The following is a 53,259-nucleotide window of genomic DNA, read 5'->3' as shown; positions in this document are numbered from 1 at the left end:
CTTTCGCGGTAGGGACGCGAGTTACCTCGCGCCCCCCGCACAGATCCGTACGGGCCCAATTCGGGCATACGGCTCCCACCTTGGGTGTCTAACGGCGAAGCGACTTTGTGGCCACGGATGAAGGATTCGCGGCTTCGGAAGCCAGTCGTCTGCCAACCGCTTGATCCGCTCCCAAGTCGTCCAGTCTTTCTGGCTCCGCTGCCGCAGCGTGCGCCGCCAGAGATTGGTAACGTGGAATAGGAACGCGGTCAGTGTCGAACTGTTTGTCGGCACCGCGTGGTAGTTGAAGTAGCCGGTGACGACCTGCTGCAACCATCTTCCCTGCTGGGGAATCGGCTGATGCATGCTCCGTCGCAATTCCTGTTTGATGGCTTGCAACTTTGCTTGCATGCGGTCCCGCCGAGACTTCCGTTTGATTTGGAATTTACCCCGACGAGTTTTGCTGCAAATAAAGATGAAGCCCAGGAAGGTGAAGGTCTCCGGTTTACCGAGCCCGCGCCGCTTGCGGTTTTCCACCGCGAAGCGTCCAAACTCGATCAGCCGGGTCTTCTCCGAATGAAACGACAGTGCAAACTCCTGTAACCGCTTACGCATCTCGTCTAGGAAGCGACGGGCGTCGGTCTCGTGCTCGAAGCCAACAATGAGGTCGTCGGCGTAGCGCACGATGATCATATTGCCCGCGGCCTCACGCCGTCGCCAGCGCTCGGCCCAGAGATCGAAAACGTAGTGTAAGTAGAGATTGGCCAGAAGCGGTGAGATCACCGATCCCTGCCCGGTCCCCTTGTCACTGACCGTCACGATCCCGTCTCCCAGGACGCCTGCCTTGAGCCATTTCTGGATCAGGCGGATGATACGTCGGTCGCCGACGCGATGTTCCACAAACTTGATGAGCCACTCCTGGCTCACCGTGTCGAAGAACGAGCGGATGTCGGCGTCCAGTATCCAGTTCACCTTTGTGCTGGTGATCCCGACCACGAGCGCATCCATCGCATCGTGCGTGCTGCGTCCGGGTCGGAACCCATACGAGAACCCGAGGAAATCTTCCTCGTAGATCGCGCTCAGCACCGCAGCCGTCGCCCTCTGGACGATCTTGTCTTCAAGGGCGGCGACCGCGATCGGGCGTTGCCGACCATCCGGCTTGGGTATGTAGACCCGCCGCGCCGGTAGTGCCCGATACGCTCCCCGATGGACGCGAGCATGCAGGTCCTCAAGATTGCGCTCAAGGTGCTGCTCGTAATCCCGACATGTCAGCCCATCCACTCCAGCTGCAGCATTCTCCTTGAGTTCAGAGAATGCCTCTGCGAGGTGATCAATACTGACGTGATGGAAGAGCGCGGTGAACTTCTCCTTCTTCCTTTGCCTTGCAGCTTGCCGTATGCGCTCCAGCGCCTGTGACACGGTTCCCCGGTACTGTGCCCGGCCCGTGCTTTGCTGACTCGCATTCCCCTCGGCCCCCGCCCTTGGCTCCACCAACTCCGCCGCCGGTTGCCCGGCTTTGTTCGTCGGCTTCACAGCTACTATGACGGGGTCAGACTTCTCATGATCGTACATCATCGGCTACGGCTCCTCGCCTTCCCGACGCGGGCCAGTGCAGCACACATGCTGGTGCTGGCCGACCATGAGATCTCCCGGTTCCCACGCAAAGAGCGTGCGCACATGCCAGTGTCTAAGACCACGCCGGGCCGTCTGGGCGCTCGCGTTATCGCGCCCATCCGTGTTGCCTTCCGTCACCGGAACGACGTCGGCACCCAGGATGAGGGTACTTTCGCGGCTCAATGGCTGGCCTATGCGCTCCCCTGTCAACGCTTCGCCGATGCCCTCGCGGGCTTCTGCGCATGACTCGGGGTCGATGCGGTTCGCTACTCCTTCATCGTGATGGACTTGCACCATCTACTCCTTGCCGGTCTCCCGGCGCACTCCGGTCTGCCCCCATGAACAGACATTGTCGGACCGCTCCGGTTCGGGCCAGATGAGGAAGTCACGGTCATCACCCGACCAGAACGTCTACTAAGGTGCGGCTGCGCGCTTCCAAGTGGTTCGGAGCGTCATACCGTTGGGAGTTCGTGGATTGTCGAATTTTAGCTCGTCAGAATTTAGCAGAGTAATCGTTCTTTTCTGATTGGGCATGGCCGCGACATTCGCGTAGGTGCTGGCTGCAAGGTTGACCACCATCACCTTTGAATTTTCGTCAATCGAGTATGTGCCGTAATACGCAATGCTAGACGCTACGATGCTTTGTGCCTCTTCGGGTGTCGCCTTGGCTCGGTCGTTAGCCGCAATCTTTGGAATTTCCGCGCGCGACTGAAAAAGCGAGAAATGGCCATCGTTTGAGAAGATGATCACGCCCTTCGGGGATGGACCGAAAGGTTCTCCTTTGTTGCCGTCGTCGGTCTCACTGGTGACAGCCACAAGGGTCCAAGCGCCTACGATCTGTTCTTTAGCGGTTTTCTGTTGCGCAAATGCAATACCCGACAGGGCAAGACCAAGGCCGACGGCGAGGATGGCTTTGTTCATTGTGTTTCTCCCCATTGAGATTTTGATTGTGCGTTGCTGGCCGCACCAAAACAAGGCCGGTACGTCCGAGTTGGGTCAATCGCATCGGTTTGCGCCTCAGCCTGTGACTTCCGGTCTACGCCAGCGAGCGGACATTCTAAGGCCTCGTCCGCATGTCTCAGACGGGCCACAAACGGACCGTCGGTCACCCGCGCGGCATGATGCTGTGGGCAACGCTGGGCTGCGGCTCTAGACACCGACGTCAGACTTTATTGTGCCTAGCCCTAAAGCGTCTCGCCCAAACTGAGTGATCATCACGCCATCGCCGGGGCTCTCGACTAAGGATATCAGTCCCTTCTTCAGCAAGTCTTGCGCACTTGCTACCGAGTGATCCAAGTCAGTCAGAAAAGCAAACGCACGCATCGCGCCATTGGGCTGCGAAGCGAGTTGCCGCAATGCGAATATCTGCTTGGTGTCGAGTGTCATGAAATAATTCTAGGCGGAGACAACGTGCATAGCCAGTGACGCTATGGGTCATTCGCGTCGGTCTATCCCTGAGCTGCGATAGTCCGGTCTACCCGCATGAACGGACATCGCCTGACCTGACCGATTGGTCTGTTTTGGGCCAACAGCGGAAGCGAGGCGCAGTCTATTTAGCGGCAGCGCCTTTAGTGGATAGCTCCGTTTAATTGAATTGAGGTTGCGCATGGGCGCTCGTTGTACACGGTCAGCACTTCGAGCCGGTCTTTGAGTTCTAGCCCCAGGGTTCGCCAGCAACTAGCTTTGCGGCAAGCAGTTCGGCCGCAACGTCGAGCAGCCTTTCGCCTTTTGCCGCCGAAGCCTTGCGAGCATCACCCAAAACGCCGCTGGGGGTCAGCTCTTTGAACGACCGCCACAGATTGAGCGGCGGAGCCAAGCTAACTTCGTGAGTGCCCATCGGGCCGAACGCTTCGACCATCCGGTCGCCACGCACGCAATCCGCGAACGACGCAAGCATCATCGAGGTCTCGGCCTCGCAGGCATGGCGCACGGTCTTCTGATCCTCCAAACTTTCAGCATAGGCACCGCTCGCATGCGGCAGACTGTATAGCGTCGTGGTCGCAATAGGGGCACCAAGCTCGCGCGCAAGATCAGTGGTCAGAGTATTGAGCGCAGCAACATTCCCGCCATGTGAATTGACAATTAAAATTTTCTTGAAGCCCGCTTGCAGGATCGACCCGCAAAGCTCCTTGAGCAGGCAATGATATGTCGAGAGTGAGAGAGAAAAGGTCCCGCCGAAGGCCACATGGTGCTCCGCAAGTCCCATCCACACCACGGGTGCGACCACGATAGGCCGATTGCGAGCAACAATCTTAGCCGTGCGCTGGCATCCTTCCCCACCTAAAAATGTATCTACGCCCGTCGCGAGATGCGGCCCGTGTTGTTCGGTGGAAGCAACGGGCAACAAGACTATAGCGTCATCTACGGCTTTTTGCCGCAGCTCTTCGGCGGTCATGCGGTTCCACAGCACTTCGGTCATGACATCCCCCATCAGGATAGAGATTACGAGTTTTAGCGCAGGCGAGTTGGCACGGTTCCTTTAACGGCCCAAGCCGCACTTACAAAACTTCGGGGACCATCTGGCCGACCGGTCAGATAGGCGTTGCGAACAGCGGCCTGCACTCGCTCTGGAGTGCCTTGGGGTAACGTTGAAAAGAAAGCCGCCAACGTGCCCTGGCCGTTGATCAGCGGAAACCAATAATCGTCGAAACTGGCAAAATCCATTCGGATAGTCAGGGTCACCTCGGCGATGTTTTCGAGACCAGCGGCCTTGAAGCCCCCTGCCATTTCACCCGGAAAGGTCATCGGTCTCACCAGAGCGGGATCACGCCTGACGTGCGCGGTGGCCTCAATTGCAGCGAATGTATCCCAGAACATTCGCTGGCTAGGCATGCCGCCAAATGTATCCCAGACAGTGGCAGCTACGATGCCACCCGGCCGCACCACGCGAAGCATTTCGGCTATCGCCAGTTCAGGTGTCGGTACAAAATGCAGAACGAGCATCGACATAGCACGATCGAAATAGTTTTCACCGAAGGGTATCGAACAGGCGTCACCTTGCCGTGCGGATATCCGCTGATCGGTATTGCGCTGTATAAGCGCTTCGACGAACTGCGGTTCGAAGTCGATGGCTTCGATGGTAGCAACATTGGCGCGATCAGGGATCAGGAACGTTAGGCTACCGGTTCCACATCCGACATCAATGATGCGCTCGCCGTCTGCAACGCCAGCGAAGTCCAGAAAAAGCGGAGCCAGACGCTTGCTCCATCTCCCCATGTACTGATCATAACAATCGGCGCCCTTTGCAACGAAGGTAGACGACATGTCTCGCCTCGGAATATGCGATTGCCTATCGCCGCAGTGTAACACCCGTCGTTTTGGTGTGAAGATCTAATCGGCACCTAAAAATGCCGGTCAACGTCCGCTCAGGGTCAATCGCGTCGCCTTGAACATCCGCCGGTTACGTCCGGTCTTCACAGACAAGCGGACATTCTCGCCGACGCGATAGGCTGTAGGGACCGCAATAGCTTCGGCCCGACATCTAGGGCGATTGCGCGAAGCCGCTGGCTGAGGTCCAATGCTTTCATGGCACCGAAGCACCATCCAACCCCACTGTCCGGCGGCGACCGCAACGCGCTGGCGAAGGAGCTTCGCAAGTCCCGGGCGATGACGACCATTCTCGCTGAGCGGTCAGCGGAGAAACGCGCCCAAGGTGAGGCACTGATCCGTGAGGCCGACAACCTCGCGTGCCAGTCGTGGAACGAACGGATGTGGAGCGACGGCGGCCCCGTCGATCCCAGCCCCACGATAGATCAAGCGATCAACGTCGGCTTCCCATGGCTTGATATCGAATGCAGCCGGTGCAAGGCGAAGCGCGATGTCGATCTAGCAGCACTACGCCACGTCTCCACCACGCTCATCAGCGACCTCGCCAGCCGCCTTGTATGCGCGAAGTGCAAGGGCGCCGGGAAGCGTCCGCTGGCCACGCTGTTGCAGCTAACGCCGCGTGCCCGCAATGCCGAGCCGTAGGTGACGGAGTGGGACCCATGCTTTGGACGACGACCAGCCTCTACATCCAGATCGTCGCCGGATTTGTCGGCGCCCATCTTGCGGCAGTGGTGGTCCACGACCATGCCTTCGGATTTTGGGGCCACACGGCCGTCGGCCTGATCGCCGGTGCCGTGGGGGGATACTTCTTTCAGACCTTGTCTGTCACGGTGGTGACCGGCAGCGGCAGCCTCAACGAGTTAAGGCCCGCCGATATCTTCGTCTTGCAGGCTGGCAGCGGCGCGGCGTTTGGCGGCATCTGCATGCTCGCGGTCGGCATGTTGCTCGCCCCTCGCATCCCCCCTCGCGATTGACAGCGTCGGACACCATGAAGTGCACTCTGTGCGAAGATTGCGGCTGGGTCTGCGAAAAACCATCCGCCATGGTCATCGCGACGCCACCATAGTCCTAATGGCGTACCGACACGGCCTGCGCGCCGCGGAACTAACCGATCTTCGTTGGGATGGATCAGATCGAGTTTACGTCGGCTACTTTGCATGTGCGACGGGTCAAGCAGGGCATGCCGAGTACGCATCCGATCCTAGGTGACGAACTGCGTGCGCTCCGCAAGCTTCAGCGCGAGCAGGAGCCCAGGTCGCCGTTCGTGTTTACGTCGGAGCGTGGTCCGCCGTTCACTCCGGCGGGCTTTGCTCGAATGGTGGAGCGCGCGGGCATCGCCGCCAATTTTCGGTTTAAGGCCCATCCGCACATGCTGCGACACGCTTGCGGTTACGCTCTCGTCAACAAGGGCCACGACACGCGCGCGCTACAAGCCTACCTCGGACACAAAAACATTCAGCACACCGTTCGCTACACCGAGTTGTCCCCTACTCGCTTTAAGGATTTTTGGAGACGTTGAATCAAAGCGCGCCGACCAGCCTAGCGCTTGCCGAACCACTCCTCGTAGATCCTCTGGTACGTGTCGTTCTCACGCAGTGCGAGAAGCGCTTCATTCACGTGCTTGCGCAATGGACTGCCGGTCGGAAAAACGATGCCGTAGTCTTCATTATGGAACACATTGCCAACAATCCGCGCTAATCCCCTCCCGTCGTGAGTTGCATAGTAGAGCAGCGCGGGTGAATCAAATACAATCGCGTCCACCTGTTGATTCAACAGGGTATTGTAGAGGTCATCGACTTTCTCAAACTCAAGAACCTGAGCCTTGACCTCATTCAGATAGACTGTCGCCGTGCTTCCCCGTGTCGTGCCGACGCTTTTGCCAACGAGATCCTGCGGGCTGTTAATCGGTCCCCTGATCTGCTGTGCCGTCAGTGATGCCGTCAGCTGCGCCGTATAAAAAGCCACGAACACCACGCCCGTGAACATCCACAGCACTGCCACAATCCGAGCCACCCAGTGCCGGGGCATTTGATCTGCCTGGGTGGCTAACGTGCCTGCGGCCCAAAACATCGCATGGAAGATTCCCGGAAAATACTTTGTGCTTGGAATGATTCCGTTACGATGATGTCGCTCTAGAAAAAAGATCAGATGCGCCGGGATAAGGATTAAAAGCAGCGCAATGCCAAGCCAGATCAACAGCGTGCGGGAGAAGAACAGCTGCATCAGCTCGCGCAACGGATTTGGCTCGACATTGGCAGCGGTGCCACGCACCAGGATTTGCAAGCCCGAATTCATGATCGGCTGAGAGAAGTCGAATCTGTTCTCGCGCTCGGACGTGATCGAGATGGCTGCGATCCCGAGATCCGCCCGTCCGCTTCCCACGGCGTCAAGCAACTCCCTGACATCGGACATGACAACGTACTCAGTCTCGCGATTCAGTCGTTCGCCGATGCTGTTCCAAAGTTCAATGCTAAAGCCGCTTAGAATTCCGTTCTTCTCAATCACCATGGGAGCCACTATTCGAGTTGCCACCCGGAGCTTGGTGGTCCCGCCTTGGGCCATAGACCAGGAGACGCATATAAAAAACGCCAACGCCAACCCACGGGCTACGTGGGGCGCGAGCGCCAAAAGCAGCCGAACGCCCCTTGCGCGAAAACAGACCGCGAGATTAGGACGAGGCATCAAATCGCTTCCCGGTTTTGCACCGCGTTGTCAGCGCGTGCCTAGCGGTCGTGATCGTTTGGCTACGGATTGATGAGTCTAGCACAAATCGGAAATGACGGGACGCGATCCGATCCGCGTCCAAGCCGACGTCCGTCTGATACGCAAGCCCGGCGCCAGCCCTATGCTGATCTCGATCAGACGCACCGCGACCTTCTATTGGTCCGTGCTCGCAAAGATACCGAAACGTTCGCCAATAAGTCCGTAGTTCCAACGGGTTCAAGGGACTGAAGGTCTAGGACGAGGTAGGCCCGAACTTCCAGCCAATTCCTCCTATCGAATCGGGTCTAAGACCTGCAATTGCAATTGCCGTCGGATCGGCGATCCCCAGAAGCTCGATGGCCGCAAGGAGTCGTTTTGCTGAGATGGTACCGACGGACTTTGCTATATGTGGTTGAAATTAGCCCCAATTTGCTCTACTGCATTTAGCAGCTCTGAGGAATTGGGGGCGCACCTTTGGCGATCCTGGGTTGCTGAACGCTTCCGCCTTGCCGGATGACGTCGTCCTTTGCGACGCGGACAGCCGTGGTCGTATGGTGGAAGTTCTTGTTTCGGAATTTCGGACTGCCTTCGCTGACATCGAATACGAAGTTGATACGCAAACTCGAATCGTTAACGCACAAGCATTTTTGCAAAGCGGCCGTCGCTTCGTCCGGCTTTATGGCGGATTGGTACTTCATCCGCTTACCAACGATGATGCGCTGGTCTTCTCCCTGCTGCATGAGACTGGTCACCATATCGCACGTGGCCGAAGGTTTGCAGGTGATCCCAGCCTTGCCTGCGATTGCCTCGCTGACAAATGGGCCTGTGGAGCTGGGGCGAGAGAACTACGTCGTCGTTCGGGGCGCATTCTGAACCTCACTAAAGCTTTTCGCAGTCTTGATGACATATTGGCGCCTAATGATGTTGGCTCTGGCTCCGCCTCAAGACGGCGATCCCAGCAGCCACAGGCTTGCTGGGCCAACTTCTGGAGCACCCGCAAATCTCGGCTCAGCGATGGCGGTGTCTCAGAGCCGACCGACCCCTGCTATTTCTATTAGACAAAGAAAGGACTAGTGTGATGGGTTCACTCATTCCAATCGGTGGTGGTGCCGACGCCGAAATCAAAGGCCGCCTGAACGCCGCATTCAATGATACGAACATCGGTATAGTTAGGAACGTAGTTGCAAGCGAAAATATATTCGATGGCCGACATCATCTGCATCGTGTCGCTTATAGATTAGGGACCTATCCAACTAAGACCTATCCCGGAGATAATGCCAAAGGAAAATGGTTCTTCTTTTTGAAGCAAATCCTCAAGAATGCTGCGTACAACGGCGTCTCTACTGCAGACTCGATCAGGGCGATCCTATCATACGCCCTAAGCGCTCAAGGAGTTAAGAGAGTGGTGTTCGACGCAAGGCAGGGCTTGGATCCCAATGCGGACCACTACGTTGACCCTGGCAATCCAGCTACGAACGTTGACATTGCTCGTTTGGTCGACACAACCGGCACCTTGACGGTTGCGCTTATTTGTCCTGCACCATTACCCAACACAGCGGCTCCAACTCCTAATCAAGACGCTGATCTTGATCGAGATGCGAACGGAAATATCATTGAAAAGAAACCGATAAAAATTTTCGACCCGGCAAACCTCGCACCTCCGATTCTTTTAAAAGAGACGAGACAGCCAAAGGGGAAAACGAAAGTTAAGAAAGCAAAAAAGACGAAAGCTAAAAAGGGGAAGGCTAAGAAGAAGTAATGTAGTCACGTCGCAAGAGCTATCCGCACGAAACCGCTTCGCTAGCTACACTCGATGCTGAAAGTCTGTAGTTCATAGAATTTCCGGCACTGCTTAGTCCACTTACGACCCATTGATCGATGCTTGAGTGTCATCAAGCGTGTCCTTCGAAGGGGTGATGAAGGCTTCAAAGATCATAGCTCCAGTTTCCCGCATCAGCGCTTGTGCGCGTTCCAATTCATGCCTTCCAGCGGCCTTTTGATCACTTTTTCCGGATTTCAGGAGGAGGTCCGCATACACAATGCGAGCAAAGCATTCCGGAGCGCGGGCATTGCGCTGAGTCGCGACTTCTATTGCCTCAGTAACCGTGGAAAGCGCGTTTTCGGCATCGCCATTCAGCCGGTAGGCATTTGCCAGATCAGCCAGAATACGAGGTTCGTTTTCTAAACCTGCCTTTCGAGATCGAGCGAAACGCAGAGCTTCGGACAAATCTTCAATAGCTGAGGTGAGCCTTCCCGCGACGATATGAGAAAGCCCGCGACAGGCCTGCGCATAAACTCGCAGATAGGGGTTACCGCTCTTCACTGCGAGGGAGAACGCCCGGTCAGCATGAGTTTGGGCCAGTCCGATGTTTCCTTCAGCCCAAGCGAGATCTACATACCCCATGCTTGGCATGACGTGATGGACAGGATCAACGTGACTACTTTCCAACTGGAGGATACGATCAAGGAACGCGCGCGCTTCTTCTTTTCGGTCGAGCATCACCAACGTTCGACCGCGCAAAGCAATCAGCCAGACCTCGATATCAAAACCCAGCGTTTGGCGGTCAAATTTTACGATCTCGTCCGCCCGGTCCGTTGCCTCGACATTCATTTGAAGCGCTTCTCTCATGTGGCCTGACAGCCACAGCGCGTGACAGAGTACCGCCTTAAGCGTTATTTGAACGCTCGGATCGTTACCCTCATCGGCGATTGCCTTCGCTTCTCGAATCTTTTGTACATACTCGTCTGCTGAGCCACCATTTGCCAGAATTCGCCCATAGGCAGCGTGAATCAGCGCGTTGGCCCTCACATCTCCCAAGGCAAGCGCGAATTTCCTGGCTTCCTCGAAGTAGACTGCAGCATCTTCAGACGAAATCCCCTCTCGCCACCCAAAATTGACTATCTGTCCACAAGCCATCATTCGCAAATAGTCGATTGGCGTAGACGTAGGTTGGTCCGACAGAAGTTCGCGGACCTTCATCCAACTTCTCAACGCTTGGCTTGGATCGTTTGCGCCGATCCAAACCGCGGCGCGCATATTCTGTTGAGCTGCTTTAAGATTTTCGCCAGCCTGCTCCAAATGATACGCCAGAAGCGAGGCCCGTTGCTCAGCGTGATCTTTGAAGAGAGCTTCGATTGCTTTTGCCACTTTTGAATGAAGCTCACGACCCCGAGCGTGCAGTAATGATCGATAGGCCACTTCCTGTATTAGGGGGTGACGAAAAGCGAGAAGCCGCCGCTCAAAGGGCGGGACATCATAAAGCAGCTCAGACTGTCTCAAGTGTTGAACTGCCTGCGACAGGTCCGATTGGTCTAAGCCACAAACGCGCTCCAGGATCGATATGGAAATTTCTCGACCTATCACGGAGGCTACCTCAAGTACTTGTTTTGCGTCCTCTTCAAGTCGGTCAATTCTGGCTGCTACGACTGCCTGCACGGTGGTGGGTAAGGGGATTGCATCAATACCGCCTTTGAGGCGATATGCCCCCTTCTCCCCTTCAAAATCGCCGCGTTCCACGAGCGCGTTGATCAGCTCCTCAATAAAGAAGGGATTGCCTTGGGCGCGCTCGACGATGTTTCTAGTCAACAACGCCAGCGAGGCATCATTTCCAAGATGGTCTTGCAGCAGAGCTATCGCTTGCAATGGAGCCAATGGAGGCATGCTGATCTGTCGATAATGTGATCGCTGCATCAATAGAGCTACAAAGCCCGGCCTTAAGTTAACGACCAGGAGGGTCTTTGTGCCGACAACGGCATCGGCGAGTGCCTCAACGAACTCTACGCTCGCGGAATCGATCCAATGCAGATCTTCAATGATTACAACAGTACTAGCATCCAGCGGGCCCGAGCGAGGTAACGTTCTCACAAAATCGAGGAGCTGCGTCTTTCTAGCCTTTGGATCGAGCTTGGGGGCTGGCTGATGCGGATCCGCGAGTCCAAGGAATTCCAACAGCACGGGCGCAAAGTGCTCTTCGACCGGAAGTGTCGATAATCTGTCACGGACCCGACTACGTGAGATATCGATCGCTTCTTTGGTCCGAAGACCAAAATAGTCGCGCAACAGTTCAAGAACAGGCTGAAACGGCGTCGCCTTACCGTGCGCCAAGACACGAGCCTCAAAGACACGGATATCTTTTCCGCGACAATGCTCAGCAAACTCGAAGCAGAGACGGCTCTTCCCAATTCCAGCTTCACCGACTACACCAACGACGCGACCATCGCCGTTCATTGTGCTTTCGAGTTCGAGCAAGAGAGCGGAAAATTGATCATTACGACCGGTCAGCGGACTCAGCCGTCTACCGCTTCGAAAGACTCCGCTGGAGGGAGCGTTTTGAAGTCCCCTGAGTTTGAAAACGTCTACGGGGGTCGAAATCCCTCGAATGCTTTGCGCGCCTAAAGGCTCGACTTCAACAAATTGCTTCGCGGCGGCGTACGTCTCTTTGGAGATTAGAACACCATCAGGGTCCGCCAGTTGCTCCATGCGGTTCGCAAGGTGAACATTTGCACCCGCCGCGTCATACGTTTGGTAGATTCCGTGCTCTATCGCCTGAACAACAACCTCTCCAGTGTGAACGCCAACTCGAATTTGTAAATCCGAATCGCCAATGCGGGTCATTTGATCCTGCATTGCGAGTGCGGCGAGACAGCCACGGACCGCGTGATCTTCGTGAGGCTGTGGAGCGCCAAAAAGGGCCATGATTCCATCGCCCTGAGATTTGTTGACCACCCCATCGTAGCGAACAACCGCCTCATGCATCAGTTCAAGGATAGGCTGCAAGCGCCTCATCCCAAGTTCGGGGTCTCCCAACCTGTCAATAAGACTCGTTGAGTTGCAGATGTCAGCGAATAGAATGGTAAGGCGCTTACGCTCTCCGCCCTTGGCATGAAGTGACCGCAGGACCTGTTGCCAGGCCTGATTGGCTGCCGCAGGAACGTTGCCCTTCAGCGCCCTACTGCAATTCCCGCAAAAACGCGCTTCTGGCCCATTGACGTGTCCACAAGCCGAGCACTCTATACCGAGAGCAGACCCGCATCTTTCGCAATATTGATTGGTTACCTTGTTCTGAAAAGCACAACGAAAACACTGCATCCAACGTCCCTCAGATCGCCGCGTAGCTTGCTGCGTCTAAAGGCGGATCATAGCGCCAATCGCCAATTAATTCCATGCGGCATCGCAAAAGCAGATTTCGTGGTTCTGAAGTCAGCCCGAGTGCCGATATGCAGTCCGTAGCATGAGTGATCGTTTTCAGTTTGAAGTCTAGCCCCAACTCCAATAATTCCTTTTGTCGCCCCCTTCAGCGTGTCTCAATTCGCGTCTCGCATGCACTTCCTGGTGAGATAGATGGTCACGCAACAGCATGACTGAGGGTGGCATGGCCTGCTCCCGCAACGACGAGCCAACGTAATCCAGTGCTGAATTGACTGGCACCGCACTGGACGCTCGCTTTTGCTTGATTGCCTTCCCCCGGAATTGGACTAATCTCCTCGGAGAATTCGGTCGGAGGGGAAGCCCCATGATTTCAAGCTTCAAGGCCGTGCCCGAAATCAGAACCTTGATTGAAAAGATCAAGGACGATCGGAAAAAGCGCGCTGGGGCAAAAGCTAGGCGGATGCTGCTCAGGAGGCCAAAAAGGCTGACGAAGCGCTAACGGCTAGCTGGTCAGAATTACTGTCCTGTTTGGAAAGCGTTCTGCACGACAACTACGGGCGGCCCTGCAAGTTACCCCAAGGGTAGAACGCCATTTCCTTGACCTACCGCAAGGCGGCTTCGCTGCTCTGCTGCAATTTACAGGGCTAGCTTGTAGATGGTAGTGCGAATGACGAAGCCTATGCCTGACAAAGCGGAGATTGCGCTCGAATATCCCGACAAACTCTACATTGGCACCTTTGAGCACTCGTCGCGATTTGAAGCGCATCTCGATCCGACCGGTTTCTCGCTGATCTCGAACGTTTGGACGACGAAGTCGTTCGCAAATCGATTGCACATCAACTTCGGTCTGTTCGCCAGCATCTTGAGCGAGTTAGCTTCGACGGTTGGTCGCATTCCGAAGGACGACATCGTGATCGCGATCTACTCGCGCAGGCAACCGCCGAACTACAAAGGGCATTAATCCAAGTTTAGCGTCCGCCCTACTGGTGGTCTTGCGACGCCCAGCAAGGTGCAACGGTGGTATCCCTTATGTCGCGCAACGACACCGCAGTGTCCGCGCTAAAATTTCCTGATCGGCACCGTGCCACCTTTCAACAGACCGCTGACCCTTCGCGGCCATATCCACGTCGGGTTATTTCTTTTCAGATTTCGTGCGGTTCTCCGCCATCGCTTCCACCGCTTCGAAGGCATGCTGCCGTGCTGACCGATCCTTGATCGAGCGGAACGCGCGCAGGAGCCGAAATATCTCCGCCGCGTCTCTGGCGAGTTCTTCCTTCGGCAATAAGTTTCCCTCAACCCGGGGACCTGGCAAGCCCCGAAAGACGACCCTAGCGATCGCTCGTGGTGCATTGAAGCCGGAGAATTGCGGGCTCAAGCCGTTGTTAGTCCGACCCGTCGAAAACAACTCGACCTAGCGCGAGAAGTCGCGCCATTATCGCTCACTACCCGTGTTCCGCAGGTCGCCGATTTTCGGCTGAATGGCTCGGCCGAACTTCGATGGCCAGTCGTTCAAGCCGCTGCGAGACGGCTTAAATTCAAGATTTGTAAGCAAAGTCAATGGCTTGCATGTCATTTTTAGGCTTGAAAGCCGCTTTTTTGATGTCAAACTACTAATGAGCTGATTTGTGACGCTGCTCACACTGGCCAAAACGAGCGAGGACGGACTGACCTCCACCGCTACCCCGGCAAATGCTCGACCGAGGCTGCAGAGCGCCGTCAACGAGTTGGGCACTACGTAGGGGCGGTGGCAGCGAGCCGGACCATCCTGGGACTGCCCGGCAAGCCTAGAAAGCCCCGACTTCATAGCCGCAGACCTGATCAGCACAGATTCCGATCAACTGCGGCGCGCGATCCTGGATCACGACACGCCTCGGCTATTCGAGCACCTGCTCGAAGCGTTTTCGCTGCAGGGCATCAGTGATCATGCAGCGCGCAGCTATACGGATCATCGTGGTCGTCCTACCTGGCGCGACCTGCAGCGGGCGACCGCTCGACCTCCGGCCTGCCCGAAGTTGCGCAGCTACTGGAGCTTTCACGGTTGCAGTTATCGAAAGGGTAGCCGGACATGCGCCGAGCGAGAGATTATTTCGCGCTGTTCGCTGCCTCGACACGACCTGCGTAACGGACGGCTGAACCAGACCACATATTCGCTCTTCCTGTTTATCCGCGATGTTGCGGATGGCAACTTGGTCGAGTGGATCGACCGAAGGTTGATCAAGCGAGTTTGAGTGGCGCGGCCAGCTGCGTCCGCGCGCACTGGGATGAGATCGACGCGCTCTGCAAGCTCAACAGCATTCCGTTCAACGCGACCGGCGAGAAGATCCGCGAACACGGGCTTTGATGCGTTTATGAGTTCGCCTGGAAAATGGACGCGATTATGTTTTGGGATAGGTTCGATGGGCGCTGGCTGCGTGGAAGCGAATTTCACTATCCTGAGCGGCCAGACTGCCATGGTTCGTGGTCCGCCTTCGGTTCACGAGTTTCAATCCGATCCGTGGCAGGGACAACGGGCATAGCCCGGCTGACGCTTACTGCCCCGCTTAACTACGGTCAACTATGCTGACAAACCGCACGAACTGAGCGCACGCGAGCGGCGCACAGGAGATCGACAACGCCTGACGATCGGTGTTCAATAATCGAGTAGGAGATCATGAGACGTCTCCCGATAACGCAGACACATTCATTAATTCATAGGGAGAAATGCAATGCCCGTCGTCACTAGGCGACTCGCGGCGCTTTCGTCAGCCATCATTTTGTTTGCTGCCAGCGAAGGCAGTGCACTTGCCCAGAGCAAATACGATACCGGGGTAACCGACACTGAGATCAAGATCGGCAATATCATGCCGTATAGTGGGCCAGCGTCGGCCTATGGCATCATGGGGCGAACGGCTGGCGCATATTTCCGGATGATCAACGACAATGGTGGCATCAACGGGCGAAAGATTAACTTCATCTCCTATGACGACGGCTACAGCCCGCCCAAGACAGTGGAGCAGGCGCGCAGGTTGGTCGAGAGCGATGGAGTCTTTCTAATTTTTGGATCACTCGGCACTGCCGCTAATGCGGCGATCCAAAAGTACATGAATACGGTTCGAGTACCACAATTGCTCGTTATCACCGGAGCCTCGCGTTTTGGTGACCCAGAGCATTATCCTTGGACCATGGGTTGGCAGCCGACCTATCGGGGCGAGGCGCGGATCTACGCAAATTACATTCTGGAGCACTATTCAAACGCAAAGATCGGGCTGCTGTACCAGAACGATGATCTCGGCAAGGACTATGTTCTCGGGCTAAGGGATGTGCTGGGCGACAAGTACGACAAGATGGTCGTCGCCAGCGCGTCCTATGAGGTCGGCATGCCGACCGTGGACTCAGAGGTCGTCGCTATCAAGTCCGCCAACCCGGACGTCTTTATCAATATCGCAACGCCGAAATTCGCCGCGCAGGCGATCAAAAAACTAGCTGAGCTAAACTGGCATCCGATCCATATCCTAGCCAACGTGTCGAGTTCGGTCGGCGGGGTGCTTAAGCCCGCAGGGTTTGAGAACTCGAAGGGCATCCTTTCCGCAGGTTACCAGCTGGATATCACTGACCCACAGTGGGATAACTATCCGGGCATGCAACGCTTCCGCGCCTTCATGGCAAAATATTACCCAGAGGCCGACAAGTCCGATAGTTTCATCCTGACCGGCTACAACCATTCGATTGGATTGGTGGAAATCTTGAAACGCTGCGGCGACAATCTCACCCGTGAGAATGTGATGAAAGTAGCCGCCAATCTCGACTTCGAGATTGATACCTACCGCCCGGGAATTCGTATCAAAACTTCGTCCACCGATTTTTATCCCATTGAGCAGGAGCGAATGATCCGCTTCAATGGCGAACATTGGGAAGCGTTCGGCCCGGTCATCGATGGTCATGTCGATCATTAGCGCTCAAGGTAAGTCGCGCCTAACGTCCGCTCAGGGTCATACGCGTCGGCTTGCATCTCCGCCGGTGATTTCCGGTGTAACGTAGAGTCGAGGTGTGACGCGGTAGCTTTAGGTTCGAACATATCTGTTTCCGCCCCTTTCGTTCGGCGGTGCCTTACTGGTTCGACCATGGCCCCGTTTTCACACCTCGCTCATCGAACCGGACGTGCGGCGCTACCGCATCCGGCTCTCGGGCAAGACCTCACGCCTTCACCCACGGCACGTCGATGAAACCGCAAGCAGGGCCGGGTTGAAATAATTCGCGGTTTGCTGATGGCATGCTGATGACAAGCGCGACAACCGTATCGGCGCGAGTCGGCACGGTCGATTACACATTACGAAACATCGCGAGGCATCGTGACGTTTGAAGCGGCGTTGTCACAAGCCGTTCCGGCATGACGCAGCTTTTCGCGCGCCCTCAAGTTCTTCTGCCATCCTGTTTGCCGATCACGCAGCGCCATCCCGCAAGGCGCTCGGCCGGGTGCTCCTTCATCCACTCGGCGAGCTGCGGCGCACCCATCAGGCAGGACTGCGTCGATATGTCCGCGAAGTCCGACGTGGTGACGATCTGCTCGTGGCAATTTGCCGGAGACGAGAGACTGCAGAGTACGGCGATGATCTTGATCACGGCAGCAGGCCCCCGTCCCTGCGGTAGGCATTGCTGCCGCTGACCGCATGACTTGCCAGTGCCTTGTCCTGCTGTTCGCTGACCGGATCAGCCGGCGGGAAGATGCTGTCATATATCGCGCGGGCTTCTTGAATGAGGCGGACCCGCTCGCGCTCAGACTTTGAGACAAATCGAATAACCTCACCCATATTCGCTCCAAACCGGCACCAGACACTGCCGCTGTTAAATGTCGATCATCATTTCATTGTGGATGTGGGAGCTCGGCGCCAACTTTGAAGCTCTGCGGGCGGTCACGAAGGGATAAAAAGCTCGTGAACCGCGCCCTTCACGTAGCCGCAAGCCGGGACACGCAGCACCCGGTTTTGGGGATTGGTCGAGAGTCCTGCTCGGTAACCCTCAGTGCTCTACAGTATCGACCCACCCGGCTGCGACATCGCGCGAACATTCCTCGAGATCCTGTATCACGCGCCGCCGATCCGCTCGTCGTCTCACGAGACCGGTCGCCACGGGAGCAACGCCGATCTCGATGTATCTGATGGCAGGATTCGAGTAGTAGCGCTCCAGCCGCTCGCCGACGATGACGACCGCCTCGCCGGATTCGACGACCGCAAGCGATTCCCTGATCGTCGTTACGACCGGCCCTCGCGCGATCGGCCGCCCGGAGGGAGTGTGGTCAGGGAAATGGATCGCCGCCCACGCTCCCAACTGATGATTGTCGGGCAAGGCCGGCAAGGTCTCGCGCACGAGCTCCTCCGGATCGATCCAGTCTCTGTCGCACAGCCGGTGGTCGGCCGGCACGACCAGTTTCTTCTTCTCCTCGAACAGAACCGCGCATTGCACCAGGCCGTCATGGGAGAGCGGAAGTCTGCAGAACGCGGCATCGACCTTGCCCGACGTAATCGCCTCGAACTGATCCAGCAGCGAAAGCTCCACCCAGTCGACGTCAATATGGAATTTACTCCTGAGATGTCTGACAAACGGCAAAGTGTACTCATAAAGACCGCCGCCAAGGAAACCGATCCGCAGCCGGCTCGTCTGGCCAAGGGCGGTATTCCTGCAATCGTCCAGCGTGGCGCGGAGGACCAGAGCAGCGCCTTCGACGCCGAGACGAAACTTCTCGCCAAGGGGCGTCAACTGGACACGCCTGCTCGTCCTCACGAAGAGCTGTCCCCCAATCTCTTTCTCCAATGAATTGATCGCTTCGGAGACGGAAGACTGGGCGAGCGACAGTCTCTTTGCCGCTTTTCCGAAATGTAGATCTGTCGCGACCGCCAGGAAGCAGTCGATCTGCCGCAGCTCCACGCCCATCCTCACGTCCGTCGATTGATCGGATTAGTCGATTATTGGGAAGCTATGTCTCGATGAAGCGGGCCGCAATCTGGATGAAGCCGTAGAGTTCAATCCTGTTCAGTTTATACCACTTCGCAGGGTAACTTTCTCCCGTCGGCGGCAAAAATAGACAAATCGCAATTTCGGTCGGGCACCAGCCTGACAGGACGGAACATCGATCGGAAATGCCGATCGAATGTTCGGCAATCGGCGCTTGTTCAGGACGCCCCCAGGGAAAATATCACCGACAAGTTGGCCCGACGCGGATGGGCGGCAGCCGTTCCGGCGTTGGCATCGCCAGAGGAGATCTCGATGACCCGTCACGGTCAGAAGAACCCGCCATCGCAATTGGCAAGCACGGCCGATTTCGCCGCGCGCGACGAGGGCATCCGCTGCCTGTCCTATGGCGTCATGCGCAAGCTTGCCGGGCTTCCGCAGGATCTGTTCGCAAACTACTGGCGCGATGTCCTCGGGACGCTCCTCGCGAGACTTCCCGGCGTGGGCTACTACGCGCAGCAGCACTTCTCACCCGACCACACGGCGAATCTTTGGCCCCTTCCAGACGGCATTCGCCGTATGGACGTCGTGCTCGACGGCGCCATCGAAATCGGCTTCGCCGACACCGACGACCAGAATCGCTACATCAAAGCCAGCCCCGTGTTGTTCGGAGACGAGTTCCATCTGTTCGAGCACACTGTCGCCTATGCTCTGCCGGAGGGGTCACGCACGCTTGTTGATCGCGAGGCCGACAGCATTCCCAACGGGCCGGATCGGCTGCACCGCCTGCATTTGCTCTCAACGGTGGATCTGGCGACGGATTCCGCTCCTGGCTATCGGAATGGGCGCAACATTTGGCATCCGCGCCGGAGGTGCAAAAGTTGCGCCTGCATCTGCCTGACCCCTACGACAATGCGCGTCCGTCGCCGCCTTCGCCGATTGAGATCGGTTTCGCGAGTGCCTTTGCGGCACGAGAGTTCCGCGACAGCGAAACCTATCGCGCAACCATCGAGGACCAGCGCAAGCACCTCCGCTCGACCGGTGCATTTCTGGTGACCGGTACCTACACCTTTGTCCACGATGGCGTGATCACGACGGCCGGTCTGAGAGGCAGTCGGACTGCAGAACTCATCGCGCGTATCGGTGCCGTCAACCAGACGCGGAATGAGGTGACACGGCTGTTCGTGCAGGACCCGGATCAGTGACATCGCCCGAACCGAGGTCTGTATGACCGCTATTCGCCACCATTGCGAATTGACTTGATCAGCAGGGAGAATGAACTTTGGCGAGATTGCAGGGGAAAGTGGCCGTCATTACCGGCGGCACTCAAGGTATCGGCCTCGCCGCCGCAAAACTCTTCGCCAGCGAGGGGGCCGATGTCTTTATCACTGGCCGTCGCCAGCAGGAGCTTGAAGACGCCGTCGCCGCAATCGGCAGCAACGCCACCGGCGTTCAAGGCGACGCAGCGAACCTGGCCGACCTCGATCGCCTCTATGAGCGCGTCGGAGCAAGGGGCCGAATAGACGTCCTGTTCGCCAATGTCGGACTGGGCGGGTTCGTACCGTTGGGAAGCATCACCGAGGAGTATTACGACAAGACCTTCGACACAAACGTCAAGGGCGTGCTCTTCACGGTGCAGAAGGCGCTGCCGTTTTTGAACGATGGCGCTTCCATCATCCTGACCGGTTCGGCTGCTGCCGCCAAAGGCACCCCGAGCTTCGGTGTCTATGCCGCAAGCAAGGCGGCTATTCGCTCATTCGTGCGAACCTGGACCGCGGAGCTGAAGGACCGGCGCATCCGCTCAAACGTTCTCAGCCCTGGACCCGTTGTCACGCCACAGGCAGCGCTGCAGCCGCCTGAAGCCATCGCGCGCATCGTGTCGTCAGTCCCGATGGGCCGCATGGCGGAGCCCGAAGAGATCGCAAAGGCGGCGCTCTTTCTGGCCTCGGACGACTCCAGCTTCGTCACGGGGATCGAATTGTTCGCCGATGGCGGCAGGGCACAAGTCTGACTCGTCGACGACACACATACCGGAGTTAACAACATGCCCGCACCCTACACCGGCGGATGCCAATGCGGCTCCATACGTTACGTATTGACGACTGAACCGATACGCCTGGGCGCCTGCCATTGCAAAGAATGTCAGCGCCAGTCTGGTAGCGCCTTCGGCATGTTCATGCCGGTGAAGAAAGACAGCTTGACAGTAACCGGCTTGACGAAAGAGACGACACGTGTCGCCGACAGTGGCAATGAGGTTACCGGCGTGTTCTGTCCGGAGTGCGGAGTCCGCATCTACCATGTTCAAAAGGCCGCGCCGGACGTGGTTTCCTTGAAACCCGGCACTCTGGATGACACAAGTTGGTTGCGCCCAGGCCTCGTGATCTGGACGAGGAGTGCGCAGGGCTGGCTTCCCGTTCCCGACGGCGTCAAAGCGCTTGAGCGGCAGACGTGAGGAGATGAGACGATGCCTAAAGGATATTTCTTTGTTGAAATCGAGATTACTGATCCGGCGGCTTATGAGGCTTACCGCACCAGCGTTCCGGATATCATCTCGGCTCATGGCGGCAGGATTCTCGTGCGTGGCGGAGACCCGCAGCCGCTGGATGGCGTCATCCCGCGCCGCCGCCGGGTCATTGTCGAGTTCGATAGCCCCGAGGCCGTGAAGACATTCTATGACTCTGACGCATATCAGGCTGTGCAGCCGATCCGGCTGAAAGCCAGCAATGGGTTCGTGTGCCTGCTGACCGGAACGGAATAAGTCCTCACCGTTCCGGACAGCATCTCGAAATGCCCTCACAACCAGGTCGGCGCAGACTTCCGTTCGAGCTCGCGCCGAATCCCACATCCTCAACCCGCCTTAATGGAGGCATCATGTCCCGCACCATCAAATTCGCACTGGCCGGAGGGCCGGGCGTCCTCGAATTCATCGACATGGAGGTGCCCGCTCCCGGCCCGCACGAAATTCGTATCAGGGTCAAGGCAATTGGCATCAACCGTGCCGATTCCATGTGGCGCAACGACAAATATACTGAACGGGTCAGATTCCCGGCGGGTCTCGGATATGATGCCGCCGGTATTGTCGATGCGGTTGGCAAAGACGTTTCTGACTTCGCCATAGGTGACGCCGTCAGTACGGTTCCGGCTTTCTCCCTAAACAAGTACTTCACATACGGCGAGGTCATTCTCGCGCCCGACCATGCCGTCGTGAAGCATCCGGACTCGCTTTCATTCGTCGAAGCCGCATCAGTCTGGATGATGTTTCTGACGGCCTACGGCGCGCTCGTTTTCGACGCTCAAGTACAGGCCAGGGATTTCGTCATCATTCCCGCAGCTTCGAGCAGCGTCGGCCTGGCGGCGATACAAATTGCCAACTATGCCGGTGCAACCCCGATCGCGCTAACGCGCACGTCAGACAAGACAAAGCGGTTGCGGGAGGCCGGCGCGGCACATGTCGTTGCAACCCAGGAGCAGGACATGGTCGCCGAAGTGATGCGTATCACGAACGGCCACGGCGCACGCCTCGCCTTCGATCCCGTCGGCGGCGCGGACTTTCCCAAGCTGATCGCTGCGCTGACCAACCAGGGCATCGCCTACATCTACGGCGCGCTGAGCGAGGATGACACTCCGATACCGGTGCTGGAAATGATCCGGAAGATGACGACGATCAAGGGATACAGCATCCGGCTGGTCACGGGCGACGACGCGCGCCGGAAGGTCGCGGTGGAGTATGTGACCAAGGGCCTCGCCAGCGGCGCGCTCAGGCCGATCATCGATCGCATCTTCAAGTTCGACGATATGGTGAACGTGCACCGCTATCTGGAGAACAGCGGCCAGTTCGGCAAGATCGTCGTTACCCTTTGAGTTGATGCCAAATCCCCATTTGGTGGTGGCACATCCTTCTTGATCTGCACAAGCGGTCCGTTCACGCACGCGTCACGTTGATCAAGGTGGCGCGGCGGACCGGGATATGGTGGACGCGGTCGTTGCGAGTACAAGCGTGGCGACGTTCATGAGAATGATCGCTACCGCACCGATATCGACGGCGAAACCAAGCCCCCGCGTGGACGCGATGGCGCCCAATATCAAGGCGAGCGCCCCCATCGACAGATAACCCAGGAGATAGAGGGCAGAGAGTGTGCCGCCGCGGTAGGTTGCGGCCACCGCCGCGCTGATCACTTGCAGGCCGCCGACAAACAACAGGCTGTAGGCGCCTCCAGCCGCGGCAGTTGCGAGCAGGTAGATCACCAGATGGCGCAAGTTGACCGCCAGGATGAGCAGCGCCATCGACAGAGCGGAGACCAACGCGCCGACGATGAGCGCCACACGCGGCGAGAGGGTCCGGAAGATGAGCCCTGTGGCGGCCATCACGACAGGAAACAGTGAAAGGACGGCGCTGTTGAGAAATGCGTTGGGCGAGCCGATGAGGTCATGCTCGACCTGGCCGCCGAGCGAGAGGACCAGCACGCCGAACGTATAGGCCGCCATCATGGCCGTCGATGACACCGCGAAAGCCCGGCGCACATCCTTCGGAACGAACGGCATCCGGGAGCGCCGGTCGCCGGCGGCACCGCCGGCAGCCTGACGGGGCAAGAGCCAGGTGCCGGCCAGAAGGATGACGAGAAGAATGGCCAGTATCCAGAAGCACAGGCGCGTCGGCCATGGCCCGTATTCCGTCAAGACGCCGCCGATCAGCAAAGCCGCCGCGAAGCCGGTCGCCTGTGCCCCCATCGTGATCGAGGCCGCACTCTTCGCACGTGCAGGGCTCGTGAACTCCAAGACAGCGGCGGTCGACGGGCCCGCGGCCAGGCCGACGCCGATGCCCATCAAGGCACGTCCGGCGAATACCCACCACACGTCAGGTGCGACCGCAAACAACAGGGCGCCGGCCAGCGAAGCAAACAGGCCGGCCAACATCGTCGCGCGGCGACCAATTTGATCGGAGATTCCACCGAAACCGACCAGCATGACAACGACGCTGATCGGATAGATGGCGAAGAGTCCCGCGGTCACCGTATGGGTCAGACGCCATTGCTCGGCATAAAGCCCGTATGTCAGCGCCGGCGCTGCACTTGTCCAAAGCGTATGACCGACCACGCCCGCCGAGACCAACAGGCTCGCGCGGCTCCCGAGGACGAACTGCCCTCTCACCGGAGGCTGGGCCCGGTCCGCCACGGTACGGCGAACAACGCAGACGTTTCCTTGATCATGACGGTCGTCCTTGCGAGTTCAGCAAAGTCGGGCTCGGCCGGGCTCCCGACGCGGCCGTGCAATGCGCCGGCAGAGTGCGCGATTATTTCCAGGTTGATGATGGGCGGAACTAGGACGCGGTTTTGCCGCCGTTCACGCTGATGATCTGGCCGGTGATGAACGACGCCTTGCGCGACGCGACGAACACGATGGCATCTGCGATCTCCGCAGGCGTGCCCACACGCTTGAGAGGTACGCCCGCGACCAGTCCGGCCTTCCTCTCGGCGGAGCCGGTGAATCGATTGAGCATTTCGGTCTCGATCGGACCGGGCGCGACCGCATTGACGCGAATGCCCGATGCCGCACCTTCGAGTGCTGCGGATTTCGTCAACCCTTCGACGGCGTGCTTGCTGGCAGTATAGAGCGAGGCTCCCGGCGCGCCTCGCTGTCCCATGGTCGATGAGAGGTTCACGATGCTGCCGCTGCCCTGCGCCTGCATCACGCGCATCTCATGCTTCATGCTGAGCAGCACACCGAGCACGTTGGTGTCGAAGGTGGCGGCGTAGCTCTCGGCGGTCTGTTCCGTCACCGGACCGGGCTTGCCTTCGGTGCCGGCGTTGTTGACCGCCACATCAAGCCGGCCGAAGCGGGCCACGGTCTTGTCGATCAGGTTGCGAACGTCGTCCTCGTGGCGCACGTCGGCGCGGACAAATTCGGCTTCCACGCCGAGGCCGCGGAGCTCCCGGGTCAGGGCCTGCCCCGCCTCGTCGCGACGGCCGGACACGACAATCCGGGCGCCTTCTTGCGCGAAGGCCAGCGCCGTGGCGCGGCCGATACCGGCCAGGGCACCGGTAATCAGGACGACAGATGCAGTCATGGAGATTTTCCTTTTACAGCGGGCTGTGTTTGCGGGAGGACACTGCGAAAAGCACGACGTGGTTGGTCACGGGATGATCCGCTCACGACGAAAATCCGAAAACATCCGAAAGAACATCTCCTCGGTGTCGACCAGATCGTGGAATCCGAAGCGGCGGGCCTTGCTGGTATCGGAGACGATGTCGTAGTCCGAAGCGAACACGCCGTCCGGGTAGCCCCATGCTGCGATCTCCTCGAAACGGAATTTCTGCAATCCGTTCCTTTCGACGATTTTGTCCCAGATCGCCCCCTTGTCTGCCATCGACCGCGCAAGATTGATGTGCCGTGGCGGAGCCAGTTCCATCTCGAAAAACCCAGCGAATTTGGGCCACAGGTTCTGCCACCGGATCAGATCGCTGTTGGTGATGTTGAACGCCTGGTTGGCGCATGTCGGATCGGTCGCCATCCACGCGACGGCCTTTGCCAGCAGCGCGGCGTCCGTACACTGGTAGAGCGCGGTATACGCGCCGGGCTTGCCCGGAAAGCTGAGAGGCAGCCCCAATGCCTTGCAGATGTTGGCATAGACCGCGATCGCCAGGGTCAGGTTCATCGGTCCTCCGGTGGAGAACCCGCAGACCGCGTGCGGACGCCCCACCGACCAGGTCCAGCGCTTTCCCTTCTGGAATTCCTCGAGAAAGTCCTGCTGGTCGTAATAGAAATTCGGCGGCATGTGCCGCGGATCGTCCTCCCGGGTCGGAGTCTTGTAAGGGCCGAGGTGATTTCCGTACCATCTGGTGCCCTGAGACAGATGGACATGCTCGAGCGCAGGCGACGCGGCATCCACGGTCTTGACGAGGTTGAAGAACATGTTGGCATTCGCCGATATCGTCTCTCCGGGATCCGGACGCTCCGTGATGGCCAGATAGAACAGATGCGAGATATTGGTGAGGGGTGCGAGCTTTGTCTTGCAATCGGCGGGATCGAGAAGATCCACGGCGATGTATCTGTAGTCACCGCGAATCTGCGGCTTGCGCCGCGACACCGCAACGATATCCCAGCCGCCCTGCTCAAGCAGATGAGTCAGCATGTAGCTGCCGGCAAGGCCGGAGGCACCTGTGACAAGTGCGGTACGTTTTGTCGTCGACATCCGTCGTCTCTCCTCTAGATCACCTTGATCTCGTCGACACGGTCCGGATAGAACGCGACGTAGTCCTTGATCCGCGCCATCGCCTCAAACGGCGTCTCGTAAGTCCACACCGCATTGATGGAGCGATCCCCGCCGGCCGGAATGCTGTAGTAGGACGCGTCACCCTTGTAGGGGCAGTACGTGGTCTGTTCGCTGCGCGTCAGCGCGGCCATGTCGACATCTCGGCGAGGGATATATTGAACGGGCGGATAGGACGCCTCGCGAAGCGTCAATGCATCGCGCGTGTCGGCGATGATTATTCCGCCGGCTTTGACCACGACGCGGGACCGGTTCGGTTCGATCGAAATGGGGTGGTCGGGCCCCGGAATTTTTATCGGTTTGTCGGCCATCATTTGTCTCCTTCGGAATTTGAATCGGATCGTACGAGCATTCAGGCGGTGACCCGCCCGGTGGCACCTTTAGTGCCCGCGGATGCCAGCACACCCCGGCCTTCTGGATCCTGATTGTCGGCGCCACCCGAAACGCCTCGACTGGTCGGCCGCCCGAGCGCCGCCCGGCCGGCTGATAGCTCCTGCGCGACCTCGGCCACTCGGCGGCCAAGGAATTCCGCGGTCCGAAGATCGGACAGCGGCGGTGCGAGGTCGCCGCTCTGGTCCATGTCGGCTTGGCCCGCCATCCCGAGCGTGTAGCTGTCGCGGTTGAGGATGTCCTCGTTGGTGTAGGAGCGATTGTTCCCGTAGTTCATCCCGAGATTGACCCAATGCATCTGGTGCTGGGCCGCAAATGTCATCAGTTGGACGAGCGAGTTCTGCTTGTCACCGCCACGGGACGCGCCGTTGGTAAAGCCTGCGGCGATTTTGCCTTCCCAGCGCTTCTCCGCATACTGAAGGTGCGAGCTCGCATCCATGAACGCTTTGAACGGTGCCGACAGGCTGCCCATGTAAGTGGGCGCTCCCATGATGATGGCGTCTGCACCATCGAAAATCTGCCATCGGCCCGGCGCCTGTTCCGCGGTGACGAGCTCCACGCTTGCGCCGTTGACGGCCGCCGCACCACGCGCGACTGCCTCGGCGATCTTCACGGTGTGACCATATCCGCTGTGATAGACGACAACGATTTTCACTGGAACTGTCATGTGGGAACGGTGCCTCGGGGTCGAAAAACGCGTCACTGCGCAGTCATGCTGGTTCGGTTCGAAACAGCGTCGTACCAGCGCTTCAGTGAACGATGCTCGCCGGGAATAGCGAGGTTGATCGCCTTGACGGCGAAATCCACCGTCACCAGCGCGGTGATGTCGGCGACGGAGAAGCGTTGGCCGGCCACGAAAGCAACCTCGCTCAATCGAGTGTCACAATCGGCGAAGAAATTGTTCACCCGAAGCTTGCTACGCTCTGCCAGTTCGCCAATCTGCTCGTAGTCATGCGGCCCGGCGATTGCGCGGCCCTTGAGGCCGGGTGCGGAATTGCGGATCGCTTCCATGACTGCGGCAAAACCTTCCAGTTCGGCACGCCGCTCCCACATTGCCACCAGAGCTTTCTCCTTCGCCGTCTCGCCCAGCAAAGGCGGCATCGGATGGGATTCCTCAATGTACCGGCAGATCGCCGGCACTTCGCCGATGGCGGTGCCATCTTCCAGCACCAGGGTGGGCACAACGCGGCGCGGGTTGATGGCGCGGTAGGCGTCGGAATGTTGCTCGCCTTTGCCAAGATCGACTGTGGCAAAGGGAATCGAGAGCCCTTTTTCGGCGAGGAATATGCGCACGCGTCGCGAATTGGGTGAGGATGCCGAGTGGTAGAGTTTCATCGAGATTCCTCCTCGGACAGAAACTGGGAAACGTCCCGAACGAACCGCTTGGGATCCTGGTACTGCGAACCGTGATTGGCGTCGGGATAGAGGATGAGCTGGGCGCTGGGCAGGTGCTGCTGCAGGATGAAGGAGTTCACGGAGTAGATGATCACGTCCTTGCCGCCGTTCACGACCAGTGCCGGCTGGTGGATCGACTTCAGATATTCGAACGGCCTCTCCCGTGGCGCGCCCCATTCGCCGATCGCCTCGATCTGGGCGGGCGCGACCTTCTCGTTGACCTCCGGATCGCGGTTCTCGGCGCGTCGCCGGAAACGCCCGAGGAACGCGTGGCCCGCAGCCTGGCTCTTCTCAGATTTCGTGAAATGCACGCGAAGCCAGAGATGATCGGGCTCGTCATAGGTGGCGCCGAAGATCTCCTGCGCCTCTGGCGTGAGCGTAGCCATGCCCTCAACACCGCGTGGGCCGGTGCCGACCAGAACCAGCCGCCTCACGAGGTCAGTCGCCTGAAGCGCGATTTCCTGCGCGACAAAGCCGCCGATCGAGAAGCCGAGCACATCGACTTGCGCCAGTCCCAGCGCCCTGATGAACGCCACCGCGTTGGCGCCCATTTTCTCGATGCTGGTGGGCACCTCGCCGGAGGAACTCGATACGCCGGCGTTGTTGAACAGGATCATTTCGCGATCCCTGGCGAAACCGTCGGTCACTGCCGGGTCCCAATGGTCCATGGTGCCGGTGAAGTGCTGGTTGAAGAGGAGCGGCACGCCGGCTGCGTTGCCGAAGCGGCGATAGGCAAAGCGGATGCCGTTGGCTTCGACGAACTGCGTCGGCGCGGTCTGGTGATTGTGCTGGGTCATTGAGATTCCTGCGGTGGATTAAGCCAATACGCGAAGCGGTCGAAGGCGGCGGCGCGCATCGAAATCTGCGAAAAGGATTCCTCGGGAGCACCGCGCCCCTACTGGGCGCGGTACAACCCACGCGCCCCGTACCGTGTCAGCTCGCGGTCATACCGCCGTCGACGTTGAGGATTTCTCCGGTAATCCACTTAGCTCCGTCCAACGCGATAAATACGATGCCGTCAGCGACCTCCTCGGAGAGGCCGAGACGATCGAGCGGTACCTGCTTCACCAAGGCAGCCTTGTTCTCCGCACTGCCGGTGAACCGAGTCAGCATGCCGGTGTCCGTGGGTCCGGGCGCGACGGCATTCACCCGAATCCCCGACTTGGCGAGTTCGAGCGCCACCGACTTGGTGATACCTTCGACGGCGTGCTTGGCCCCGACGTAGATCGAGGCGAAAGCCGCGCCGCGATGTCCGTAGGTCGAGGAGATGTTGATGATGCTGCCGCTGCCCTGGGCCTGCATGGCGCGCACTTCGTGCTTCATGCTCAGGACGACGCCGAGAACGTTGGTTTCGAAGGTCGCGGCAAAGCTTTCCGCAGTCTGGTCCGTGATCGGACCGACCTGCCCTTCGGTGGCTGCGTTGTTCACCGCGACATCGAGACGGCCGAACCGCGCGACGGTCTTGTCGACCAGTGCGCGAACGTCGTCTTCCTTGCGGACGTCGGCGTTGATGAACTCGGCCTCCGACCCGAGCGCGCGCAACTCCTTGACGAGGGCTTTGCCGGCCTCGTCACGCCGGCCGGATACCACGACCTTCGCGCCCTTCCTGGCGAACGCGATGGCGGCGGCACGGCCGATGCCGGTCAAGGCGCCGGTGATCAATACGACTGGGTTGCTCATCTTCCGGTTCCTCATTGATGTTTCCTGCCGGCGAAGCATGGATTATCTCGCCGGGAGGCCTATAAGCCCTGCAGGTGTCTCCCGAGGGCACTGCCGTGATTGCGCAGGTAGGAACCGGCGGCGTCTTCGCCAAAGACTTTATAAGTTGGTGGGCATGCCCGAGAGATATGGAAGCCGAGAATGGAGTTGCGGCACCTTCGTTATTTCATCGCGGTCGCCGAAGAGGGCAGCCTGACGCTCGCAGCTGAAAAACGGCTGCACACCGCGCAGCCTTCACTGAGCCGTCAGATCCGCGATCTCGAATACGAGGTCGGCGTTCAGTTGATGATACGCGGCGTGCACGGCATCGAATTGACGGCCGCCGGCCGGGCCTTTCTCGACCATGCACGGCTGGCGCTGACGCAGGCGGAAGCGGCGACGGAGGCGGCGCGGCGGGCGGCGCAACCGCCGCGGACATTGTTTACCATCGGCTTCCTCACCGGCTACGAGATGGACTGGCTGCCGGCCGTGATGGAAATCCTGCGCGCCGAATTGCCGAGCACTGAAGTCGTCATCTGCAGCCAGGACTCGCCGGATCTCGCAGCGGCTCTCAGTCGCGGAAAGATCGACCTCGCCTTCATGCGTCCGGAAAAGCAGGCGTCCGGACTGGAATTCGTGCCGTTGCGCAAGGACCCGCTGATCGTCCTGATGCCGCGCGACCACGCTTTGGCTGGGCGGAGCTCGATTCGCCCGCAGGACATCGCGGGCCAGACGTTTATCGGAGTGTCCCCGGTCCGGGCACCGACCGCGTGGGCTGCCATCAACGATTACATCAAGCCCCTTGGCGTGAAACCCGACCATCAGGCCGAGAACCTGGCAATGGCGATTTCGCTGGTGGCGTCCACCGGGGGCATCGCGCTGCTTCCGCTCTATGCGCAAAATCTGTTGCCGAAAACCGTCGTCAGCCGACCGATACGCGGTGCGCCGCCAACAGTCGACCTGGTCGCCGGCTACAACGAGGCGAACACATCGCCGCTGTTGAAATTCATCCTGACGAACGTCGAGGATTTGAAGTCTCGCGTTACGAAGAACGGCAGTCGTTAGGCGCCGGCTGTCGCGCCGAGCTGGACCGACGATGCGCCAGTTGCTCGGGATGGCGGGGTGATACCCCGACGCCGTATCTGATACGCCGATAGATCCCATCGGAATAAGCTGACTTATCCGTCTGCGGTGCAGTTCCTAGTTCTCCTCATAAGCGAGTGCCGAGGAAAACCATGAACCAATCATTCACGTCTGTCCGTGTCGGACGCTACACTCTGCCAAACCGCCTGGTCATGGCCCCGATGACCCGCAGCCGCGCGAAATTCGATGGCACGCCAGGAGACCTGGCCGCCGAATATTATGCCCAACGCGCCAGCGTCGGCCTGATCGTCACCGAAGGCACGCAGCCTTCGGATGACGGACAGGGCTATCTCGCGACCCCGGGCATCTATACTTCTGCGCATATCGCTGGGTGGAAGAAGGTGACCCGGGCCGTGCATGACCAGGGCGGCCATATCTTCATCCAGATCATGCACGCTGGACGCATGTCGCATCCCGACAATACGCCGCATCATCGTCAAGCCGTGGCACCCTCCGCGATCGCACCGGGGACCCAGATGTTCACCGCGAGTGGGATGCAGGACATTGCCGCGCCGCGTGCGCTGACGACCGAGCAAGTGCGCCAGACCATCGCCGACTTCCGCCATGCGGCGCGCAGCGCCATCGAGGCGGGCGCCGACGGCGTCGAGATTCACGGCGCGAACGGCTATCTCGTCCAACAGTTCCTCGCTCCCAACGCCAACGCGCGCACCGATGAATATGGCGGCTCGATCGCGAACCGCGCCCGTTTCGCCATCGAAGTCGCGACCGCGATTGCCGAGGAGATCGGCGCGGACAGGACGGCGATCCGCCTGTCGCCCGGCATCGCCATGTGGGGAATCGACGAAGGCGCGGAGGGTCCAGCACTCTATCGCTATCTGGTCGACGAACTCGACAAGCTTGGTCTTGCCTATGTGCACGTCCTCCATGCCGGCAACGAGCAACTCGTGGGCGACATCCGCGCGCGGTGGAAGCAGGCGCTGATCGCGAACCGGCCCGGTCGTCCGCGCGACCAGATCGGTGCTGACATCGCATCGGGGCTGGCCGATCTGGAAGCCTACGGGCAAATGGTCCTGGCCAACCCGGATTTCGTCGCACGGGTGAAGACCGCGGCGCCGATGAACGAAGCAGATCGCGCCAGCTTCTTTGGCGGCACCGCGCAGGGCTATACCGATTATCCCGCGCTTGAGGCGGCCAACGCCGCGTAAGTCTGCGTGTTTACTTTGCAGAGAACTATTTGGAGGTTGATATGAAGATCGGTGTGAGCGGTGCCAGCGGCCATCTGGGCAGAGCCGTCGTCGCAGAGCTGCTGCGTCGCGCCGCCGGGCATGAGGTCGTGGCGATCACGCGTACGCCCGACACCATCTCTGGACCTGCTCAAGCACGGTTCGGGGACTACGACCGGCCCGAAAGCCTTGCACAGGCCTATGCGGGTCTCGATCGTCTGCTCATCATCACCACCGTCGCTCCCGAGCCCGGAAAGCGCGGCGCACAGAATGTCGCTGCCATCGACGCGGCCGTGAAGGCAGGAGTCAAGCATATCGTCTTCATGTCGGCCGTGGGCACGCGGCAGGAGGAGGAGCCGGCGCGCGGCGCCTCCTATTGGCGGGGCGAGCAGCATCTGATCTCCACGGCGCCGGCCTGGACCATCCTGCGTATGAACTTCTATGCCGAAGCCTTTGTGCAACTGGCGCAGGCGGCGCTGGGCCAGGGTGTGCTGCCCGGTCTCGCCGAGAACCGCGCGGCATTCGTCGCGCGCGATGACGTAGCGGCCGCCGCGGCAAGAATCCTGATCGGCGACGGCCATGCAGGCGCGATCTACAACGCGACCGGCCCCGAGCGCCTCTCGGGTGCGGAGCGCGCGAGCCTCATCGCCGAAATCGCGGGCCGGCCGCTTGCGTTCCGTGTCGTCACCGAAGAGCAATTGCGCGCCGGACTGACGCAGGCGGGTCTGCCGGCAGGCGCCGTCAACATCGTCGCCGGCATCCAGGCGAGCTTCGCAGCGGGTGTGTTCGACATTGTCACCGGCGACGTCGAGCGCCTATGCGGCCGGCCGGCCAAGCCTCTCCGCGACGTGTTGGCCGGTGCGCTGACATCGCATTCGACCTGAAGGCTTGCACCCGAACCGATCTCTCGCCAAGCTGGGACGACGTGAAGCCAAGGAGTAATAGATGGCGCCTCCAGTGCAACGATCTCGTCATGTCGATTTCAGTTCGCAAGAAGCCGCTGACCGCCTCGCCATTCGTGAGCTTGTCGACGCTTATGCCTCCTGCGCAGACCGCCGGGACGTCGAAGGCCAGATGTCGCTCTTCACGGCGGACACCGAGTTTCTCGTCTACATGGATAGCCGCAATGCTGTCCCCACGCAGGAAATCCGCGGCCGCGACGGCCTGCGCCCCGTCTTCGAGAATCTGAAGACGTACGAGGCGACCACGCATTTCAATGGTCAGAGCACCGTAGCCTGGGCTCAGGACTCCGCAACCGGGGTCTCCTACTGCCTTGCGCATCACGTCAAAGTCGATGGCCCCCATCGCAGTCTGATGATCGCTTCAATCCGGTACCTGGATCAGTTCGTGAAGATGGACGGTCATTGGTATTTCCGGCAGCGGAAGCTGTTGGTCGACTGGATCGACAACCGCCCACTGGGCACCGGCTAGCCCGGCCCATCGCTCCGGTGGCACGACCGGAGACGTATCGGCTGCACGGGCGCGATCAGCATTGCCGTCGAGCTCGATCGGCCCGGAGTGCGCAAGCACTTCGGACCGATTGATCCCACGCGGAAGCGACCGCTCCCCTGCGGTCAGATTTTGATGAAGTTGGTGGCTGCAAGCGCGCCAAAAGGCAGCGAAGCAAGCGGTCCGCCGACGTCGAGCGCACCGAGGTCGACCGGGAAATAGCCGGTCCGCTCGAGAAGCTTGCGAACCGCGGCCTTGGCATCGGGATCGTCGCCCGAATAGAACAGCACCCTCTGGCCACCCGACACCGCCGGCTCCGGCAGGACGCTGACATCGAAATGATTGAACGTCTTGACGACGCGCGCACCGGGAACAAACTTGCGGAACACGTCGCTGGAATGCCGGCCCCCGAGATCGATGGCCTTGATGCCGTAGGCAGCGAGCGGATTGTTCGGATCCCTGGCATCGGGCGAATCCGGGTCAAGAAACGCGACCGGATTGGTGCCGTCGATCACGATGCGGCCGTTCCAGGCAGGCAGGTGGCCCAGCGCCTTCTCGAGATCGACCCAGCGCAACGCCACCAGAACGATATCGGCGCTTGCAGCTTCATCCACGGTGCCAGCCTTGATCGAAGGGCCAAGCTTCGCCACAAGTTCCGCCAGTGATTCCGGACCTCGGCGGTTTGCGATCGTCGCCGAGAGTCCACTCTTTGCCAGCAATCGCGCCACGTTCGAACCGAGGGCGCCCGCTCCGATAATTCCGATACTCATCCATTAACTCCTGTTGTTGGTGGGGTCGAGTTGCTTCGAAACAGCAGCACCCCAAATGCTGTCCGCTTCATCACGTGCATCGACGTCGAATAAAAGATTATATGTCGACGACGTAATGACATTTTGATGCAAAAAACAGGTCACCATGCTAGTGGCATGGTGAACTTCCCAAGGCGCGCCACCTCGGAGGCGATGTCGCCGATCGTGACCTTTGCCAGTTCGTTCTCAAGCCCCTTGCGTGCGCGCATCAATGTCGGTTGCATCGCCTCCAGAATGTTGCCGCCGACCGCGCAGCTCTGGCAAGGCGGTGTCCGATGCAGTGAGAACAGCTCGGTGTCCTCGACGGCCTCATAGACGTCGAGCAGCTTGATCTTCTTCGCAGCTCTCGCGAGCATCGTTCCACCACCCGCACCGAGCTGCGACCGGGTCAATCCCGCATCGCTCAGGCGCGATAGCAGCCCCCGGATCACGACCGGGCTCGTATTGGCGGAATAGGCGAGATCTTCGGAACGCATCGGCTTGCCATCGCCCACCGCAAGCGCGGTGAGGATGTGAACGGCGACGGCGAAGCGCGTACTCGTTGGCATGACACATTCCGAAAGTGTGTCGATGTCGTTATTACATATAATCGACGCTGTCAATGCGCTTTTCCCCGGCACACCATCTATCGGTCTGACCGATATATCTCATCTAAATAAATCGGCTGTTGGCATGGCGGCCGGCACCCTAGCTTCTCCTCACTTTCAACCCTCACCCAACGGAGAACCAACATGAGTGCAACTTCCATCCAATCAGCCCGTCCCTCGCGCCGCATCGGTGCCTGGACGCTCCAGGGCATCCTCGCAGCAGCTTTCCTGGCTGCCGGCGTCGCCAAACTGGCCGGCGCTCCCTTCATGGTCGACATCTTCGAGCAGATCGGACTCGGCCAGTGGTTTCGCGTCGTGACCGGCGTCGTCGAAGTGACCGGCGCTGTCGCCCTGCTCGTTCCCGGCCTGGCTTCGATCGGCGCGCTGTGGCTCGGAGGCACCATGGTCGGTGCCGTCGCAACCCATCTGTTCGTCCTGCACACCAGTCCGGCTCCGGCGATCGTGCTGGGATTGCTCAACGCGACAGTCGTCTACCTGCGCCGCGATGAACTCGTTGCCCTGCTTCAGCGGGTCAAGGGCTGAGCCTTGAAACGCAGCGACAGCCAAACCTTGGGAGAACGACAATGACGACCAATGCAGTGTTCACGCGTCCTATCCGCGCCGAAGAGACGTCCCGGAAGATTACCTTGCGCACGCGTGGACACTCGCATGGCCGCGTCACCCGGCTGGTCAGCCCGGGCGACATTGGCGAACGGATCAAGCCGTTCGTCTTTCTCGACTACTTCGACGCCGAGCCGGCGACCGCGCCAAAATTCGGCTTTCATCCCCATTCAGGAATAGCGACGCTCACCCTCATTCTGTCCGGGCAGGCGTCCTACAAGGAGACCACCGGCCGCGAAGGCGTCATCGAGACCGACGGTGTCGAGTGGATGCGCGCCGGCAGCGGCGTTTGGCATACCGGCGGAATGTTCGGCAACGAACGGATCAAGGGCTTTCAGCTCTGGATCGCGATGCCGCCCGAACTCGAACTTGCCGACCCGCAAAGCCAGTATCTTGACGCCTCCGATTTCCATTTTTCCGGTCCCGCGAGGGTGATCGCAGGCGAATATGACGGTGTGAAAAGCATCGTCGGCTCGCCTCAAGGCATCACCTACCTCGATGTGCGCCTCAACGCCGGAGACCGCTGGATATTTCAGCCGGCCAAGGGACACGACGTCACCTGGATCGCAGCGCATCAGGGGATCGTGACGACGCCGGAGCAAGTCTCGATGGGCGAACTCGCCGTGTTCGAAGAGGGCAATCAGCCGATCGCGTTCGAAGCGCTCTCCGATGCCGGCTTCATCGTCGGCTCCGCGGTCAAACACCCCTACGACCTCGTGACCGGGCACTACTCCGTGCACACCAACGCGGAGTCCTTAAGAATTGGCGAGAGCAACATCGCCGAGATCGGCCGCCGGCTGCACAATCAGGGTGTCTTGCAGGGTGTCCCGGCGACCGCCAGACGCTGAGGCCGAGAGAGTTCAATCCAGTTGAATACTCACGATGGAGGAAACGATGTTTGGATCAGATGGAGTTCAGCTTTTGCGACGTGTGGCCCATGCCCGGGAGTGCCGGGACAGGTCCGATCGACGCTTGCCGCTGCGACCGGACCACTTCCCGGTCGAGGCAAGAGGCCGCGAGATCGTCACGCAAGACGGCGTCACTATCGCGACAGCAGCCGATCCGGCGATGAGCGAAGAGATCGTCCGGCGCTTGAACCGAGGCTATTGGAGCGACCAGGAAGATCAATGGGCGCTCTGACCAGAACGGGACGCGTCGAAGCGCGCAGCCTCAACGGTTGATATGGCCGCCAATCGGGCGGTACATTCCGGCGATTTCGTATCGGTTTGATCGATAGGTAGATCCCATGCTCGACGCCGTCTCGCTCGATCAACTGCGCACCTTCATCGCCGCGGTCGATCAGGGAAGTTTTTCTGCCGCCGCCCGCAAGCTGTTGCGCGCGCAGTCGGTGGTGAGTGAGACGATCGGCAACCTCGAGGACCAGATTGGCGTGCGGCTGTTCGACCGCTCCGGCCGCTATCCCAAACTCACCTCGGCGGGACTGGCGATCCTGGCCGATGCGCGCAGCATCATCACCGGGGTCGACCTGCTGAAGGCCCGCGCGAAGGGCATGTCGGGAGGCCTGGAGCCGGAATTGTCCGTGGTGATTGACGTCTTCTATCCGATCGACGCGATCACCCAACTGGCCAAGGAGTTTCGGGAAAAATACCCGGGCGTGGGGCTCCGCATCTATGTCGAGGCGCTCGGAGGTGCCATCAAACCCGTGCTCGACGGCCGTTGCAGCATCGGCGTCATCGGATCGCTCCCGGTGCTTCCGGAGACGCTGACCTATGAGCGGTTGCCCGGTATCGCGTTTCTCATGGTTGCGGCCCGCGATCATGCCCTGACCTCCTATCGCGGCAGGATTCCCAGGGAGGTTCTCGGAAAACATACCCAGATCGTTCTCACCGACAGGTCGGAGCTATCATCGGGACGTGAATTCGGCGTGATGTCGGCTGCGACGTGGCGGCTTGCCGATCTCTTCGCCAAGCATCATTTCCTGCTCAAGGGTCTCGGGTGGGGCGGAATGCCCTTGCATGCCGTGCGCAAGGATCTGGAAGAGGGGCGCCTCTCCGTGCTGCCAATCGAAGACGTGCCTCCGGATGGTTTGATTCTGCCGATGTCGGCGGTGTGGCAGACCAAGTCACCGCCCGGCCCCGCCGGGCGTTGGTTTGTCGATCGGCTGAAGGAAATTCCGATGGAAACGGGCAAGGTGCCGAAATCACCGGTCACCAGGAAAACGGCAAGACGGTCTGCGAAAGCCTAGCCGCCTTTAACGGTTTCCATCGCAAGGACGTCGCGAGCCAAAAGGGAGCCGACAGACTCGACGAGATGTTCATAGGCACGGTCGACAATGGCGTCCAAAGATCTGGTCTTTGCGAACATCTGCCGGGCTTCGGCCAGCAACCGGTCACGGGTCGGCATATGAGGCAGACGCAAATCGACCCGCTGTTGCAATAGAACAAGCGCGTCCCGCACCGACAATCCGGTCTCGTAGACTGACGATTTGATATCCATCGCGATCGATTCAGGACTGAAACATGCGGCGAGCTGCTCGGCCGTTCGCTTGACCACGCGCGATGCCAGGGGATGCTCATTGCGCAGAACCCGCTCGGGCGGCTTCCTCAGATCCCAGACAATCCCGAGCCACGACAAGGCCACCAGAGCATAGTAGGTCACATCGACCTCCCACCAGCGGAACCCTTGCCTGGCGCTGCTTTGATAGGCGTGATGATTGTTGTGCCACCCCTCCCCCATCGTCAGCAGGGCCAGCAGCCAGTTGTTGCGGGAGTCATCGCCGGTCACGTACCGCTTGCGCCCGCGAACATGCGCGAGAGAGTTGATGCAGAACGTCGCGTGATAAAGCAGCACCGTGCTCCAGAGGAAGCCGACCACGAGCCCCGACCATCCGGCGATGAGGAAGCACAGACCCGCGATCACGAACGCCGGCAAGAGCTCAAACCTGTGCAGCCACATCAGCTCGGGATAGGACGCAAAATCCGACACCTTCACCAGATCGGTCGCGTCATGCTGCCGATAGAAGATCCAGCCGACGTGACTGTACACAAAGCCCTTGTGCCGGGGCGAATGGACATCTTGTTCGGTATCGGAATGAAGGTGGTGATGCCGATGTTTTGCGGCCCACCAAAGCACGCTTTTCTGAGCGGTGCTTTGGGCCAGGAATGCGACGATGAACTGGAACGTCCGGCTTGTTGCGTAGGCTCGGTGCGAGAAGTAGCGATGATACCCGGCACCGATCGCAAACATGCGTAACCCGTACAGAGCGACGCAAATCGCAATTGCCTGCCACGAGACGCCCGACCAGATCGCCGCGACGCATCCAGCGTGGACCAGCAGGAATGGGAGGACCTGCGGGTACATGATGTCGTCGTGATCATCCAGATCGATATCGGTGGGCACGTTCGCAACCTCGATTTCCCTGATGCGCGGGCCCACGGCTCAAGGCCTGGCGTTGGCGGCATCGCGCGTGTTGTCATAAAAAATCCCGCGGCCGAAAACCAGTCGCGGGGTCACGAAACCAGAGGCTTTGCCAGGACATCCCTGGTCAAAGCGGCGTGGAGGCCAAGTCCTTTGGCCGACACTCGACCGGTAGTATATGGCCGGTGCCGGATCACTGCGCAAGGGCTCCCCGTTCTACCCCGGGATTGCACGGCTCGGGCCAACCTACCCCACGCTCGTTCGGCTCGAACAGACGATACTCGGTCGCAGCTCAGGGCGGCTCGAACCAATTCGGTACCCGCTCAGTCCGCCTCGACCTTGCGTCCACAGATGACGCTCACCGCCTTGCGGGCAACCTCCCTCAGCTCACTTCGGCGCGCGCCGGCGCCGGCGCGGGCGCGGATGGCGATGCTGTGCATTGTCGCTGAGGCGAAAAGCGCAAGCGCGCGGCCTGCTCTCCTATCGCCAGTTCCGATGGATCAATTCGAAAAATATCGCCTGTTCGGCTCATTGCAACCGTGAGAGGTATCAATGCGGTCAACGGTTCGCGACAACGTTGGTTGAGGCAGCGAGCCAATTCCACCGCAACAGATACCGATCATTTCAAACAGTCGAAGGTTCATGCTCATGGGTGAGCTCGTAGAAGGGATTTGGCAGCGGAGCGGAATCGACGCGGTCCTCTCGAAGGGGACACTGCAGCGGCCTCCATCGATATTCCGTAACTGGATTCGGTCGGACGAGGGCGGCTTTCGCGAGGCGCGAGTGTTCGAAGCGGGGGCTGACCGATACCATCTCTACGTATCGCTTGCATGTCCTTGGGCCCATCGCACGCTTATCATGCGAAACCTCAAGGGACTGGCCGGCATCGTCGGCCTTTCGGTGGTTCACTGGCACATGGGTGAGGACGGCTGGACGTTCGATGCCGGCCCCGATGTGATTCCGGACCGAATAAACGGAGCGCAGAAGCTTTATCAACTTTACCTCCTGGCAGACCCTCAGTCCACGACACGCGTCACCGTTCCGGTGCTGTGGGACAAAAAGGAGCGCACCATCGTCTCCAACGAATCTGCGGACATCCTGCGAATGTTCAATTCGGCATTTGACGGTCTCGGAGCCAAAGCAGGCGATTACTATCCGAGAGAACAGCGCGTAGAGATCGACGAGATCAATTCACGCATTTATGCAAACTTCAACAACGGCGTCTATGCGGCGGGATTTGCCGGCTCTCAAGTTGCCTATCATGCGGCAGTCGAGAGAGTCTTCGATACACTCGACTGGCTGGAACAACGGCTGTCGCGATAGCGCTTTCTCCTCGGCAATCATCTGACGGAAGCCGATATTCGCCTCTTCACGACACTCATCCGGTTCGACGCGGTCTATTTCGGGCATTTCAAATGCAATCGCCGGCCGATCGTCAGCTACCCTTCGCTGTGGCGATACACCAAGGAACTGTACGGTCATCCGGACATTCGGCCGACGGTGAACTTTCATCACATCAAAGCGCACTATTACGGAAGCCATCGCTGGATCAATCCGTCCGGCATTGTCCCGATCGGGCCCGATCTCGATTTCGACCCGCCTTCCAATCGCAGTTTTTCTGAAGGAATGCATTGATGCACGACGTCGTCGCCAACGGCGCCAGAATTCCCGCCATTGGGTTCGGTACCTATGGGATGCAGCGCGCGGACATGCTGCGAATGATTCCTGCTGCGTTGAAGGGAGGCTTCCGCCACATCGATACCGCGCAGATCTATCGCAATGAGGCCGAGGTTGGCGAATGCACCGTGTCGTCGGGCATCGCGCGCTCGGAACTGTTCATCACAACCAAGGTCTGGGTCACCAACTATCCGGCGAGTCGGTTTGCCGCGTCTGTCGATGAAAGCTTGAGGAATCTGAGAACCGACTACATCGATCTGCTGCTGTTGCATTGGCCTCACGATGGCGTGCCTCTCGCCGAGCAGATCGGCCTGCTCAACGAAACCGTGAGGGCGGGCAAAGTCCGTCATATCGGGGTCAGCAACTTCAATCGGCAACTGCTCCATCAAGCGATTGATCTCTCGGCAACTCCACTCGTCGCCAACCAGTTCGAGTATCATCCCTACCTCGACCAGTCCCTGCTATCGGGCGCGACACGCAAGGCCGGGCTTGCGGTGACCGCTTACTGTGCGATGGCCGTCGGCCGTGTGCTTGGCGACCCGACAATAACTGACATCGCCGCAAGTCACGGGCGGAGCGTCCCGCAGGTGGTGCTTCGCTGGCTGATACAACAAGGCAATGTTGTCGCGCTGTCGCGAACCACCAACCCCAATCGCGTCGCTGAAAATCTGGCCATTTTCGATTTTGAACTGGGCGAGGATGAAATGGCCGCCATGCAGACGCTCGTCAGGCCGAACAGCCGGATCGTCGATCCGCCTGGGCTGGCCCCAGCCTGGGATGCTTAGGAGACAATCGCCCAGGCGCGACGCGTGCCGGTCAGCTTCCGAGTTGAATGGTGCGCTCGAGGGCCGCGGCGAAGCCGTTGAGAGGGACAGTCACGACGATGGCCTGCCCGTTGCTGATGTTCTGCACGGCAACGGTGAGGATCTTGGCCCTGCTCATGGTTTCGGTCACGACCGTTGGAAAGGACACTGGAAGCAGGCAGCCTTGCGCTGTGCATGTCGAGAAGCGAGCCTGCTCCAGATCCTTGCCATCGAGCTTGAGGGTGGCACCGGCGTCGAGCTTCAGCCCAAACGGCAGCAGCATGTTGCCTTCGGCTTTGCCCTCCCTGGGAATCAGTTCGATGGCGAAGACTTGCTGGTTGGTCTCCTTGGAGAGCTGCGCCTGGCTCAGCGTGCAGAGCCTTGTGCCGTTGTCGACCAGACATTTGACGATCCAATCGCCGTAAGTCTCTGATATCGCGGAAGCGCCCTTGGGGAGTTGTACCGCCACTGCGGACGTCTGGCCCCGTGGACCGATCGGAATGGAGACGGCACCCCCATCGGCTTCCAACGTATTCGGAGCCCGAGCGGCTTGCGCTGAACCGAAGATAGCAATGAGGGCGAGAGCTGCGATCGCTCGAAGATAGCTCTCTGCTGCGTTGGCTTTGACCATGCACCGACCCCGTCTCATCACGCCCGCATCCAATTTTTTCTCTTTACGTGGGCAAACTTCCCACGTAGATGGGACATGTGTACTTGGAGAGCTTCAAACATGCAAGAGATTATCGCCGCCGGTGTGATTGTTGCGATTGTTGCATTCTGCGGCGGGTACTTTTGGGCAGTGGCTCGCGGCGCCAAGACCGCAAGCAAGCAGCAGCGGAGATGATCAGTCCGTAGGATGGGTGGAGCGAAGCGTCCCGAAGAACTTGCGCACCTCGCCGACGAACAGCTCCGGCTGTTCGAACGCGGAGAAATGCCCGCCCTTCGGCATTTCGCTCCAGTGCCTTATGTCGGTGTAGCTCGCCTCCATCCACTTGCGCACCGGGGTGACGATCTCCTTGGGAAACACGCTAACGCCGGTCGGAACCGTGACCTTGTGCACGGTCCGCTTGTTCGGCCCAAAGCTTTCCCAATAGAGCCGCGCCGACGACGCGGCTGTCGCCGTGACCCAGTACAGCATGACGTTGTCGAGCAACTCGTCGCGGCTGAGGATGTTTTCGGGATGGCCGTCACAGTCGGTCCAGGCCCAGAATTTTTCCAGGATCCAGGCCGCCTGCCCGCTTGGTGAATCGGTCAGGCCGTAACCGAGCGTCTGCGGCCGGGTCGATTGCTGCTTGGAGTATCCGGAATCCCAATCGGCATAGTATTTGATGCCGTTGAGGGCGCGGGTCTCCTCCGGCGTCGGCTGTCCCTCGACATTGGGGCGAGTCGACATCGCGAGCGTGATGTGGATGCCGGCGCAGTGCGCGGCATCCTGGCCGCCGATTGCGGTCGTCACCGCCGAGCCCCAATCACCGCCCTGCGCGAAATACCCGCTGTAGCCGAGACGCTCCATCAACACGGCCCAGGCCTTGGCGATGCGGTCGACGCCCCAGCCGGTCGTGGTCGGCTTGGAGGAGAATCCAAACCCTGGCAGCGATGGGCACACCACGTGGAAAGCATCCGCCGCGCTGCCGCCATGCGCCGTCGGGTCGGTCAGCGGCTCGATCACCTTGTGGAATTCGACCACCGACCCCGGCCAGCCATGGGTGATGATCATCGGCACGGCGTTCGGATGCTTTGAGCGGACATGGATGAAATGGATGTCGAGCCCGTCGATCTCGGTCGTGAACTGGTTGAAGCGATTGAGCCGCGCCTCGCGCGCGCGCCAGTCATACTCCTCGGCCCAGGTCCGGCAGACATCCTTGATCCATGTCAGCGGCGCGCCCTGGCTCCAGTCGGAGACCAGCTCGGCCTCGGGCCAGCGCGTCCGGCGCAGCCGGGTGCGGAGGTCCTCGAGCACGTCGTCATCGACGGAAATGCGAAACGGATTGATGGCGGCGGTCATGGCGTCTCCCCGGGGCTGGACTCTCCCGAAAGATAGGCGCGATGACACTATTTGCCGAGGGCCGTTTCCAGGAGAGCCTGGGCCTGCTTTGCGGCCTGGGCGAATGCCGGCTGCTCCGGCGCGTGCTGGACGAAGCAGCGCTTGAAGGCGCCGTCGGCCTGTTCGCGCAGATTGCCGAGCTTGTCATACGCCTTCTTGTCGATCTTCTTCTGGCGGAATTTCTCTTCGGCTTCTTCCGCCCGCTTGTTGATGTCGGCGCGAATTGTGGTGCATGCCGGAACCTGCACGGCAGGCGTGATCTCGCCATAGGCGACATAGACCTTGCCGTTGGCGAGCGCAGTCACGAACACCTCATCGGCCTTGTCAGGGGTCTCGTCCTGGGAGCGGCCGGCGAGGAAGCCATAGACCGATGCGACTGAGGCCGGCTTGGCGATCGGCAGCTCGTTGAAATTGATCACGGCGGCATCGGTCGAAATCGCCTGGGTGTAGAGGCCCTCGAACTTCAGCGCCGCATCGATCTGCTGCGGGACATTCTTGCTGCCCTTGTCCCACCACGCCTTGTGCTCGCGCAGCCAGCGTGTGAACAGGGATTCGGTGGTGACAACGATATGGGCCTTTGGCTCGACAAAGCTGCCATCGGGGCGCTTGTCGCCGATCTTGCCACCGTCGAGGCCGGCGTCGGCATCGAAGCGCAGGCCGTCCAGCATGCCGAACCCCTGATCGCCCTTATATAGAGTGTCGAGGTTGATCTGGGCCGGCGCAAAGCCTGCGCGCGCGGGCTCGGCCAGCATGGCGGCCATTTGCGCCTTGAGGTCTTCGCGCGCCCCGGCCTCCGCCTTGTCGGCGGCGTCATCGACCTTCAGCTTGGCGAATTTGGCGATCGCTGCGTCGCGCGTGGCAATATAGCGGTCTTCCGGCGACGCGGCATTGGCGTGCGAAAGGATCAGGATCGGGGAAAGGACGAGGGCAAGGCGGACAATAAAATGCATGCCCTGTGGTCGCCCGCAGGGCATGCAAGGTTCAAAGGTCACGAGGGTACTTTCAAGTCATCTCGTGCCGGCAGCAGCAGCCGGCACGGGATTTCGTCATGGCAGCCAAGTCAGGCCGCCTTGATCAGGCCGCTTTGGCCTTTGCCACGTGGGTGGCGATCGCATCCATCAGCGGCGGCGACAGGCAATCAAAGGGCTCGAGCCCGAGTTCTTTCAGGCGCGACCTGATCCCGGCCATATCGGCCGGCTTGACGCCGGACTCGATCACCGACGACACGAAGGCCGCAAAGCCCGGAGCAGCCGAGCCTGATTCCTGGAACAGCTCGGGATGGACGAAGTCGAGGCCGTAGAACGGATGGCCCTTGTTCTCGATCCGGCCGTACATATGGGTGCCGCAGCCCTTGCAGGCGTGGCGCTGGATTGCCGCCGAGGCATCGATGATGTGCAGCTTGTCGCCGTTCTCGAGAACGGTGACGTTCTCGCGCGGCACGACCGCGACCACCGAGAAGTCTGCGCCGGCGGGCTTCCAGCACTTGGTGCAGCCGCAGGCGTGGTTGTGGGCGACGTCGCCCTTGATCCCGACCTTGACCTTCTTGTCCGCGCATTTGCAGACCAGGGTTCCGCCGGCGAAGTGGCCCGAGCCCTGTTTGACGCCGTTGTCGACCGATGGGTGGATATGAACAGTCATTAGCTATCCTCCTACTGCTTGCTGTTTTGATTTCAGAACACGACGACCGAGCGGATCGATTTGCCCTCATGCATCAGGTCAAATCCCTTGTTGATCTCTTCGAGCTTCAGCACGTGGGTGATCATCGGATCGATCTGGATCTTTCCGTTCATGTACCAGTCGACAATCTTCGGCACGTCGGTGCGACCGCGCGCGCCGCCGAACGCGGTGCCCTTCCAGACCCGGCCGGTCACAAGCTGGAACGGCCGCGTCGCGATCTCCTTGCCGGATTCCGCAACACCGATCACCACGGAGACGCCCCAGCCGCGGTGGCAGGCTTCCAGTGCCTGGCGCATCACGGTGGTGTTGCCGGTGCAGTCGAAGGTGTAGTCGGCGCCGCCATCGGTCAGGCCAACCAGATGCTGGACGATATCGCCCTCCACCTTCTTCGGGTTGACGAAATGCGTCATGCCGAACTGGCGGCCCCAGGCGTCCTTGGAATCATTGATATCGACGCCGATGATCTTGTCGGCGCCGACCATCCTGGCGCCCTGAATCACGTTGAGGCCGATGCCGCCGAGGCCGAACACCACAACGTTGGAGCCCGGCGTCACCTTGGCGGTGTTGACCACAGCGCCGACGCCGGTGGTCACGCCGCAGCCGATGTAGCAGCTCTTGTCGAACGGCGCGTCCTCACGGATCTTCGCCACCGCGATCTCCGGCAACACGGTGAAGTTCGAGAATGTCGAGCAGCCCATATAGTGGAAAACGGTCTCGCCCTTGTACTTGAAGCGCGAGGTACCGTCCGGCATTACGCCCTTGCCCTGCGTGGCGCGGATCGCCGTGCAGAGATTGGTCTTCTGGCTCAGGCAGCTTTTGCACTGGCGGCATTCGGGCGTGTAGAGCGGGATCACATGATCGCCCGGCTTGACCGAAATGACGCCGGCGCCGACTTCACGCACGATGCCCGCGCCCTCGTGGCCGAGGATCGAGGGAAAGATGCCTTCGCTGTCGAAGCCGTCGAGCGTGTAGGCATCGGTGTGACAGATACCCGTCGCCTTGATCTCGACCAGGACCTCGCCGGCCTTGGGCCCTTCCAGGTCAAGCTCGACAATCTCAAGCGGCTTCTTGGCCGCAAAGGCGACGGCGGCGCGTGTCTTCATCGAAGTCTCTCCAAACCGTAAAACATGTCGTTATTCGCACCCGATCCGGATCCATATCCAGATCCCGCGTTCAGTGTCCCATGCACGAACTTTCCGCCTTGGTATAGGCCTCAGATTTGTCTTCATGCTTCGCCGGACGCACGCGCGCGACCGCATCATTGGAGCGGGCTCGCAGATAGATGTAGAGGTCGTCCATGTAGCAGGCGACGTTCGGATTGTCGCCGAACGCCGGCATCACGTTCTCCTGCGACGTACTGACGTTTTTGCGCCCGCTGGCGACCACGCCGATGAAGTCGGCATAGTTCATGGTCTTGAGCGAGTCCTTCAGTGCCGGCGCGTAGCTCGAACCCATTCCGTCGGGCCCGTGGCAGACGTGGCATTCCGAGTGGTAACGGCGATAACCGGAATAGGTGTACCAGTCCACGGTACCGTCAGCCGTGACCTTGTAGGTCGGGTTGCCGTCCTTATCGAGATATTTGCCGTCCTCGGATGTGACCGCGGTCGGGTCGCCCGGAGCTTCGGCGGAAGCAATTCCTCCCGTTACCGCAAGCAGGATCGCGGCAGTCACCAACCAGATGATACGCAAGAGCTTGTCCTTTGGGATTCGGTAGCAGGCGAACCGGCGCATGGATGGTCTATTGGTCCATGCGCCGGAACGAGGTTGGATCAGCTCACTGCGGCAGCTGGAACACGGTGAGTGTTCCACCGAGCGCGGTGTAGTTGCTGAGCGCTGCATAGCCACCGACGGCGCCGAGGCCGGCGGTCGGATCGGTCAGGCCGGCTGCGAGGCCGATACCGGCCCAGCCACCAACGCCGGAGAGCACGGCCACGAACTGCTTGCCGTCATGCTCATAGGTGTTGACGTTGCCGATGATGCCGGATGGGGTCTTGAACTTGTAGAGCTCCTTGCCCGTCTTGGCATCGACTGCCTTGAGGTAGCCTTCCAGCGTGCCGTAGAACACCACGCCACCGGCGGTCGCGAGTGCACCCGACCAGACCGAGAACTGCTCTTGGTTGGACCAGGCGATCTTGCCGGTCTTGCCGTCCCAGGCGATGAAGTTGCCCATGTTGGTCTCACCGGGAGGCGGATACATCGACAGCGTCGCGCCGACATAGGGCTGACCTGCGGTGTAGCTCACCTTGAACGGCTCGTAGTCCATGCAGACATGGTTGGTCGGCACGTAGAACAGCTGAGTATCCGGCGAGTAGGCTGCCGGTTGCTCATCCTTCGAGCCGAGCGCGGCCGGGCAGATGCCCTTGACGTTGTGGTCTTCGCCACCCTTGTCGGTCGACGCGGTGTCGAGAACCTTTGGCCGGCCATAGGTCGGCGAGCCCTTGTTCATGTCGACGCCGGAGGTCCAGTTGACCTTCGGATCGTACTTTTCTGCGACCAGCAGTTCGCCGGAGGCGCGGTCGAGCGTATAGCCGAGCCCGTTGCGGTCGAAATGGGTCAGCAGCTTGCGCGGCGTGCCGCCGATGCTCTGATCGCTGAGGATCATTTCGTTGACGCCGTCATAGTCCCATTCGTCGTGGGGCGTCATCTGGTAGACCCACTTGGCAACGCCGGTGTCCGGATTGCGGGCCCAGACGGTCATCGACCATTTGTTGTCGCCGGGACGCTGTTTCGGATTCCAGGTCGATGGATTGCCCGAGCCGTAATACACGAGGTTCAGTTCGGGATCGTAGGAGATCCAGCCCCAGGTGGCGCCGCCGCCGATCTTCCATTGATCGCCCTGCCAGGTCTTCAAGCTCGAATCCTTGCCGATCGGCTTGCCGAGCTCGGTGGTCTTGTCGTCGACCAGGATCTGGTCGTCAGGTCCTTCCGAGAAGCCACGCCAGACCTGCTTGCCGGTCTTGATGTCATAGGCGGTCAAGTGAGCTTGCACGCCGAACTCACCGCCGGAGATGCCGATCAGGACCTTGTCCTTGACCACGAGCGGCGCCGAGGTACCGGTCGCGCCCTTGGCGGGATCACCGTCCTTCACCGACCACACGACCTGGCCGGTCTTGGCATCGAGCGCAACCAGCGTGGTGTCGGCCTGATGCAGGAAGATCTTGCCGTCGCCATAGGCGACGCCGCGATTCACGGTATCGCAACACATCACCGGAATGACGTTCGGGTCCTGCTTGGGCTCGTACTTCCAGACGATCTGGTTGTCCTTGGAAAGGTCAAGAGCATAGACCTTGTTCGGGAACGGGGTGGAGAGATACATCATGTTGCCGATGACGAGCGGTCCACCTTCGTGGCCGCGCAGCACGCCGGTCGAAAACGTCCAGGCAACCTGCAACTTTCCGACATTCGAGGCGTTGATCTGATTCAGCTTCGAATAACGCGTGTTGGCGTAGTCACCAGCCGGCATCACCCAGTCCTTCGGGTTCTGCGCCATCTTGTGGAGTTCGTCGTTGGCATTGGCGGCTCCGGCGGCAAATGCCGCTATGACGCCAAGACTGGTCGCGTAAAGCAACTTGCGCATCGTGGATTCCTCCCAGTGTTAAGAGCTCAGGGTTTCCGTCGAAACGGCCCATTTCTTCGATTTTCGTTCCCTATGCGTAGCCTGATCGGTGCTGCACGACTTGCCCAAGAGCGAACAGCCGCTTGCTTGAAAGCGAAACTTCATCAATTTTTTGGGCTGCGCCTGAAATCGCGAGAAGGCTGTTTCATGTTGCAGAGCATCAATCGGCGATCTGCAATGTTCCATCGCCCAATCTCGCGCGTTCCAAGGTTGCGCTTGACGACGCCAGAACTAAGTCGGAGGATTGCCCGACAATGACCGGGAGGAATCCCGCCGACCCCCTCAACGTCTGCAAAAAGAGGGAAAAGGTGCGGCTCACGGGCCAGGTCTCGCGCGAAGAGCAGTCACGTTTGGGGATCGAATCGGTGGCTGGAAAAATGTCCGATACTGTCCATTCGCTCAACACGACAGGATTGACGCCGAAGCGTCAGATCCAACGCTGGTCGGACGCGCTGACCGATTTGTGCGGTCAGTTCGACGTCGACGCGCTGGAAGGATCCTCGTTCGAGGGGCGGATCAACTATACGAGCGTGTCGCGGCTCAAACTGTGCCAGATCGAGGCAAGCCAGCATCGGATCGCGCACACCGTCTCGCGGATCAGGTTGAGCGAGCACCCCTACATCAAGATCCTGTTCCAGACCTACGGCGTCTCGCATTTCGAGCAGGAAGGCCGTCACTTCGACATCGTGCCGGGCGATTGCTTTGCCTACGATGTGTCCTGCCCGCACACCATCATCAGCCCGGCGCTGACCCGCCATGAGGTCGTCATCGTTCCCAAGGACCTCCTGAAGGAACGTGGCTTCCAGCTTTCCAAGATGGCGCCCTGCAAACTGTCGGCGCGCAACGGCACCGGCCGCATCGCCTATGATTTCGTGCACGCGGCCTTCGGTGAGGCGACCAAGCTGTCTCCCCTGAATGCCGTCGGCGTCGCCGATTCGCTGATCGACCTGCTGCTGCTGCCGCTGCGCGAGACCGGTGCGATGCTCGATCGCGGCAGCGCCGAGGCGACCTATGTCCGGGCCCAGGGCTTCATCCGGGAGCATCTGCGCGACCCCGATCTCTGTATCGACCGCATTTCCGCGGCGCTCGGCTGCTCGAAGCGCTATCTGCACATGCTGTTCAGCGACCGCGGCATGACGGTCAGCGACTACATCTGGCGGGCCCGGCTGCAGCACTGCCGGCAGGAACTGGAAACCCAGAACGGCAAGACGATCACGGACGTCGCATTCTCGTGGGGCTTCTCCAGCTCCTCGCATTTCAGCCGTGTGTTCCGGAAATATTTTGGCATTGCGCCCTCATCAGTCAACAAGGGCCACCACGGCGGCATGCCGGTAGAGGTAGTGCTGGAATAGCAGTCTCGCCCGGCGTGGGCGTACGCCGACCGACATCCCCCGTCATGCTGTCCAGCCTCAAGGAATGGGCGCGTAACCTCAAACGGGACAGCTACGCGCTCTATCTCGCGTCACGCGATCCTCGCGTTCCCTGGTACGCCAAGGCGCTTGCCGTCGCGATCGCGGCCTATGCGCTCTCGCCGATCGACCTGATTCCGGATTTCATCCCCGTGATCGGTTATCTCGATGACCTGATCCTGCTGCCGCTCGGCATCTGGCTTGCGGTTTCGCTCGTCCCGCCTGACGTGATGGCCGAATGCCGCATCCGCGCAAGCGTGACCCTGCAGCGCCCGGCAAGCCGGGCCGGAATGATCGCGATCATCCTGCTCTGGATCGCGGGCGCGTTCGCGCTGGCATGGGCAATCAGCGCCTACTGGCCGCGCTAGACCTAGAACGTCGCCTTCATGCCGGCGTAGAACGCACGCGGCCGGGCCGGGTTGAGCGTACGCGGGTCGGAGAAGGCCTGCCCGGTGTTGAAGTTCGGCAGTGCATCCGTCTCGAAGAAGGTGCCAGAGGTCGAATAGCGATTGTCGAAGATGTTATCGACGCGACCGAAGACCTGGTACGTCTTGTTGATCTGATATGAGGCGTGCGCGTTGAACACTGCGTAGGACGGTAGCTTCGGAAACTGGTTGGAATCGTCGCCGTAGAAATATTGACTGCTGACCCACAGCGCATCGCCGCCGACCTTGAATGCGTCGGTCACAGCATAGTCGAAGCCGGCCTTGACGCGGTGGCGGGGAACGCCGGGAATCTGGTTGCCGGGCGAGATCTGGATGTTGCCGTTGGCGTCGGCGAACGGGCTGTTCGAGCCGACCGTGAGCGAATTCAGGAAACGCGCATCGATGAAGGCGTAGCTGGCGTAGACTTGCAGCGCTGACGATTTCAGGTTGACCTCGGCCTCGATGCCCTGCCGACGGGTGGCGCCGACGTTCTGGAAGTAGCCAAAGCCCTGCAGCACCGGGCTTGCGATGGCCAGGATGTCGTCGGTGTTCTTGGCGCGGAATCCGCCGAGCTTCCAGCTCAGCGTCCCGATGTTGAGATCCCTGGTCCCGCGCAATCCCGCCTCGATGGTGTGCGACACGACCTGCTTGAGGTCTGGGTCGGAGACCAGGAAGGTCGCAATCGTGCAGGGGTTCGCAGGATCTGCGCAGCTCAATTCGAGCGGCGTCGGAGCGCGGTTGGCTTCCGAATAGCCGGCATAGAAGGTCAGGTCGCGCGTGATCTTGTAGGTGCCGCCGATGACTGGATTGAATCGATCGTAATTGTGGATGCCGTTGAGTGCAGTCCCGAGTTGATCCTCAAGCGTGACGTTAGCCGTGTTGAACCGGCCGCCACCGGTAATCGAAAACCTGTCGGTGATGTCGAACGTGTCGAGCGCATAGATGCCGAAATACTGATTGGTAGTCCGCAGCGACACCGGTCCGTCCGTCACGGGCGAGCCGGAGGGCCCGAGAAAGATGCCGCTGCCATTCAGCGCGTAGTTGGGGCTGAAGGTCCCGAGTTCGGCGCTGGCATTGAACCAGGTCACGCTGGTATCGAGGCTGGTACCGATGGTGAAGTGATTGTTGTGCCCGAACAGCTTGTCGTCGTTGGTCGCCTGCAGCGAGAAGCCCGCCGTCGTCGACCTTGTCGAGGTTCGGTCGTTCTCACCCAGGAACGCGCCGGAAGGGAACGGATTGCTGAGTTGGGCGCCGTTCAAGCCGTAGGCTGGCGTCGAGTCGTCACCGAAGCACAACATCGTCGGATCGGCGCAAGGCTGCGTGCCGGTCGGGTTGCCATCCTGCGTGTCCTGCTTGAAGAAGCGCAGATGCGCTGATCCCTCGATGGTCCAGGTCGGGGTCGCCTCGACCTTGCCGGTCAGATTGAAATAGCCGACCTGATTGTGTGACGTCTGCGGTGTGGTGTAGGTCGCGCCCCAATATTGCTGCAGCAGTTCCGCCGGGACGGCGGCCGCGGCGCCGAACTTGTTGTCGGCCACGCCCATATTGAGATGGAACTCGTTGCCGTCGTGCCGGTAGGCGACGTCACCGTAGAACCGGCGGACGTCGGACTGCGAGAAGTTGCGGAAGCCGTCGTCATGGATGCCCTCGAGCGCGCCGTAGACGGCGTAATTGTCGATCTGCTTGCCCCACTGCGCCGAGCCTTGGATACGGCCGAACGACCCTCCCATCAGGCTGAGCTCGGCGCCGTGATAGTTGAAGCCATCCTTCATCTGGATATCGACCGCGCCGCCGAGCGCATTCAACCCAAAGGCGGGATTGTTGGTGATGACGGTGACCGACTTGATCGCCGCGGTCGGGATCAGGTCCCAGTTGACGACGTCGCCGAACGCTTCGTTGATGCGCACGCCGTTCTGGTAGACCGCGAGCCCTTGCGGCGTGCCCGACACCGGCGAGGCAACGAAACCGCGGAACTCCAGGTTCGGCTGAAACGGATTGCCGGCGATATCACTGACGTTGACCGAGGGCACACTCTGCTGCAAAGCGTCGGTGATGTTGGGTGAACCGGTTCGCTCGATTTGCCTGGTATCGACGACGTTGACGCTGGCGGGAACCTTGTCCGCATCGATCGCTGATGATGACTCGGGCGAGGATGCGGGCGTTGTCGCAATATAGACCCTCGGCCGGGGACGAACGACGCGGGTCGCCTCTGAACGCCCCCGCTTCACGCCATTACCGGGAGCCGTCACCTCGACCGGCGGCAGAGTTTCAATCCGCTCCGGCCCGCTTTGGGCAAAAGCAGCTTCGTTGCCAACCACCATGCCCATCGCAATTGACGCGACCACCACAAACCGCACGCCGCCCATCCATCCCACCCGTTGCAGCCCGGCCTTATTGATCCCCACCGGTTCTTGCAGCGATACTAGTGAGCAGAGCGAGAGCTGCGCTACCTTTAATTGTTCCCGAAAGATTCGGGAAAAAATCCCGATCGAAGTCGGCGATCCGGTTCCCTTAGGGTTGTGCGGCCTTGGGAACGAGCGCCTCGACCGTCACGCCGTCGTCACCGGAATTGATGTTGAGCGTCCCGCCCAGCGCGAGGATTCGTTCGCGCATGCCGGTCAAACCAAGTCCGAGCTTGTGGTCGGGCCGCAGGCCACGTCCATTGTCGCTGACGCGCACCAGAGCGCAACCCCGGCTGCCATAGATGCCGGTCTGCCGTTCCGCAGCGTCGATCGAAATATTGACCGCGGTTGCTTCGGCGTGCCGGAAAACATTGGTAAGCGCCTCCTGGACGATACGGTAGATCGTGAGGTCAGCGGTCTCGCCGGTGTCGCCGAGCGCGTTCGAAATGCTGGTTTTAATTTCCACATCGGGATGCGTCTCGCTCCACATTCGTACCAACGCGCCGAGCGCTTCGCGAAGTCCCAGTTCAGCGAGACCGACCGGCCGCAATCGCTCGAGGATCCGACGGGTGAATTGCTGGAGCGCGT

Annotated in this window: 57 protein-coding genes and 1 pseudogene (1 of these 58 cut by a window edge); 27 read left to right on the top strand and 31 right to left on the bottom strand. The window is 59.9% G+C overall.

Annotated features, from left to right (window positions below):
* Positions 1-21: 21 nt before the first annotated feature.
* On the bottom strand, positions 22-1,554 hold the full coding sequence (ltrA, locus tag UP10_RS33170) for a group II intron reverse transcriptase/maturase (RefSeq protein WP_502692203.1): 1,533 nt from the start codon (positions 1,552-1,554) through the stop codon (positions 22-24).
* Between the two features lie 45 nt (positions 1,555-1,599).
* On the opposite strand from ltrA, the gene UP10_RS44760 reads away from it, so the two are divergent.
* Positions 1,600-1,839, top strand: a complete 240-nt coding sequence (locus UP10_RS44760) for a hypothetical protein (RefSeq protein WP_044591365.1) — start codon at positions 1,600-1,602, stop codon at positions 1,837-1,839.
* A 168-nt stretch (positions 1,840-2,007) separates the two neighbouring features.
* Here UP10_RS44760 and UP10_RS33160 read toward each other — a convergent pair whose 3' ends face one another.
* From UP10_RS33160 to UP10_RS33145, 4 genes are all read right to left on the bottom strand, one after another.
* Entirely contained in the window at positions 2,008-2,514 is a 507-nt protein-coding gene (locus tag UP10_RS33160) for a lipocalin-like domain-containing protein (protein WP_050043901.1), read from the bottom strand.
* 228 nt (positions 2,515-2,742) lie between these two features.
* Entirely contained in the window at positions 2,743-2,979 is a 237-nt protein-coding gene (locus tag UP10_RS33155) for a MarR family transcriptional regulator (RefSeq protein WP_044591364.1), read from the bottom strand.
* A gap of 268 nt (positions 2,980-3,247) precedes the next feature.
* Positions 3,248-4,012: a creatininase family protein gene (locus UP10_RS33150; RefSeq protein WP_044591412.1), complete on the bottom strand. Its 765-nt coding sequence runs from the start codon at positions 4,010-4,012 to the stop codon at positions 3,248-3,250.
* Between the two features lie 32 nt (positions 4,013-4,044).
* Complete coding sequence (locus tag UP10_RS33145; protein WP_044591363.1) at positions 4,045-4,857, bottom strand: class I SAM-dependent methyltransferase; 813 nt, start codon at positions 4,855-4,857, stop codon at positions 4,045-4,047.
* Positions 4,858-5,118: 261 nt separating this feature from the next.
* Between UP10_RS33145 and UP10_RS33140 the strand changes: the two genes are divergently transcribed.
* From UP10_RS33140 to UP10_RS33130, 3 genes are all read left to right on the top strand, one after another.
* Positions 5,119-5,562 (top strand): hypothetical protein, encoded by a 444-nt coding sequence (locus UP10_RS33140; protein WP_044591362.1) that lies wholly within the window; start codon positions 5,119-5,121, stop codon positions 5,560-5,562.
* Positions 5,563-5,579: 17 nt separating this feature from the next.
* A complete protein-coding gene (locus UP10_RS33135) occupies positions 5,580-5,894 on the top strand; it encodes a hypothetical protein (protein WP_044591361.1) in 315 nt (104 codons plus the stop codon).
* A 149-nt stretch (positions 5,895-6,043) separates the two neighbouring features.
* Positions 6,044-6,439 (top strand): tyrosine-type recombinase/integrase, encoded by a 396-nt coding sequence (locus tag UP10_RS33130; RefSeq protein WP_197086957.1) that lies wholly within the window; start codon positions 6,044-6,046, stop codon positions 6,437-6,439.
* Positions 6,440-6,459: 20 nt separating this feature from the next.
* Here the strand turns inward: UP10_RS33130 and UP10_RS33125 are convergent, their stop codons facing one another.
* On the bottom strand, positions 6,460-7,482 hold the full coding sequence (locus UP10_RS33125) for a transporter substrate-binding domain-containing protein (RefSeq protein WP_050043900.1): 1,023 nt from the start codon (positions 7,480-7,482) through the stop codon (positions 6,460-6,462).
* Positions 7,483-8,111: 629 nt separating this feature from the next.
* Between UP10_RS33125 and UP10_RS44755 the strand changes: the two genes are divergently transcribed.
* Both UP10_RS44755 and UP10_RS44750 read left to right on the top strand, forming a co-directional pair.
* Positions 8,112-8,681 carry a M48 family metallopeptidase gene (locus UP10_RS44755; protein ID WP_156180458.1) on the top strand — a complete coding sequence of 190 codons (570 nt, stop codon included), beginning with the start codon at positions 8,112-8,114 and terminating at the stop codon, positions 8,679-8,681.
* Between the two features lie 20 nt (positions 8,682-8,701).
* The gene (locus UP10_RS44750; protein WP_156180456.1) at positions 8,702-9,382 is read left to right on the top strand and encodes a hypothetical protein; all 681 of its coding nucleotides are present in this window, start codon (positions 8,702-8,704) and stop codon (positions 9,380-9,382) included.
* Positions 9,383-9,484: 102 nt separating this feature from the next.
* Here the strand turns inward: UP10_RS44750 and UP10_RS33115 are convergent, their stop codons facing one another.
* A complete protein-coding gene (locus UP10_RS33115; protein ID WP_044591359.1) occupies positions 9,485-12,712 on the bottom strand; it encodes an adenylate/guanylate cyclase domain-containing protein in 3,228 nt (1,075 codons plus the stop codon).
* Between the two features lie 424 nt (positions 12,713-13,136).
* Between UP10_RS33115 and UP10_RS46415 the strand changes: the two genes are divergently transcribed.
* Together UP10_RS46415 and UP10_RS33110 are read left to right on the top strand one after the other, a co-directional pair.
* Positions 13,137-13,271 carry a hypothetical protein gene (locus UP10_RS46415; RefSeq protein WP_283807695.1) on the top strand — a complete coding sequence of 45 codons (135 nt, stop codon included), beginning with the start codon at positions 13,137-13,139 and terminating at the stop codon, positions 13,269-13,271.
* Positions 13,272-13,451: 180 nt separating this feature from the next.
* Complete coding sequence (locus tag UP10_RS33110) at positions 13,452-13,733, top strand: hypothetical protein (protein WP_349643998.1); 282 nt, start codon at positions 13,452-13,454, stop codon at positions 13,731-13,733.
* A 171-nt stretch (positions 13,734-13,904) separates the two neighbouring features.
* Here UP10_RS33110 and UP10_RS44745 read toward each other — a convergent pair whose 3' ends face one another.
* Entirely contained in the window at positions 13,905-14,054 is a 150-nt protein-coding gene (locus UP10_RS44745; protein ID WP_156180454.1) for a hypothetical protein, read from the bottom strand.
* 1,423 nt (positions 14,055-15,477) lie between these two features.
* On the opposite strand from UP10_RS44745, the gene UP10_RS33100 reads away from it, so the two are divergent.
* A complete protein-coding gene (locus tag UP10_RS33100; RefSeq protein WP_044591357.1) occupies positions 15,478-16,704 on the top strand; it encodes an ABC transporter substrate-binding protein in 1,227 nt (408 codons plus the stop codon).
* A 457-nt stretch (positions 16,705-17,161) separates the two neighbouring features.
* Here UP10_RS33100 and UP10_RS33095 read toward each other — a convergent pair whose 3' ends face one another.
* The 3 genes from UP10_RS33095 to UP10_RS33085 all read right to left on the bottom strand — a co-directional run bounded on the left by UP10_RS33095 (position 17,162) and on the right by UP10_RS33085 (position 18,679).
* Positions 17,162-17,371: a hypothetical protein gene (locus UP10_RS33095; RefSeq protein ID WP_044591356.1), complete on the bottom strand. Its 210-nt coding sequence runs from the start codon at positions 17,369-17,371 to the stop codon at positions 17,162-17,164.
* Positions 17,368-17,559, bottom strand: coding sequence for a hypothetical protein (locus UP10_RS33090; RefSeq protein WP_044591355.1), 192 nt, complete (start codon positions 17,557-17,559; stop codon positions 17,368-17,370). Before UP10_RS33090 ends, UP10_RS33095 begins: the two co-directional genes overlap by 4 nt.
* A 208-nt stretch (positions 17,560-17,767) precedes the next feature.
* On the bottom strand, positions 17,768-18,679 hold the full coding sequence (locus UP10_RS33085) for a LysR family transcriptional regulator (RefSeq protein WP_050043899.1): 912 nt from the start codon (positions 18,677-18,679) through the stop codon (positions 17,768-17,770).
* Positions 18,680-19,012: 333 nt separating this feature from the next.
* On the opposite strand from UP10_RS33085, the gene UP10_RS44740 reads away from it, so the two are divergent.
* From UP10_RS44740 to UP10_RS33060, 6 genes are all read left to right on the top strand, one after another.
* A complete protein-coding gene (locus UP10_RS44740) occupies positions 19,013-19,753 on the top strand; it encodes a hypothetical protein (RefSeq protein WP_156180452.1) in 741 nt (246 codons plus the stop codon).
* A complete protein-coding gene (locus UP10_RS44735; protein ID WP_156180450.1) occupies positions 19,750-19,902 on the top strand; it encodes a hypothetical protein in 153 nt (50 codons plus the stop codon). The genes UP10_RS44740 and UP10_RS44735 overlap by 4 nt, the downstream gene beginning before the upstream one ends.
* A gap of 77 nt (positions 19,903-19,979) precedes the next feature.
* The gene (locus UP10_RS33075; RefSeq protein WP_044591354.1) at positions 19,980-20,708 is read left to right on the top strand and encodes an SDR family oxidoreductase; all 729 of its coding nucleotides are present in this window, start codon (positions 19,980-19,982) and stop codon (positions 20,706-20,708) included.
* A gap of 33 nt (positions 20,709-20,741) precedes the next feature.
* The gene (locus UP10_RS33070) at positions 20,742-21,149 is read left to right on the top strand and encodes a GFA family protein (RefSeq protein WP_044591353.1); all 408 of its coding nucleotides are present in this window, start codon (positions 20,742-20,744) and stop codon (positions 21,147-21,149) included.
* Positions 21,150-21,161: 12 nt separating this feature from the next.
* On the top strand, positions 21,162-21,455 hold the full coding sequence (locus tag UP10_RS33065) for a DUF1330 domain-containing protein (protein WP_044591352.1): 294 nt from the start codon (positions 21,162-21,164) through the stop codon (positions 21,453-21,455).
* A 113-nt stretch (positions 21,456-21,568) separates the two neighbouring features.
* Positions 21,569-22,558: a zinc-dependent alcohol dehydrogenase family protein gene (locus UP10_RS33060; protein ID WP_044591351.1), complete on the top strand. Its 990-nt coding sequence runs from the start codon at positions 21,569-21,571 to the stop codon at positions 22,556-22,558.
* 81 nt (positions 22,559-22,639) lie between these two features.
* Here UP10_RS33060 and UP10_RS33055 read toward each other — a convergent pair whose 3' ends face one another.
* From UP10_RS33055 to UP10_RS33020, 8 genes are all read right to left on the bottom strand, one after another.
* Positions 22,640-23,806: an MFS transporter gene (locus UP10_RS33055; RefSeq protein WP_044591350.1), complete on the bottom strand. Its 1,167-nt coding sequence runs from the start codon at positions 23,804-23,806 to the stop codon at positions 22,640-22,642.
* A 208-nt stretch (positions 23,807-24,014) separates the two neighbouring features.
* Positions 24,015-24,761 carry an SDR family NAD(P)-dependent oxidoreductase gene (locus UP10_RS33050; protein ID WP_044591349.1) on the bottom strand — a complete coding sequence of 249 codons (747 nt, stop codon included), beginning with the start codon at positions 24,759-24,761 and terminating at the stop codon, positions 24,015-24,017.
* A 66-nt stretch (positions 24,762-24,827) separates the two neighbouring features.
* Complete coding sequence (locus tag UP10_RS33045; protein WP_044591348.1) at positions 24,828-25,886, bottom strand: SDR family oxidoreductase; 1,059 nt, start codon at positions 25,884-25,886, stop codon at positions 24,828-24,830.
* Between the two features lie 14 nt (positions 25,887-25,900).
* A complete protein-coding gene (locus tag UP10_RS33040; RefSeq protein WP_044591409.1) occupies positions 25,901-26,275 on the bottom strand; it encodes a DUF427 domain-containing protein in 375 nt (124 codons plus the stop codon).
* A 41-nt stretch (positions 26,276-26,316) separates the two neighbouring features.
* Positions 26,317-27,021, bottom strand: coding sequence for a flavodoxin family protein (locus UP10_RS33035; RefSeq protein WP_082077369.1), 705 nt, complete (start codon positions 27,019-27,021; stop codon positions 26,317-26,319).
* Between the two features lie 32 nt (positions 27,022-27,053).
* Entirely contained in the window at positions 27,054-27,689 is a 636-nt protein-coding gene (locus UP10_RS33030) for a glutathione S-transferase family protein (protein WP_044591347.1), read from the bottom strand.
* Entirely contained in the window at positions 27,686-28,546 is an 861-nt protein-coding gene (locus UP10_RS33025; RefSeq protein WP_044591346.1) for an alpha/beta fold hydrolase, read from the bottom strand. Before UP10_RS33025 ends, UP10_RS33030 begins: the two co-directional genes overlap by 4 nt.
* 136 nt (positions 28,547-28,682) lie before the next feature.
* The gene (locus UP10_RS33020) at positions 28,683-29,429 is read right to left on the bottom strand and encodes an SDR family NAD(P)-dependent oxidoreductase (protein ID WP_044591345.1); all 747 of its coding nucleotides are present in this window, start codon (positions 29,427-29,429) and stop codon (positions 28,683-28,685) included.
* Positions 29,430-29,609: 180 nt separating this feature from the next.
* Between UP10_RS33020 and UP10_RS33015 the strand changes: the two genes are divergently transcribed.
* The 4 genes from UP10_RS33015 (at position 29,610) to UP10_RS33000 (ending at position 33,205) form a co-directional block, all read left to right on the top strand.
* On the top strand, positions 29,610-30,512 hold the full coding sequence (locus UP10_RS33015; protein WP_044591344.1) for a LysR family transcriptional regulator: 903 nt from the start codon (positions 29,610-29,612) through the stop codon (positions 30,510-30,512).
* Positions 30,513-30,682: 170 nt separating this feature from the next.
* Positions 30,683-31,756: an alkene reductase gene (locus UP10_RS33010; protein ID WP_044591343.1), complete on the top strand. Its 1,074-nt coding sequence runs from the start codon at positions 30,683-30,685 to the stop codon at positions 31,754-31,756.
* Positions 31,757-31,797: 41 nt separating this feature from the next.
* Positions 31,798-32,658 carry an NAD(P)H-binding protein gene (locus UP10_RS33005; protein WP_044591342.1) on the top strand — a complete coding sequence of 287 codons (861 nt, stop codon included), beginning with the start codon at positions 31,798-31,800 and terminating at the stop codon, positions 32,656-32,658.
* Between the two features lie 61 nt (positions 32,659-32,719).
* Positions 32,720-33,205, top strand: coding sequence for a nuclear transport factor 2 family protein (locus tag UP10_RS33000; RefSeq protein WP_050043897.1), 486 nt, complete (start codon positions 32,720-32,722; stop codon positions 33,203-33,205).
* 143 nt (positions 33,206-33,348) lie between these two features.
* Here UP10_RS33000 and UP10_RS32995 read toward each other — a convergent pair whose 3' ends face one another.
* Together UP10_RS32995 and UP10_RS32990 are read right to left on the bottom strand one after the other, a co-directional pair.
* Complete coding sequence (locus UP10_RS32995; protein WP_044591341.1) at positions 33,349-33,993, bottom strand: NADPH-dependent F420 reductase; 645 nt, start codon at positions 33,991-33,993, stop codon at positions 33,349-33,351.
* A gap of 140 nt (positions 33,994-34,133) precedes the next feature.
* Positions 34,134-34,580: an Rrf2 family transcriptional regulator gene (locus tag UP10_RS32990; RefSeq protein ID WP_044591340.1), complete on the bottom strand. Its 447-nt coding sequence runs from the start codon at positions 34,578-34,580 to the stop codon at positions 34,134-34,136.
* Positions 34,581-34,763: 183 nt separating this feature from the next.
* On the opposite strand from UP10_RS32990, the gene UP10_RS32985 reads away from it, so the two are divergent.
* The 4 genes from UP10_RS32985 to UP10_RS32975 all read left to right on the top strand — a co-directional run bounded on the left by UP10_RS32985 (position 34,764) and on the right by UP10_RS32975 (position 37,446).
* The gene (locus UP10_RS32985; RefSeq protein ID WP_044591339.1) at positions 34,764-35,162 is read left to right on the top strand and encodes a DoxX family protein; all 399 of its coding nucleotides are present in this window, start codon (positions 34,764-34,766) and stop codon (positions 35,160-35,162) included.
* 41 nt (positions 35,163-35,203) lie between these two features.
* Entirely contained in the window at positions 35,204-36,088 is an 885-nt protein-coding gene (locus tag UP10_RS32980) for a pirin family protein (RefSeq protein WP_044591338.1), read from the top strand.
* A 34-nt stretch (positions 36,089-36,122) separates the two neighbouring features.
* The gene (locus UP10_RS44730) at positions 36,123-36,380 is read left to right on the top strand and encodes a hypothetical protein (protein ID WP_044540373.1); all 258 of its coding nucleotides are present in this window, start codon (positions 36,123-36,125) and stop codon (positions 36,378-36,380) included.
* Positions 36,381-36,486: 106 nt separating this feature from the next.
* On the top strand, positions 36,487-37,446 hold the full coding sequence (locus tag UP10_RS32975; RefSeq protein WP_044591337.1) for a LysR family transcriptional regulator: 960 nt from the start codon (positions 36,487-36,489) through the stop codon (positions 37,444-37,446).
* Here UP10_RS32975 and UP10_RS32970 read toward each other — a convergent pair.
* Positions 37,443-38,561 (bottom strand): acyl-CoA desaturase, encoded by a 1,119-nt coding sequence (locus UP10_RS32970; protein ID WP_044591406.1) that lies wholly within the window; start codon positions 38,559-38,561, stop codon positions 37,443-37,445. The genes UP10_RS32975 and UP10_RS32970 overlap by 4 nt on opposite strands.
* A gap of 705 nt (positions 38,562-39,266) precedes the next feature.
* On the opposite strand from UP10_RS32970, the pseudogene UP10_RS32965 reads away from it, so the two are divergent.
* Together UP10_RS32965 and UP10_RS32960 are read left to right on the top strand one after the other, a co-directional pair.
* Positions 39,267-40,253: pseudogene (locus tag UP10_RS32965) on the top strand (glutathione S-transferase family protein).
* Positions 40,253-41,080 carry an aldo/keto reductase gene (locus tag UP10_RS32960; protein ID WP_044591336.1) on the top strand — a complete coding sequence of 276 codons (828 nt, stop codon included), beginning with the start codon at positions 40,253-40,255 and terminating at the stop codon, positions 41,078-41,080. The pseudogene UP10_RS32965 and the gene UP10_RS32960 overlap by 1 nt, the downstream one beginning before the upstream one ends.
* A 31-nt stretch (positions 41,081-41,111) precedes the next feature.
* On the opposite strand, the gene UP10_RS32955 is transcribed toward UP10_RS32960, so the two are convergent.
* The 7 genes from UP10_RS32955 to xoxF5 form a co-directional block, all read right to left on the bottom strand.
* A complete protein-coding gene (locus tag UP10_RS32955; RefSeq protein WP_044591335.1) occupies positions 41,112-41,729 on the bottom strand; it encodes an invasion associated locus B family protein in 618 nt (205 codons plus the stop codon).
* A 213-nt stretch (positions 41,730-41,942) separates the two neighbouring features.
* Complete coding sequence (locus UP10_RS32950) at positions 41,943-43,103, bottom strand: epoxide hydrolase family protein (RefSeq protein ID WP_044591334.1); 1,161 nt, start codon at positions 43,101-43,103, stop codon at positions 41,943-41,945.
* A 47-nt stretch (positions 43,104-43,150) separates the two neighbouring features.
* Entirely contained in the window at positions 43,151-44,092 is a 942-nt protein-coding gene (locus tag UP10_RS32945; RefSeq protein ID WP_044591333.1) for a hypothetical protein, read from the bottom strand.
* Between the two features lie 124 nt (positions 44,093-44,216).
* Complete coding sequence (gene gfa / locus UP10_RS32940; RefSeq protein ID WP_044591332.1) at positions 44,217-44,780, bottom strand: S-(hydroxymethyl)glutathione synthase; 564 nt, start codon at positions 44,778-44,780, stop codon at positions 44,217-44,219.
* A gap of 32 nt (positions 44,781-44,812) precedes the next feature.
* Positions 44,813-45,922, bottom strand: a complete 1,110-nt coding sequence (locus UP10_RS32935; RefSeq protein WP_044591331.1) for an S-(hydroxymethyl)glutathione dehydrogenase/class III alcohol dehydrogenase — start codon at positions 45,920-45,922, stop codon at positions 44,813-44,815.
* A gap of 70 nt (positions 45,923-45,992) precedes the next feature.
* Positions 45,993-46,508 (bottom strand): c-type cytochrome, methanol metabolism-related, encoded by a 516-nt coding sequence (locus UP10_RS32930; protein WP_502692312.1) that lies wholly within the window; start codon positions 46,506-46,508, stop codon positions 45,993-45,995.
* 85 nt (positions 46,509-46,593) lie between these two features.
* Positions 46,594-48,396 (bottom strand): lanthanide-dependent methanol dehydrogenase XoxF5, encoded by a 1,803-nt coding sequence (gene xoxF5 / locus UP10_RS32925; protein WP_044591330.1) that lies wholly within the window; start codon positions 48,394-48,396, stop codon positions 46,594-46,596.
* A 416-nt stretch (positions 48,397-48,812) separates the two neighbouring features.
* Here xoxF5 and UP10_RS32920 point away from each other — a divergent pair, with 416 nt between their 5' ends.
* Together UP10_RS32920 and UP10_RS32915 are read left to right on the top strand one after the other, a co-directional pair.
* On the top strand, positions 48,813-49,787 hold the full coding sequence (locus UP10_RS32920) for a helix-turn-helix domain-containing protein (RefSeq protein ID WP_044591404.1): 975 nt from the start codon (positions 48,813-48,815) through the stop codon (positions 49,785-49,787).
* Between the two features lie 44 nt (positions 49,788-49,831).
* Entirely contained in the window at positions 49,832-50,212 is a 381-nt protein-coding gene (locus UP10_RS32915) for a YkvA family protein (RefSeq protein ID WP_044591329.1), read from the top strand.
* A 2-nt stretch (positions 50,213-50,214) separates the two neighbouring features.
* On the opposite strand, the gene UP10_RS32910 is transcribed toward UP10_RS32915, so the two are convergent.
* Both UP10_RS32910 and UP10_RS32905 read right to left on the bottom strand, forming a co-directional pair.
* Positions 50,215-52,635, bottom strand: a complete 2,421-nt coding sequence (locus UP10_RS32910; RefSeq protein WP_044591328.1) for a TonB-dependent receptor domain-containing protein — start codon at positions 52,633-52,635, stop codon at positions 50,215-50,217.
* A 145-nt stretch (positions 52,636-52,780) separates the two neighbouring features.
* Positions 52,781-53,259: the end of a histidine kinase gene (locus UP10_RS32905; RefSeq protein ID WP_044591327.1), read on the bottom strand. Its footprint extends 886 nt past the window's final position; 479 of the gene's 1,365 nt are visible here — the last part of the coding sequence; its start codon lies beyond the right edge, outside the window; it ends in the stop codon at positions 52,781-52,783.

Origin of the sequence: Bradyrhizobium sp. LTSPM299, assembly GCF_000938235.1 — a bacterium.
GTDB lineage: Bacteria > Pseudomonadota > Alphaproteobacteria > Rhizobiales > Xanthobacteraceae > Bradyrhizobium.
This window is presented reverse-complemented; position numbering and strand designations above follow the sequence as displayed.

Coding starts and splice junctions, on each gene's coding strand:
- UP10_RS33035 (WP_082077369.1), bottom strand. CDS start 27,021: ATGACAGTTCCAGTGAAAATCGTTGTCGTCTATCACAGCGGATATGGT.
- UP10_RS33140 (WP_044591362.1), top strand. CDS start 5,119: ATGGCACCGAAGCACCATCCAACCCCACTGTCCGGCGGCGACCGCAAC.
- UP10_RS33130 (WP_197086957.1), top strand. CDS start 6,044: ATGGATCAGATCGAGTTTACGTCGGCTACTTTGCATGTGCGACGGGTC.
- UP10_RS33065 (WP_044591352.1), top strand. CDS start 21,162: ATGCCTAAAGGATATTTCTTTGTTGAAATCGAGATTACTGATCCGGCG.
- UP10_RS32920 (WP_044591404.1), top strand. CDS start 48,813: ATGTCCGATACTGTCCATTCGCTCAACACGACAGGATTGACGCCGAAG.
- UP10_RS44740 (WP_156180452.1), top strand. CDS start 19,013: ATGACCCGTCACGGTCAGAAGAACCCGCCATCGCAATTGGCAAGCACG.
- UP10_RS33070 (WP_044591353.1), top strand. CDS start 20,742: ATGCCCGCACCCTACACCGGCGGATGCCAATGCGGCTCCATACGTTAC.
- UP10_RS32975 (WP_044591337.1), top strand. CDS start 36,487: ATGCTCGACGCCGTCTCGCTCGATCAACTGCGCACCTTCATCGCCGCG.
- UP10_RS33050 (WP_044591349.1), bottom strand. CDS start 24,761: ATGACTGCATCTGTCGTCCTGATTACCGGTGCCCTGGCCGGTATCGGC.
- gfa (WP_044591332.1), bottom strand. CDS start 44,780: ATGACTGTTCATATCCACCCATCGGTCGACAACGGCGTCAAACAGGGC.
- ltrA (WP_502692203.1), bottom strand. CDS start 1,554: ATGATGTACGATCATGAGAAGTCTGACCCCGTCATAGTAGCTGTGAAG.
- UP10_RS33025 (WP_044591346.1), bottom strand. CDS start 28,546: ATGACCCAGCACAATCACCAGACCGCGCCGACGCAGTTCGTCGAAGCC.
- UP10_RS32960 (WP_044591336.1), top strand. CDS start 40,253: ATGCACGACGTCGTCGCCAACGGCGCCAGAATTCCCGCCATTGGGTTC.
- UP10_RS33000 (WP_050043897.1), top strand. CDS start 32,720: ATGGCGCCTCCAGTGCAACGATCTCGTCATGTCGATTTCAGTTCGCAA.
- UP10_RS32945 (WP_044591333.1), bottom strand. CDS start 44,092: ATGCATTTTATTGTCCGCCTTGCCCTCGTCCTTTCCCCGATCCTGATC.
- xoxF5 (WP_044591330.1), bottom strand. CDS start 48,396: ATGCGCAAGTTGCTTTACGCGACCAGTCTTGGCGTCATAGCGGCATTT.
- UP10_RS33015 (WP_044591344.1), top strand. CDS start 29,610: ATGGAGTTGCGGCACCTTCGTTATTTCATCGCGGTCGCCGAAGAGGGC.
- UP10_RS44750 (WP_156180456.1), top strand. CDS start 8,702: ATGGGTTCACTCATTCCAATCGGTGGTGGTGCCGACGCCGAAATCAAA.
- UP10_RS32935 (WP_044591331.1), bottom strand. CDS start 45,922: ATGAAGACACGCGCCGCCGTCGCCTTTGCGGCCAAGAAGCCGCTTGAG.
- UP10_RS32910 (WP_044591328.1), bottom strand. CDS start 52,635: ATGGGCGGCGTGCGGTTTGTGGTGGTCGCGTCAATTGCGATGGGCATG.
- UP10_RS33155 (WP_044591364.1), bottom strand. CDS start 2,979: ATGACACTCGACACCAAGCAGATATTCGCATTGCGGCAACTCGCTTCG.
- UP10_RS32915 (WP_044591329.1), top strand. CDS start 49,832: ATGCTGTCCAGCCTCAAGGAATGGGCGCGTAACCTCAAACGGGACAGC.
- UP10_RS32985 (WP_044591339.1), top strand. CDS start 34,764: ATGAGTGCAACTTCCATCCAATCAGCCCGTCCCTCGCGCCGCATCGGT.
- UP10_RS32970 (WP_044591406.1), bottom strand. CDS start 38,561: ATGTACCCGCAGGTCCTCCCATTCCTGCTGGTCCACGCTGGATGCGTC.
- UP10_RS33150 (WP_044591412.1), bottom strand. CDS start 4,012: ATGACCGAAGTGCTGTGGAACCGCATGACCGCCGAAGAGCTGCGGCAA.
- UP10_RS33135 (WP_044591361.1), top strand. CDS start 5,580: ATGCTTTGGACGACGACCAGCCTCTACATCCAGATCGTCGCCGGATTT.
- UP10_RS33110 (WP_349643998.1), top strand. CDS start 13,452: ATGCCTGACAAAGCGGAGATTGCGCTCGAATATCCCGACAAACTCTAC.
- UP10_RS44760 (WP_044591365.1), top strand. CDS start 1,600: ATGCTGGTGCTGGCCGACCATGAGATCTCCCGGTTCCCACGCAAAGAG.
- UP10_RS33115 (WP_044591359.1), bottom strand. CDS start 12,712: ATGCAGTGTTTTCGTTGTGCTTTTCAGAACAAGGTAACCAATCAATAT.
- UP10_RS33085 (WP_050043899.1), bottom strand. CDS start 18,679: ATGGGCGTGGAGCTGCGGCAGATCGACTGCTTCCTGGCGGTCGCGACA.
- UP10_RS33010 (WP_044591343.1), top strand. CDS start 30,683: ATGAACCAATCATTCACGTCTGTCCGTGTCGGACGCTACACTCTGCCA.
- UP10_RS33160 (WP_050043901.1), bottom strand. CDS start 2,514: ATGAACAAAGCCATCCTCGCCGTCGGCCTTGGTCTTGCCCTGTCGGGT.
- UP10_RS33090 (WP_044591355.1), bottom strand. CDS start 17,559: ATGGGTGAGGTTATTCGATTTGTCTCAAAGTCTGAGCGCGAGCGGGTC.
- UP10_RS33060 (WP_044591351.1), top strand. CDS start 21,569: ATGTCCCGCACCATCAAATTCGCACTGGCCGGAGGGCCGGGCGTCCTC.
- UP10_RS33030 (WP_044591347.1), bottom strand. CDS start 27,689: ATGAAACTCTACCACTCGGCATCCTCACCCAATTCGCGACGCGTGCGC.
- UP10_RS44730 (WP_044540373.1), top strand. CDS start 36,123: ATGGAGGAAACGATGTTTGGATCAGATGGAGTTCAGCTTTTGCGACGT.
- UP10_RS32950 (WP_044591334.1), bottom strand. CDS start 43,103: ATGACCGCCGCCATCAATCCGTTTCGCATTTCCGTCGATGACGACGTG.
- UP10_RS33145 (WP_044591363.1), bottom strand. CDS start 4,857: ATGTCGTCTACCTTCGTTGCAAAGGGCGCCGATTGTTATGATCAGTAC.
- UP10_RS32980 (WP_044591338.1), top strand. CDS start 35,204: ATGACGACCAATGCAGTGTTCACGCGTCCTATCCGCGCCGAAGAGACG.
- UP10_RS33020 (WP_044591345.1), bottom strand. CDS start 29,429: ATGAGCAACCCAGTCGTATTGATCACCGGCGCCTTGACCGGCATCGGC.
- UP10_RS33005 (WP_044591342.1), top strand. CDS start 31,798: ATGAAGATCGGTGTGAGCGGTGCCAGCGGCCATCTGGGCAGAGCCGTC.
- UP10_RS33125 (WP_050043900.1), bottom strand. CDS start 7,482: ATGGCCCAAGGCGGGACCACCAAGCTCCGGGTGGCAACTCGAATAGTG.
- UP10_RS33045 (WP_044591348.1), bottom strand. CDS start 25,886: ATGTCGACGACAAAACGTACCGCACTTGTCACAGGTGCCTCCGGCCTT.
- UP10_RS32955 (WP_044591335.1), bottom strand. CDS start 41,729: ATGGTCAAAGCCAACGCAGCAGAGAGCTATCTTCGAGCGATCGCAGCT.
- UP10_RS32995 (WP_044591341.1), bottom strand. CDS start 33,993: ATGAGTATCGGAATTATCGGAGCGGGCGCCCTCGGTTCGAACGTGGCG.
- UP10_RS46415 (WP_283807695.1), top strand. CDS start 13,137: ATGATTTCAAGCTTCAAGGCCGTGCCCGAAATCAGAACCTTGATTGAA.
- UP10_RS33040 (WP_044591409.1), bottom strand. CDS start 26,275: ATGGCCGACAAACCGATAAAAATTCCGGGGCCCGACCACCCCATTTCG.
- UP10_RS32990 (WP_044591340.1), bottom strand. CDS start 34,580: ATGCCAACGAGTACGCGCTTCGCCGTCGCCGTTCACATCCTCACCGCG.
- UP10_RS33100 (WP_044591357.1), top strand. CDS start 15,478: ATGCCCGTCGTCACTAGGCGACTCGCGGCGCTTTCGTCAGCCATCATT.